At 63.6% G+C, this 57671-nt stretch carries 47 protein-coding genes (2 of these 47 cut by a window edge); 19 read left to right on the top strand and 28 right to left on the bottom strand.

The genetic code is table 11. The annotated features are described in order from the left end of the window. Nucleotides 1-976: the 5' portion of a sensor histidine kinase gene (locus HX613_RS19645; protein ID WP_235346942.1), read on the bottom strand. Its footprint begins 539 nt before the window's first position; only the first 976 of its 1515 coding nucleotides appear in the window; its start codon is at nt 974-976; its stop codon lies beyond the left edge, outside the window. Between the two features lie 140 nt (nt 977-1116). Next, on the bottom strand, nt 1117-6006 hold the full coding sequence (locus HX613_RS19650) for an NAD-glutamate dehydrogenase (protein ID WP_235346871.1): 4890 nt from the start codon (nt 6004-6006) through the stop codon (nt 1117-1119). Between the two features lie 139 nt (nt 6007-6145). On the opposite strand from HX613_RS19650, the gene HX613_RS19655 reads away from it, so the two are divergent. After that, entirely contained in the window at nt 6146-6610 is a 465-nt protein-coding gene (locus HX613_RS19655) for a DUF2505 domain-containing protein (protein ID WP_235346872.1), read from the top strand. Between the two features lie 55 nt (nt 6611-6665). Here HX613_RS19655 and HX613_RS19660 read toward each other — a convergent pair whose 3' ends face one another. Genes HX613_RS19660 through HX613_RS19670 form a run of 3 tightly spaced genes read right to left on the bottom strand, consistent with a single transcriptional unit; the run spans nt 6666 to nt 9049 of the window. Next, nucleotides 6666-7172: a DUF6912 family protein gene (locus tag HX613_RS19660; protein ID WP_235346873.1), complete on the bottom strand. Its 507-nt coding sequence runs from the start codon at nt 7170-7172 to the stop codon at nt 6666-6668. Between the two features lie 9 nt (nt 7173-7181). Continuing rightward, the gene (locus HX613_RS19665; protein ID WP_235346874.1) at nt 7182-8402 is read right to left on the bottom strand and encodes an AAA family ATPase; all 1221 of its coding nucleotides are present in this window, start codon (nt 8400-8402) and stop codon (nt 7182-7184) included. Beyond that, nucleotides 8399-9049, bottom strand: a complete 651-nt coding sequence (locus HX613_RS19670; RefSeq protein ID WP_235346875.1) for a hypothetical protein — start codon at nt 9047-9049, stop codon at nt 8399-8401. Before HX613_RS19670 ends, HX613_RS19665 begins: the two co-directional genes overlap by 4 nt. Nucleotides 9050-9189: 140 nt before the next feature. On the opposite strand from HX613_RS19670, the gene HX613_RS19675 reads away from it, so the two are divergent. After that, nucleotides 9190-9411 (top strand): helix-turn-helix domain-containing protein, encoded by a 222-nt coding sequence (locus HX613_RS19675; RefSeq protein ID WP_143921250.1) that lies wholly within the window; start codon nt 9190-9192, stop codon nt 9409-9411. A gap of 67 nt (nt 9412-9478) precedes the next feature. Here HX613_RS19675 and HX613_RS19680 read toward each other — a convergent pair whose 3' ends face one another. Then, nucleotides 9479-9994: a hypothetical protein gene (locus HX613_RS19680; protein ID WP_235346876.1), complete on the bottom strand. Its 516-nt coding sequence runs from the start codon at nt 9992-9994 to the stop codon at nt 9479-9481. Between the two features lie 148 nt (nt 9995-10142). On the opposite strand from HX613_RS19680, the gene HX613_RS19685 reads away from it, so the two are divergent. Beyond that, the gene (locus HX613_RS19685; RefSeq protein WP_235346877.1) at nt 10143-10883 is read left to right on the top strand and encodes a LysM peptidoglycan-binding domain-containing protein; all 741 of its coding nucleotides are present in this window, start codon (nt 10143-10145) and stop codon (nt 10881-10883) included. Further along, on the top strand, nt 10880-11347 hold the full coding sequence (locus HX613_RS19690; RefSeq protein WP_235346878.1) for an Rv3235 family protein: 468 nt from the start codon (nt 10880-10882) through the stop codon (nt 11345-11347). The genes HX613_RS19685 and HX613_RS19690 overlap by 4 nt, the downstream gene beginning before the upstream one ends. A gap of 19 nt (nt 11348-11366) precedes the next feature. On the opposite strand, the gene secA is transcribed toward HX613_RS19690, so the two are convergent. Both secA and HX613_RS19700 read right to left on the bottom strand, forming a co-directional pair. Continuing rightward, nucleotides 11367-14069 carry a preprotein translocase subunit SecA gene (secA, locus tag HX613_RS19695; protein ID WP_235346879.1) on the bottom strand — a complete coding sequence of 901 codons (2703 nt, stop codon included), beginning with the start codon at nt 14067-14069 and terminating at the stop codon, nt 11367-11369. A gap of 54 nt (nt 14070-14123) precedes the next feature. Continuing rightward, complete coding sequence (locus HX613_RS19700; protein WP_235346880.1) at nt 14124-15365, bottom strand: winged helix-turn-helix domain-containing protein; 1242 nt, start codon at nt 15363-15365, stop codon at nt 14124-14126. A gap of 152 nt (nt 15366-15517) precedes the next feature. Here HX613_RS19700 and HX613_RS19705 point away from each other — a divergent pair, with 152 nt between their 5' ends. The 4 genes from HX613_RS19705 to HX613_RS19720 all read left to right on the top strand — a co-directional run bounded on the left by HX613_RS19705 (nt 15518) and on the right by HX613_RS19720 (nt 19142). Beyond that, the gene (locus HX613_RS19705) at nt 15518-16084 is read left to right on the top strand and encodes a hypothetical protein (protein ID WP_235346881.1); all 567 of its coding nucleotides are present in this window, start codon (nt 15518-15520) and stop codon (nt 16082-16084) included. 40 nt (nt 16085-16124) lie between these two features. Then, nucleotides 16125-17294 (top strand): sensor histidine kinase, encoded by a 1170-nt coding sequence (locus tag HX613_RS19710; protein WP_235346882.1) that lies wholly within the window; start codon nt 16125-16127, stop codon nt 17292-17294. A gap of 28 nt (nt 17295-17322) precedes the next feature. Continuing rightward, nucleotides 17323-17964, top strand: coding sequence for a response regulator transcription factor (locus HX613_RS19715; protein ID WP_328285006.1), 642 nt, complete (start codon nt 17323-17325; stop codon nt 17962-17964). A 68-nt stretch (nt 17965-18032) separates the two neighbouring features. Continuing rightward, nucleotides 18033-19142 (top strand): DUF418 domain-containing protein, encoded by a 1110-nt coding sequence (locus HX613_RS19720; RefSeq protein ID WP_235346883.1) that lies wholly within the window; start codon nt 18033-18035, stop codon nt 19140-19142. 116 nt (nt 19143-19258) lie between these two features. Here the strand turns inward: HX613_RS19720 and hpf are convergent, their stop codons facing one another. The 5 genes from hpf to mtrA all read right to left on the bottom strand — a co-directional run bounded on the left by hpf (nt 19259) and on the right by mtrA (nt 25184). Continuing rightward, the gene (gene hpf / locus HX613_RS19725; protein ID WP_235346884.1) at nt 19259-19918 is read right to left on the bottom strand and encodes a ribosome hibernation-promoting factor, HPF/YfiA family; all 660 of its coding nucleotides are present in this window, start codon (nt 19916-19918) and stop codon (nt 19259-19261) included. Between the two features lie 66 nt (nt 19919-19984). Beyond that, a complete protein-coding gene (locus HX613_RS19730; protein ID WP_235346885.1) occupies nt 19985-20707 on the bottom strand; it encodes a ComF family protein in 723 nt (240 codons plus the stop codon). Between the two features lie 60 nt (nt 20708-20767). Further along, nucleotides 20768-22489 (bottom strand): LpqB family beta-propeller domain-containing protein, encoded by a 1722-nt coding sequence (locus tag HX613_RS19735; RefSeq protein WP_235346886.1) that lies wholly within the window; start codon nt 22487-22489, stop codon nt 20768-20770. Continuing rightward, nucleotides 22486-24507: an MtrAB system histidine kinase MtrB gene (gene mtrB, locus HX613_RS19740; protein ID WP_235346887.1), complete on the bottom strand. Its 2022-nt coding sequence runs from the start codon at nt 24505-24507 to the stop codon at nt 22486-22488. The genes HX613_RS19735 and mtrB overlap by 4 nt, the downstream gene beginning before the upstream one ends. Next, nucleotides 24504-25184, bottom strand: coding sequence for an MtrAB system response regulator MtrA (gene mtrA / locus HX613_RS19745; protein WP_235346888.1), 681 nt, complete (start codon nt 25182-25184; stop codon nt 24504-24506). Before mtrA ends, mtrB begins: the two co-directional genes overlap by 4 nt. A gap of 136 nt (nt 25185-25320) precedes the next feature. Between mtrA and HX613_RS19750 the strand changes: the two genes are divergently transcribed. From HX613_RS19750 to HX613_RS19770, 5 genes are read left to right on the top strand one after another with little or no spacing between them, the layout of a single operon-like run. Continuing rightward, a complete protein-coding gene (locus HX613_RS19750) occupies nt 25321-26373 on the top strand; it encodes a hypothetical protein (RefSeq protein ID WP_235346889.1) in 1053 nt (350 codons plus the stop codon). Beyond that, nucleotides 26370-27026: a hypothetical protein gene (locus HX613_RS19755; RefSeq protein ID WP_235346890.1), complete on the top strand. Its 657-nt coding sequence runs from the start codon at nt 26370-26372 to the stop codon at nt 27024-27026. Before HX613_RS19750 ends, HX613_RS19755 begins: the two co-directional genes overlap by 4 nt. Further along, nucleotides 27023-28288: a DUF4350 domain-containing protein gene (locus HX613_RS19760; RefSeq protein WP_235346891.1), complete on the top strand. Its 1266-nt coding sequence runs from the start codon at nt 27023-27025 to the stop codon at nt 28286-28288. Before HX613_RS19755 ends, HX613_RS19760 begins: the two co-directional genes overlap by 4 nt. Then, nucleotides 28285-29367 carry an AAA family ATPase gene (locus tag HX613_RS19765; RefSeq protein ID WP_235346892.1) on the top strand — a complete coding sequence of 361 codons (1083 nt, stop codon included), beginning with the start codon at nt 28285-28287 and terminating at the stop codon, nt 29365-29367. The genes HX613_RS19760 and HX613_RS19765 overlap by 4 nt, the downstream gene beginning before the upstream one ends. Continuing rightward, a complete protein-coding gene (locus HX613_RS19770) occupies nt 29368-30654 on the top strand; it encodes a DUF58 domain-containing protein (RefSeq protein ID WP_235346893.1) in 1287 nt (428 codons plus the stop codon). Between the two features lie 66 nt (nt 30655-30720). On the opposite strand, the gene HX613_RS19775 is transcribed toward HX613_RS19770, so the two are convergent. Continuing rightward, nucleotides 30721-31719: a stage II sporulation protein M gene (locus HX613_RS19775; protein ID WP_235346894.1), complete on the bottom strand. Its 999-nt coding sequence runs from the start codon at nt 31717-31719 to the stop codon at nt 30721-30723. 93 nt (nt 31720-31812) lie between these two features. Between HX613_RS19775 and HX613_RS19780 the strand changes: the two genes are divergently transcribed. Then, complete coding sequence (locus HX613_RS19780) at nt 31813-32637, top strand: RDD family protein (protein WP_235346895.1); 825 nt, start codon at nt 31813-31815, stop codon at nt 32635-32637. 92 nt (nt 32638-32729) lie between these two features. Here the strand turns inward: HX613_RS19780 and ahcY are convergent, their stop codons facing one another. The 3 genes from ahcY to HX613_RS19795 are packed head-to-tail and all read right to left on the bottom strand — an operon-like array spanning nt 32730 to nt 36066. Beyond that, on the bottom strand, nt 32730-34190 hold the full coding sequence (ahcY, locus tag HX613_RS19785; RefSeq protein WP_235346896.1) for an adenosylhomocysteinase: 1461 nt from the start codon (nt 34188-34190) through the stop codon (nt 32730-32732). 44 nt (nt 34191-34234) lie between these two features. Further along, complete coding sequence (gene manB, locus HX613_RS19790) at nt 34235-35719, bottom strand: phosphomannomutase/phosphoglucomutase (protein ID WP_235346897.1); 1485 nt, start codon at nt 35717-35719, stop codon at nt 34235-34237. After that, nucleotides 35716-36066 (bottom strand): DUF3499 family protein, encoded by a 351-nt coding sequence (locus HX613_RS19795; protein WP_235346898.1) that lies wholly within the window; start codon nt 36064-36066, stop codon nt 35716-35718. The genes manB and HX613_RS19795 overlap by 4 nt, the downstream gene beginning before the upstream one ends. Nucleotides 36067-36196: 130 nt before the next feature. Between HX613_RS19795 and HX613_RS19800 the strand changes: the two genes are divergently transcribed. After that, a complete protein-coding gene (locus tag HX613_RS19800; RefSeq protein WP_143921227.1) occupies nt 36197-36556 on the top strand; it encodes a metallopeptidase family protein in 360 nt (119 codons plus the stop codon). Here the strand turns inward: HX613_RS19800 and HX613_RS19805 are convergent. Genes HX613_RS19805 through HX613_RS23110 form a run of 3 tightly spaced genes read right to left on the bottom strand, consistent with a single transcriptional unit; the run spans nt 36553 to nt 41521 of the window. Further along, nucleotides 36553-38010, bottom strand: coding sequence for a DUF5719 family protein (locus HX613_RS19805; protein ID WP_235346899.1), 1458 nt, complete (start codon nt 38008-38010; stop codon nt 36553-36555). The two genes, HX613_RS19800 and HX613_RS19805, sit on opposite strands and share 4 nt — an antisense overlap. Beyond that, complete coding sequence (locus HX613_RS19810) at nt 38007-41132, bottom strand: glycosyl transferase (protein ID WP_235346900.1); 3126 nt, start codon at nt 41130-41132, stop codon at nt 38007-38009. The genes HX613_RS19805 and HX613_RS19810 overlap by 4 nt, the downstream gene beginning before the upstream one ends. After that, a complete protein-coding gene (locus tag HX613_RS23110) occupies nt 41129-41521 on the bottom strand; it encodes a WhiB family transcriptional regulator (protein WP_442862623.1) in 393 nt (130 codons plus the stop codon). Before HX613_RS23110 ends, HX613_RS19810 begins: the two co-directional genes overlap by 4 nt. Before the next feature lie 548 nt (nt 41522-42069). Here HX613_RS23110 and HX613_RS19820 point away from each other — a divergent pair. The 4 genes from HX613_RS19820 to HX613_RS19835 all read left to right on the top strand — a co-directional run bounded on the left by HX613_RS19820 (nt 42070) and on the right by HX613_RS19835 (nt 45404). Continuing rightward, entirely contained in the window at nt 42070-43197 is a 1128-nt protein-coding gene (locus HX613_RS19820) for a coenzyme F420-0:L-glutamate ligase (protein ID WP_235346901.1), read from the top strand. A gap of 81 nt (nt 43198-43278) precedes the next feature. Beyond that, nucleotides 43279-43971, top strand: coding sequence for a hypothetical protein (locus HX613_RS19825; protein WP_235346902.1), 693 nt, complete (start codon nt 43279-43281; stop codon nt 43969-43971). After that, complete coding sequence (locus HX613_RS19830; protein WP_235346903.1) at nt 43959-44729, top strand: CoA transferase subunit A; 771 nt, start codon at nt 43959-43961, stop codon at nt 44727-44729. The genes HX613_RS19825 and HX613_RS19830 overlap by 13 nt, the downstream gene beginning before the upstream one ends. Before the next feature lie 9 nt (nt 44730-44738). Further along, on the top strand, nt 44739-45404 hold the full coding sequence (locus HX613_RS19835) for a CoA transferase subunit B (RefSeq protein ID WP_235346904.1): 666 nt from the start codon (nt 44739-44741) through the stop codon (nt 45402-45404). A 431-nt stretch (nt 45405-45835) separates the two neighbouring features. Here the strand turns inward: HX613_RS19835 and manA are convergent, their stop codons facing one another. From manA to HX613_RS19875, 8 genes are all read right to left on the bottom strand, one after another. Then, a complete protein-coding gene (gene manA / locus HX613_RS19840) occupies nt 45836-47188 on the bottom strand; it encodes a mannose-6-phosphate isomerase, class I (RefSeq protein ID WP_235346905.1) in 1353 nt (450 codons plus the stop codon). Between the two features lie 316 nt (nt 47189-47504). Next, nucleotides 47505-50390, bottom strand: coding sequence for an NlpC/P60 family protein (locus HX613_RS19845; RefSeq protein ID WP_235346906.1), 2886 nt, complete (start codon nt 50388-50390; stop codon nt 47505-47507). Nucleotides 50391-50653: 263 nt separating this feature from the next. Beyond that, on the bottom strand, nt 50654-52174 hold the full coding sequence (locus HX613_RS19850) for an LCP family protein (protein WP_235346907.1): 1521 nt from the start codon (nt 52172-52174) through the stop codon (nt 50654-50656). 306 nt (nt 52175-52480) lie between these two features. After that, nucleotides 52481-53629 (bottom strand): acyl-CoA dehydrogenase family protein, encoded by a 1149-nt coding sequence (locus HX613_RS19855; RefSeq protein ID WP_328285008.1) that lies wholly within the window; start codon nt 53627-53629, stop codon nt 52481-52483. A 37-nt stretch (nt 53630-53666) separates the two neighbouring features. After that, on the bottom strand, nt 53667-54275 hold the full coding sequence (purE, locus tag HX613_RS19860) for a 5-(carboxyamino)imidazole ribonucleotide mutase (RefSeq protein ID WP_442862620.1): 609 nt from the start codon (nt 54273-54275) through the stop codon (nt 53667-53669). A gap of 1 nt (nt 54276) precedes the next feature. Then, nucleotides 54277-55521, bottom strand: coding sequence for a 5-(carboxyamino)imidazole ribonucleotide synthase (locus tag HX613_RS19865; protein WP_442862621.1), 1245 nt, complete (start codon nt 55519-55521; stop codon nt 54277-54279). 54 nt (nt 55522-55575) lie between these two features. Beyond that, nucleotides 55576-56871: a methyltransferase gene (locus HX613_RS22865; RefSeq protein ID WP_235346910.1), complete on the bottom strand. Its 1296-nt coding sequence runs from the start codon at nt 56869-56871 to the stop codon at nt 55576-55578. A 35-nt stretch (nt 56872-56906) separates the two neighbouring features. Next, nucleotides 56907-57671 carry the 3' portion of an alkaline phosphatase family protein gene (locus HX613_RS19875; protein WP_235346911.1) on the bottom strand. 399 nt of this gene lie beyond the right edge of the window, so 765 of the gene's 1164 nt are visible here — the last part of the coding sequence; its start codon lies off the right edge, out of view; its stop codon occupies nt 56907-56909.

Below are 57671 nucleotides of genomic sequence, written 5' to 3' on the forward strand. Positions count from 1 at the left end.
CCTCAGGGCTGTCGATTCGACGAGTCTGCAGACGCAGCAGCGCCGAAACGGTCTGCAGGTTGTTCTTGACCCGATGGTGCATCTCTTTGATCATCGCATCGCGTGAGAGCAGTTCGCGCTTGCGTCGTCTGATCTCCGAGACATCCCGAGCCAGGACGATCGCGCCGGTGCGAGTGCCGTCATCGGTCAGTGGGATCGCCCGCAGCGACACACTCGTCCGACCGACCTCGAGCTCGGTCCGCCAGGGGGCACGACCGGTGAGCACGAGCGGAAGCGTCTCATCGACCTGACGCAGCTCTGTGCTCAGACTCGAGACCACCTCGGCGAGGTAGTCCCCTTCGATCTCACCGCGGTGACCCAGACGGTGCATGAGTGAGACCGCATTCGGGGAGGCGTATTGGACGTGGGAGTCACGATCAAGGATGAAGATGCCGTCTCCGACGCGTGGTTCGCCGTGCCGTGCGCCGCTGGGAGCATCACGGTCGGGAAAGGCACCCTGCGCGATCATGGTCAGCAACGACATCGCGGACTGTGTGTAGAACTTCTCCAGGCGTGACGAACCGCGACGACGGATCTCCTCGGAGTACCGGACCATGATGGCGATCGTCGCTCCCTCGCGGACGAGGGGCACCGCCTCGGCGGAGACTTCCGTGTCATCGGTGCCGGCGTTGACGCCCAGAGATTTCGCCTGCGCCACCTTCGTCACCAGCTCATGTGAGCTCGCTGCCGTGTCCAGGAGCTCCCGTTCGAGTCCGGTGGCTCGGGCTCCGATGAGGTCGCGATTGAACAGGGTCGCACCGGTCGTCGGACGCGAATGCGCCACCACTGTATAGGCCCCGCTGGCCGAGGGCACCCACAGGACGAGGTCGGCAAAGGACAGGTCGGAGATGAGCTGCCAGTCCCCCACCAACAGGTGGATGTACTCGACATCGGTTTCGTCGGTGATGCCTTCGGCGGCCAGGAGTTCGTTGAGCACTGTGTTCTTCTTCCGGGTGGGCAACGGCACGGGCCGATGATGGCGGCACAGACGCCGACAGACCCGCAGGCTCGAAGCCCGCGAAGTCTGTCGACGTCAGCAATGATCTGACGCTATCACTGATCTGTTGGGGTCACTGCTCAGACGGCCTGCTCCGATTCCCATGCCGAGGAGCGGACAACACCGCGCATCATGCGCAGCAGCACCGACAGCGGGGCTTGGGTGACGGTCTCGAGTCCGAGGATCGTCTCGGTCGTCTCCAGCACCCGCGCTGCCACGGTCTCATTGCGTTCGAGCCACTCGGTCAGACGCTGACCGGCTCGCTCGTCCGGAGTCCCGGAGATCGGTGAGTCCGTCGCGACGAGGACCGTGCCGGCCACCGACAGGATCGCTGAGTAGAAGTCATCGCGCAGCGAGCCACGTGCCAAGGCCGACCACCGGTCGCTGCGGTCGAGATCGCCGATGAGAGTGAGCACCTGGGAACCGGAGAACTTGTCGTTGACGGCGTAGTAGAGTTCAGCGACGTCCTCTGCGGATTCACCCGCACGGGCAGACAGCTGGGCAATGTCGAGAAGCACGAACTCATCGAGCAGGGCTGCGGCGCGCCAGGAGAGTTCGCTCGGCACACCTTCATCGATGTAGCCCTGTGCCGTTGCCCTCATGCTCTCGGCGTCGAAGCCGTCGACGAGGTCGGGCACGCGGGCTCGCAGAGCTGCGACGACATTGCCGTAGCGTTCGATGCCGGAATCGACATCGAGGGTGTCCGGTGCCTGCTGCACCAACCAGCGCGAAGACCGATCGAGCAGACGCACATAGGCGTGCTGCAACTGGACCTGGACCTCGGTCGGCACCTTGTTGTCGAGTGCGCACAACGCTTCGAAGAAGTCATCGAGTCCGAAGATCTCGGAGACGACGACGAAGACACGGGCGATCTGCGGCACCGAGGCGGGGGTCTCTTCCAACATCCGGTAGACGTAGGTGAGTCCGCCGCGGTCGATCATCCGGTTGACGAGCTTGGCTGTCGCGATCTCTCGGTGCAGGGGGTGTTCGGGGATGAGCTCTCCGTATTTCTCGACAAGGGAGTCGGGGAAGTAGGAGGTCAGTTCCCGCTTCATCCACTCCTCATCGGGAACCACGCTGTCCAGGATCTCATCGGCGGCATGCATCTTGGCGTAGGCGAGGAGGACCGCCAGTTCCGGGGAGACATAGGCGCTGAACTCACGCTTGGTCAGTTCCTGCGCATCGGGCAGGAACTCGACCTGACGATCGAGGTCCGCGTTCTTCTCCAGATAGCTCAGCATCCGGCCATAGGTGCCCGACATGGACTCCGTCTGCGCCCGAGCCTCACCGAGGACCACGTTCTGTGCGTAGTTGTTGGCCAGCACCCGGTCGGCGACGTCGTCGGTGAAGGACAGCAGCACACGTTCGCGATCTTCTGCGGCGAAGGCACCCTTGTGGAGCAGGGTGCGCAGGAGCAGCTTGATGTTGACCTCATGGTCGGAGCTGTCCACGCCTGCCGAGTTGTCGACGGCGTCGGTGTTGATCGCCACGCCGTTCAGTGCTGCTTCGACACGGCCCAGCTGGGTCACACCGAGGTTGCCGCCTTCTCCGACGACCCGGCTGCGCACGTCACGGCCATCGATGCGGATGGCGTCGTTGGCCTTGTCCCCGACATCGGCATGACTCTCGTCCGAGGACTTGATGTAGGTGCCGATGCCGCCGTTGTAGACGAGATCGACGGGGGCCTTGAGGATCTGCGACATCAGCTCGGCGGGGCTGCGCTTACCGGGCTCGAGTCCCAGTACGGCCGCGGCTTCGGGACTGAGATCGATGGACTTCGCCGACCGGGGGAATACTCCGCCTCCCGTGGAGATGAGCTCCCGGTCGTAGTCCTGCCAGCTTGAGCGCGGCAGGTCGAAGAGACGCTTGCGTTCCACGAAGCTGCGTGCGGCGTCCGGATTCGGGTCGAGGAAGATGTCCCGGTGGTCGAAGGCCGCGACGAGGCGGATGTGTTCGCTGCGCAGCATGCCGTTGCCGAAGACGTCACCGCTCATGTCTCCGATGCCCACGACAGTGAAGTCATCGGCGTCGGTGTTGACCCCGAGTTCGCGGAAGTGTCGTTCCACGGACTTCCAGGCTCCACGAGAGGTGATGGCCATCTTCTTGTGGTCATAGCCGACGGATCCGCCGGAGGCGAAGGCGTCGCCGAGCCAGAAGTCGCGACGTTCGGCGATCGCGTTGGCCACATCCGAGAAGCGAGCGGTGCCCTTATCGGCAGCGACGACCAAATAGTAGTCATCTCCGTCGTGTCGGACGACGCGGTCCGGGTGGACGACCTCCTGGGCGCCGTTCGCACCGTAGACCAGGTTGTCAGCGACTTCGAGGAGGCTTTCGATGAAGACCTCGTAGGCGGCTTGGCCGGCGGCCATCCACGCGTCCCGGTCGCTCATCGGGGGCAGCTGCTTGGGGAAGAATCCGCCCTTGGCACCGGTCGGCACGATGAGGGCGTTCTTGACCATCTGTGCCTTGACCAGTCCGAGGACCTCGGTGCGGAAATCGTCGCGACGATCGGACCACCGCAGGCCGCCACGGGCCACTGTGCCGAAGCGCAGGTGCACGCCTTCGACCTGAGGCGAGTACACCCACATCTCCAGTGCTGGTTTGGGCTTGGGTACGAAGCTGAGTTCGTTGGCGCGGATCTTGAGCACGAGTGCCGTCGGCAGCTCGCCGGTCTCGTCGAGGAAGTAGTTCGTCCTCACTGTGGCGCGCAGCAGTTCGAGAGAAGACCGCAGGACACGGTCCGCGTCGAGGCTGGCGACATCGCTGAGCGCCGATTCGACCGACTCGTTGAGTTCGGCCGTCCTGTCTTCACGTCCGGCTTCGTCAGCGGTGGGATCGAACTTAGCGAAGAAGTAGTCGACCAGGAGCCGTGAGATCTCCGGGTTGTCGCTGTAGACCTCACCGACGTAGGCGTCGGAGTAGGTGAAGCCGGCTTGGCGCAGGTATTTGCCCAGTGCGCGGACGATCGTCACGTGCTTCCAGTGCATTCCGCAGACGACGAGACGGTCGAAGACTCCGGCTTCCTTCTTGCCCTCCCAACCGGCGATGAACGCATCGGAGATCCGTTCGCAGTCACCGTCGTCGAGGGCTTCGGGGAAGGTGAGTCCGAAGTCGTAGATGTAGCGGTGTGAACCGTCGACGAGGTCCAGCTCATGGGGGCGTTCGTCGAGTACGGTCGCTCCGAAGGCAGTGAGGAACGGCAGCACTTCCGACAACCCCACACGCTCGTTGCGGTAGAGGGCCAGGCGCACTGGGGCGTCGCCGGATTCCTCGGGACTGTAGAGGCGCACGGCGGGTCCGTCACCGGCTTCCAGTGCTTCGAACCGGGCGACGTCGGCGATGGCGTCGGCCGGAGAGTGGTGTTCTTCGTAGCTGGGTGGGAAGGCCTTCGACCACCGGTTCGCGCGTGCAACGGAGCTGTCGCTGTCACCTCGCTCTGTGGGGGCGAGGAAAGCGTGGACGTCTTCGGACCAGGAGCGCACAGCGCCGACAATCCGCTTCTCCACGGTCTCTGGTTCGATCTGCGGCAGTTCCACGTCACGGGCGACGCGGGCCACGAAGTGAATGCGGGCCAGTGCGGATTCGGTCAGCAGCACATCGAAGTCGACGCTCTCAGCGTGATAGAACTTCCGCAGCACCTCTTGGACTCGCATGCGCGCCGCCGTGTCGTAGAGGTCGCGGGGCAGGTAGAGGATGACGGAGACGAACCGCTGGTAGGGGTCACGGCGGACGAAGACCCGTGATTGGCGACGTTCCTGCATGTCGACGATCTGCATGACGACATCGAAAATCGTCGTGGTCTCGTCGTGCAGGAGATCATCGCGCGGGTAGGTCTCGAGGACGCCCAGGAGTTCATTCGCCGAATGCGATCCTGCGGGGAATCCGCTGGCGGAGAGGATCTTGCGCACCTTGCGGTTGATGACCGGGATGTTGAGAACGCTGTCGTTGTAGAACTCAGGCTTGAAGACGCCGACGAAGCGGCGCTCACCGACGATCTCACCGGCCGAGTCGAAGGTCTTGACCCCGATGTAGTCCATGAATGACCCGCGGATCACGCGTGAACGTGAGTTCGCCTTCGTCAACACCAGCACATGCGGTTCATCGGCCTTATCGGCCACGGCCCGACTCAGCGGCGACTTCACCAGCGGCCGCAGAGTCGAGATGCCCAGGGACGTATGCTCAATCGGCTCGAGGCTGCTCTGGGTCTCATCGTGAGAGTAGTTGTATTCGCGGTATCCGAGGAAGGTGAAGTGGCCGTCAAGCCAGTTGAGCAGCTCGGCGGCTGCCTCGGCTTCGGAGGCGAGCTCTGAACGGGGCGGCTGCGCCTGCAGTTCCTTCGCAATGTCCTTGGCCCGGATCGCCATGGCGCTGGCGTCGGTGGCCGCGGCCGAAACGTAGTCAAGCACACTGCGCAGCTGGTCCTCGAGACCGGCGAGATCCTCTTCGGGAAGTCGATCGATCTCGAGGCGGATCCAGGACTGCTGCTGCGGAAGGAGGGATCCGCTCGCCTCGGCGGGTTCGGATACGAGAGGGATGCCAGCAGTATCGGCAGAGACCGCCGGGGCCTCGGCCCGAGACAACACGGACAGGTCCGAGCCCTGTCCCTCGACGGCGATGATGGGGTGGTGGACCTGACGGATGGCACGACCGCTGGTGGCCAGATCGCTGACGATCGAGGACACGAGGTGGGGCATGTCGGTCAGGACCATGGCGATGACAGTGTGGTTATCGCGGAACTCGGGAGAGTCGACGTCCGGGTTGTAGATGGAGATCACCGGTGATCTGCCGTCGTATTCAAGTCCTAGAGCATAGTGTGAGGCGGCCGCTGCGGCCAGCGCCTCTGTTCCTGCTTCGGAAGTGCCAGGTTCGAAACGCGGATAATACGCTTCGATGAAATTCTCCGGGGCACCTTGTCCCCTCTGCTTCCTCCACTCTTCTGCAATGTCCGAATATGAGACCTGAGACACCATGTCACCTCTATGATCAGCGCGCAAAATTTACAGCGGTTCGACGTCGAACTGCCACCACCCACACTATGCTCAAATGCGGAGAAAGGCACGCCGACAGCCATGCCGCACCAAGACACTGATCTCCTGGCAAACTGGAGCCATGCGAACTCTGACACTCAACCATGAATACTCGGAGGCTCTGTCGGATTTCCTCCTCCGACTTGCCGATGTCTCAACCTGGCAGTCACTGGGATCTGAGGCACATGCCGAGCGGATCGACCCCGACACCGAGGTGACGGTGAAGACGCCGATGCCCAAGAGTGAAATGCCCTCTGCCCTGGCTTCTCGCCTTCCGGCGGATGCCGAACTCGTCGAGGTCTATATGATTCCCGGCGATGTCATCGGCGACAGCGCAGAGATCCGAATGACCGCTCATGCGGCAGGAGTGCCCGTTGAGATCGATGCGCTCATCGCACTGGTTCAGAATGGTTCGGGAACCTCGCTGTCGGTGCGCGCCGAGATCAGTTCCTCGATTCCCCTATTCGGGTCGATGATCGAACAGGCAGTCGTGCCCATTCTCGAGAAGCGACTTGCCGACCGTCTGGCCAAGCTCGAACACCCCTGAGGCTCTGAGTTGCACCCCTGAGGCGCTGGCTTGATCGGCCCGGGCTGATCCGGACTCAGCCGCGTTCGCGCAGCAGCTCGGGCAGCTCGGTCGCGTCGTACCAGAGAAGATCGGAGTCGCCGAGGTGGTCCTCCGCTGCCTCGTGTCCCCTGTCGGCGGCGATGTCGGCAGCTTCTTCCCAGACCTCGACCTCGTCGAGGTGGATGCTGGCGACCGATGCCATGTCGACCTCGGGAAGGGTGAGCACGTCGAACCCTTCAGCCAGATCTTCGCCGGCACTCGAATCGGGAGCGTCGTAGGCGATGACGGCTCGCGGTGAAACAGCTCCCGACCCGCCTTCGGACCCCGGATCCGATGCAGATTCTCGGGCGCCTGCAGCAGCGGCCTCGAAGGACTGAGTGGCGGCCAGCGCGGCTGCGATGCACAGTGCGTCGAATTCTCGTGCCTCGAATTCATCGCCGCCCAATTCTCGACCTTGGGAATCGGGGGCGACCGCGTGCACTGGGCCGAGCCCTTGGCGAATTGCGGTCAGTGTGGTCGGAATATAGCAGCGAATGGACATGCTCCAATCCTAAAGGGACGTCGCCCGTCGCCCCGCACCCGACTTCCGTGAGCGCTTACGGGCCGGCAGCAGCTCAGTCACTGCGGCAGCGATCTCCTGGCTGAGCACAGATTTCGGATTCTCCTCATGGAGGGTGTGCCCGGACAGCATTGCGGCGTCGGCTGTTGCCCGGTCGTCGCTGAAGATGAAATCGGGGTCTCGGCGAACGAATCTGGTGAGCACTTCCCGAATCCGCACCTCGGCCCGATGGCCTACAGCCCCTGAGCGCACCTTCGTGATGCCGATGCGCATCTTGGCCTCCATCGACTCCACTCGTTCGGTGCCCAGCAGTTTGACGAGCCTCTGCAGACCGATCGGATCGCCTGCGGCCAGGACGAGCACGGTGTCCGCGGCCTCCAGCGCGGCGCGCGTCGCACAGTGCCGGTCGTAGAACGGATCGGCGAAGTCATCGTCGGGATCCACCCGGTCGGAGACGTCGACGACAACGAGGTCGAACATCTTGGCCAGGCGAGACAGCACCGCTGTCAGGACCGAAGCGCGAACCTCTGGCCACCTGTCCGGCCTGGTCAGTCCGGTGACAGCATGGAAATCATCGCGCACAGCGGCATGCGGAACGGCAGAGATGTCCAAAGGCGGGGTCTTCTCCACCTCGAGTCGACACAGGCTGGCCAGGTGCGCCGACTCCTCCGTCAGCCCCAGAGTCGTGGCCACCATCGCAGCCACGGTATCGGCGTCGACGACGACGCTGCGGTGACCTTGCCTGGCACCATGATCGCCGAGGTTGACCGCCGTCAGCGTCCGACCGGGAGACGAACCTGTTCCCCAGACCGTGACGATGTGTCCCTGCCCTTTCAGCGATCCGGGCGGAGCGAGGGGCCGGGGCGGAACGACGGTGGAATCGCGGGTGTCATCGATCGCCTGCGCCACAGTCTCAGCATCTGCGGAGGACGGAACGCTGCTGATGATGCCGAGTGACTCCAGCGCCACCGTGTCGTTGCCGAATCCCAGCACCGCGGTTCCTGCTGCGAGGATCGCAGAGATGACCTGCGCATCCAATCCTGGGAAGTACTGACCGACGATGACGACCTCGGCGCTGCCCGTCCTGCACAGCGCCAGAAGTTCGACGTCATCTGCTGGTCGGGCGACGATGGTGACGTCGTCGACCTCGCTGAGGAGCTCGAACAGAATCAGATCGAACTCGAAGTCCACGGCCAGAAGCACCTGTGTCATGACTGACCGCCCTCGGCTTTGACTTCGGCGGGGGCACCGACGACCGAGAGGACGCTGTTGCCGTCGAGCGCGCCGAGGACATCGGCGAGCTCCGCACTGGCGACGAAGACTTCGATCCTGGCACCATCTCCGACGCCGAAGCTGCCAACCTCACGGGTGATGTTCGAGACCGGAGCCGAGGTCACGATCTGCTGCGGGTCAACTCCTTCATCATCGAGTCCCTTCGATTCCGGTTGGGCCCAGACGTCGACCAGGCTACCGGTATCGACGACCGTGGGGACTGAGCCTGCGACATCGATCGCCACGATCCTGCCCTCGAGCTCGGCGATGGGGGCCAGGGCTGAGGCCGGCAGAAGCTCACCGGCGGCGATCACGGCCCGCACACTCGAATGGTCCGGGAAGCCGGCATCCGCAGAAAGGTATTTGTCTCCGATATCGGCCAGATTCACCTCAGCGACAGTCAGATCATCAGCGCTGACCACCTGACCTGGGACAAGAGGAACCGCACTGGCCCACACACGGGTGGTTGCGTTCGCCGCGCTGATGAGCAGATAGGTCGCGACGATGGCCACGACAACTAGGACTGCCCCGACCAGCAGCCTGGCATCGGTCCACTTCGGTCGACGAATTCGTTTCGAGAGCTCCATTGCATCTCCACCTTTGGAAAATTTCCCATGACAGGAACTGTTTCTGAGTGATAGTATTGAACACCAAACGAGGTCAAAGCAATGGTTTTGACAAAATTAGTCACCAAGCAATCAGTCACCTGGAATGAGAAGGGGCCCTCATGGTCGTCGAAAATCGCTTCCTGCCGCTCACCGATGTGGCCGATCTGCTCAATGTCTCGATCGCTCAAGCCCGCGCCCTGGTCCGCACCGGTGATCTTCGCGCCATCAAGGTAGGCGGGCGCGGACAGTGGCGCGTGGAGAAGACCGAGATCGAGGCGTACATCCAGCGGATGTACGAACGCGCCGAGCACGAGATCAAGACCGGTTCGCTCGAAGACTGAAGCGAAGACAGGCTACTCCACTCCCCGATCAACGATCGGCTCGTCAACCGCCTCCGATCAGCCACGCCTAAGCGAAGGGGTTGACTCGGGCCCGCACCAGAGCGATTGAACGGTGCGGGATGATCCGCCCGGAGATCTCGACGTAGTCACAGGCGACCATGTCGCTGCGCCCCCGAACAGTTCCGCCCTCGCCCGCCAGCTCCAGGGAGATCTCCTGGTGGTCGGCGGCCAGCCGTCTCAGAGCCGACGCCATGCCCAACCGCTCCAGGGGATCGGATTCGCAGCTGTGTCTTCTGGATCCAGTGCGCATCTCTCGTATCCAGTCGATCGCCACAATGTTCACCTCCGTGCCGGCGATCACGAAGATCCCATGACCGAGAAAGACAGCTGTCCCTGATATTTCACGGGCGGCGACAACGACCTGCACCGGCTGGCCGATTGCACCCCGCAGTCGCTCGCGCAGAGTGTGCCGCGCGGCAAGAGAGGCAATTTCGTCACCGAGCTCACCTCTTCTGGCGTGGACCTCCCGGGACGCGTGCATTGCTTCGACATCCGCGAGAAGAGCGTCGATCCGATCGTCCATGATGTGAAGCCTGCCGCAGCGAAGAGCGACAAGCAAGAGCTTCTGCACCGATCAGCAGAACTACACGCTCGTAGTTATATTTACCTATTGACATCAAATAGCATCTAACTGCAGTATTGAGCTACGTTTACAATGAAGGACGTCTCTCATGTATCTGTTGATAGCTTGCAGCGTCTCGTGGCTATGTCTGATCGGCGCGTTCGTCACCACCTGGGTTCACCTGCCGACGCCTCGCAGCACCACTGATCTCGTTGTCATCATCGTCGTCGGCACTGCTGCCGTGCTCTCTTCTCGACTCGGAGTGGTTTCGCTTCTGACGCTGCTGATCAGGCTGCTGCCCGACGGACGTTTGAGAACGATCGTCACAGAGTCTGTCGTGCGCATCGTGCCGACGATACTGCGCTCAAGCGTTCTCGCCGCAGCCTCAGCAAGCCTGGCTGTCAACGCGGCCCAGGCCTCTCCCCTGCCGGCGGATACGCTCATGAACGAAGCTCACGCTGCGTCTGCTGGATCGGCAAGTGCCACGCTCGATCCCGGCTGGCCGACTGCACTGCCCGACGATCCCCCACCTGACCCTGGTTGGCCGACCGCCCCACCGAAAGCCGAACCGACATCTCCTGTTGCTGAACCTGAACTCCCAGATGCCGAGCCCAGTCCTTCCTCACCGAAGAATCGACCGCCCCAGGACGCCCCTGGCAATCATGATGAAGGCCCTGGCATCTATATCGTCGGCACCGGCGAAAGCCTGTGGTCGATCGCAGCCGATCAACCCTCCTCCGGTGGCACTACCCAAGACATCGTCGACGACATCTACTCAGCCAACCGCGACGTGATCGGTGCGAACCCGAACCTCATCATGCCCGGCCAACGATTGGAGATTCAGCCATGACTGCCCCACTGGTGCTTTCACGTCCCCGGGTGGCATCGACGCTGCTGAGCAGCGGCGTACCGAACCCCACTGCAACCGCTCCTGCTGCGAAGCACACCAAGGCCGCAGAGGACAGTGATGACAGCCGCATCGCCGCCACCGCGACATCGTTGGCGGTAGCGTGCCTGGAGATCTTCGCCGGCATACGACGCAGCGATTCCATCTCCCGCTGGGTCGACCGGACCCTGCTGGAGAAGATCGACCAGCGCGCCCAGCTGCGTGCAGAGGTGGCACCGACCAGACCATTCGGAGACCTGGGTGCGACACGCACCCTGCAGGCGGGCAACGCCAGAGTCTGCAGGGTCACCAGCGTCATCGCTGAAGTCACCGTCGTGGTCCGCACTCAGAACCGATTCCGGGCGGTGGCAATTCGCTTGGAACTGCTCACCACCCGGTGGACGATGACGGCGCTGCAGACGATGTGAGGCCGCCGTCAGAGAGTGATCAGCTCTTCGCCTTCTTCATCGCGCGACGTTCTGCACGGTTGGCCGGCTGATCGGCTGCGGTTCCGGCCTCTTCATCCTCAGACTCGGACAACGAGGTCGAACCAGCCTCAGATGGGGCAGACAGCTGCATCTTGGGCGTGGTGTGACGCAGTTCAGCCGCGTCGACCTCAACCTCGGAATCGTCGTCAGAATCATCCTCGACACGGTTCACGGTCACCTCAAGGGTATTGGTGAGGCGGACGACGTCCTCCCTGATCCCATCCTGCATGGTTTTGAACATGTCGAAGCCTTCGCGCTGATATTCCACCAGCGGATCCTTCTGCGCCATGGCACGCAGACCGATGCCGTTCTTCAGGTAGTCCATCTCGTAGAGGTGTTCGCGCCACCGCTTGTCGATGACTGAGAGCACGACCCGTCGTTCGAGTTCACGAGTGGCCTCTTCGCCCAGAGCCTCCTCACGCTGTTCGTAGAACACCCCGATGTCCGACTGGATCTCCCGGTTGAGGCGGTTCTTCGTCAGGTTGCCGATTCCCCCGACCTCTTCGGCCAGGTCCTCTTCGGTGATGGACGGCTCATAGATCTTGCCCAGCGCCTCGAAGAGTTCGCCCAGCTTCCAGTCCTCGACCGGTCCGGTGGTTGCCTCTGCCACATAGGCGTCGATGACTTCCTCACGGAACTTCGCGACGTGATCTTCCAGATCTGCCCCGTCTAGGACCCGACGCCGCTCGTCGTAGATCACCGTGCGCTGACGGTTGAGCACGTCATCGTATTTGAGGACGTTCTTACGCTGTTCGGCATTGCGCTGTTCGATCTGCGACTGTGCCGAGAGAATCGCCCTTGACACCATCTTGGATTCCAGCGGAACATCGTCGGGAACATTGGCGGTGGCCATGATCCGCTCAGCGGCACCGGAGCCGAAGAGCCGCATCAGGTCATCGGTCAGAGACAGGTAGAAGCGGCTCTCACCGGGGTCGCCCTGGCGTCCCGAACGTCCACGCAGCTGGTTGTCGATGCGCCTGGATTCGTGACGCTCGGTGCCGAGGACGTACAGGCCACCGGATTCGACGACCTCCTTGGCCTCGGTCTTGACTCGCTTCTCCGCTGCCTTGAGCACGTCCTGCCATTCGGCCTCGTACTGCTCTTCGTTCTCCTGGGGGTCAAGGCCCCGCTCCTCCATCTCGGTCACAGCGAGGAACTCGGCGTTGCCACCGAGCATGATGTCGGTACCGCGACCGGCCATGTTCGTTGCCACGGTCACGGCATTCTTCCGACCCGCCAAGGCGATGATGGAGGCTTCACCTGCGTGGTTCTTCGCGTTGAGGACCTCGTGCCGGATGCCGCGCTTCTTCAGATGCTTGGAGAGGTATTCGCTCTTCTCAACGCTGGTGGTGCCGACGAGGACCGGCTGCCCGGTCTCGTGGCGCTCCGCGATATCATCGACGACGGCATCGAACTTCGCAACCTCGTTCTTGTACACGAGATCCGACTGGTCGACGCGCTGCATCGGCTTGTTCGTCGGAATCGGGACCACGCCGAGTTTGTAGGTCGACATGAATTCCGCGGCCTCGGTCTCGGCCGTACCGGTCATGCCGGAGAGCTTTTCGTAGAGACGGAAGAAGTTCTGCAGGGTGATCGTCGCCAAGGTCTGGTTCTCGGCCTGGACCTTGACGTTCTCTTTGGCTTCGATGGCCTGGTGCAGACCCTCGTTGTAACGACGGCCCTTGAGCACACGACCGGTATGTTCGTCGACGATGAGGACTTCACCGTCGAGGATCACATAGTCTTTGTCCTTCTTGAAGAGTTCCTTCGCGCGGATCGCATTGTTGAGGAAGCTGATCAGCGGGGTGTTCTCTGCGTCGTAGAGATTGCCGATGCCCAGGTAGTCCTCGACTCGTTCGATGCCGGGTTCGAGCACACCGACGGTGCGCTTCTTCTCATCGACCTCGTAGTCGCGGTCGGTCTTGAGTCGTTTGACGACCTTGGCGAACTCTTCGTACCAGCGGTTGCCATCGCCTTCGGCCGGGCCGGAGATGATGAGCGGGGTGCGAGCCTCATCGATGAGGATCGAGTCGACCTCGTCGACGATCGCGAATGCGTGTCCGCGCTGCACAAGTTCATCGGCAGACCAGGCCATGTTGTCACGCAGGTAGTCGAAGCCGAATTCGTTGTTGGTACCGTAGGTGATGTCCGCGGCATACTGTTTGCGACGGTTGTCCGAGGACATGTTGGCCTGAATGCAGCCGGTCTCCATCCCCAGGAACCGGAACACGCGGCCCATCAGCTCGGACTGATAGGTGGCCAGGTAGTCATTGACCGTGATGATGTGCACTGAGCCGCCGGTGAGTGCATTGAGGTAGGCCGGCGCCGTCGCGACCAGCGTCTTGCCTTCACCGGTCTTCATCTCAGCGATGTTGCCCAGGTGCAGTGCCGCCCCGCCCATCAGCTGGACGTCGAAGTGGCGCATGCCCAGGGTGCGTCCCGCGGCCTCGCGGACGGCGGCGAAGGCTTCGGGAAGCAGCGAATCGAGGGTCTCCCCGTCCTGATAGCGCTTCTTGAAACGATCTGTTTCCTCCCGCAGCTCAGCGTCTGACATCTCGCTGAACTCCTCGGACAGCGCGTTGATCGCATCCGTGTACTGGCGGAGCTTCTTCAGCGTGCGTCCCTCACCGGTGCGCAGAAGCTTCTCGAGGAAATTAGCCACTTTTCTCCTAATCGGCATGAATGCCTGACAACAACTCGAACGACTCTATATTCCCTAGCTTAATGGCAGGTGAGTACCGCTCATATCCACAGCCCCCAATCCGAGCCACTTCGCCATTTCACGCAGCTCCAGTGCCAGTTCCTCCTTGTTCTCTTCGCCCGGTTCCCAAGTCACCTTCAGCGCCCGAAGTGTGTCGGCTGCCTGGTCCCGGTGCAGGTCGACGCGACCGACGAGACGTTCGCCGAGGAGGAACGGCAGCACGTAGTACCCGTGCACCCGGTCTTTGGCGGGAGTGTAGATCTCGATTCGGTAGTGGAAGCCGAAGAGCCATTCGATCCGCGGCCGGTAGAAGACGAGTGGGTCGAATGGAGCCAGGAGGGCTCTGGCCGAGACGGAGCGAGGAGTTCTGGCCGTATGCCACTTCAGTGCCCGAGTCCCCTCAACGTCGACTTCGACGAGTTCACCGGAGGCCAGCAGCGACCTGATCGCCTCATCGGTGGCGGCGCGCGCCTGCCGAAAGTAGTCTGCCAGGCAGTCCGGGCGGGCGATGCCCAGCGCCCGGGCCGCAATCCGGGTCAGCTCGAGCACATTGTTGGCAGTGCCTGAGATTCCGCGAGGTCGTTCGGCTTCGGGATCGAGGCCGAAATCGGGGCCGCCAGCGGGACCGTAGGCGAGTTCAGGCGCCGGCAGCGACTGACTGACGTCGCGTGGCAGGGCGTAGACGCGTTCGAAGTGATCATTGCGGCCCGCGGAATTGATGATGCCGCCGGCGAACAGCGCTTCGAGTGCCATCTTGACCTGGCTGGGGTTCCAACCCCAATGATCGCGGTTGCGTTCGGGGATCTCATGGTCGACGAGGTCTGCGACCCCCCGTGCAGTCTTCGGCCCCGACTCCAGCACGTCGAGGACCGATCGCTGCAGTGCCCGGAAATCCGGGCCGCTGTCGGGATGCCGTTGACCGTAGTCGTTGCGCCACCATTCGGCTCTGGTGCGTTCGAAATGACGGTAAGTCTCCGGCGGGACGAAGGCCGCTGCGTGGGCCCAGTATTCGACGCCCATGCGGGGTGCTGAGTAGAAGAGCCGATCGAGGGTCTCACGCGGGTACGGTCCGAGGCGCGAGTAGTAGGGCAGATAGTGCGAACGCACCACGCGGGAGACCGAGTCGATCTGAGTCAGCCCCATTCTCGCGAACGTCGACTTCAAGTGCCGAGCAGTCACCTGAGCCGGGCGCTGCCTGTCAAGGCCCGTCGCAGCGATCGCCGTCCTGCGCGCTGCCGACAGTGTCATCTTCTGCATGAACCCACAGTAGATCACCGCACTGACACGGCCTCGGAATCCGTCCATCCGGCCGAGCAGGATCAGCCGTTCGGCCGAAGCCTGCCCCACCCCCAGACCGGAAGGATCGTCTCTGTCACCGCAACTGCCCACAGAAGGAACAAACACCCACCATGAAGAAAGCCGTCACCGCACTCGCCTCGGCACTCTGCCTCATCGCCGCCGCCATCGGCGCCCTCTTCGTCTGGGAACACCAGTCGAAGCTCACCCTCGAAGCACAGGTTGAGGACTTCCTCAACGCCTGCGGGACCGACGCCACAGCGATCGACGTCCATGGCAGGCCCTACCTCCTCTACGCCATGCGCGACTCCGCAGATCTCAGCTATGTCGATCTCAGGCTGCAGCCCGGAACGAACAAGGACCAGCTGCTCGTCCACCGACTCAGTCAGGGTCATGCTGACCGCCTGACACGGTTCGTCACCTTCGACCACCCGGACGGTGATGTCGATCCGATCGAACGGGGTGACGGGTCGTTCACAGAGGCCGCGATGATCAACGGTTCCAAGGTCACCTTCTCCGCCGACACTGCCGACGACCGACTGCAGGTGTTCGCCGATAGTCACCGCGCCGGTCAGATCGAGTTGGATCAGGACGTCACGGTCAAGGGTGCTGCGGTCACGGACTCCGGCGTCGTTGTCGAGCTCGAATACGCCTCCACCGACTGCGGCGCCGCAGGATGATCCTCAGGCTGAGCACCCGGCCTGACTAGACTGGGAAGCGATGAAGACTGTGATCACGTGGCTGTGGCTTCTTCCCCTGCCCCTGACGTTCCTGCTCGAACTGCTCACCGGTTCGGGTTGGCTGCTCGTCATCGCCAACTTGTCCGCGTCGGCCACAGTGCTGCCGATCCTGGTACTCACCCAATCCCGCTCCACCGGGGGCCGGATCCCACGCCTCGGTCTGCTGTCGCTGGCCGCCCTCCTCCTGCTCCTCGCCCTCGTCCCCGTCGCCTTCGCATCGACTCTGAGCCTGACCGTGATGTGGCTGAGTCTGGTGACGGTGGTGATGCTGGCTCGATGGTTCGCCACCCGCACGCAGCTGCTGCTTCTCAGCCTGCTGTCCGTGGGCAATGTCGTCGAACCCGGCCTGATGGGCTGGGCCGACGGGCTCACCTTCGCCTTCGGTGCCTCCACCGCGATCGTGGTCAGCCTGGCCCTGGGCCTGCTTCTGCGCATGATCGATCGTTCCCTCATCGAACGCCATGCCACCGCCGCCGAGGCGGAACGACGTCGGATGGCCACTGAACTCCACGATCTGGTCGCCCACGAGGTGACCGGCATCGTCGTCCTCTCCCAGGCTGCGGTGCGCAGCGAGGACCCCCGAGTCCTCAAGACCGCTCTGGGCAAGATCGAGGAGTCGGGGACCCGAGCGCTGGACGAGATCCGGTCATTGGTCTCAAACACCGCGACCGACTCACGCGAATCCGGGGTCCGAGCCCCCGTCGCCTCCAGCGTCCAGGCCCTCCTCGACCGGGCCAACGGCTTCACCGGAGCCCAGGACCTGAGAATCGACATTGATGGCACCGACACCGAGGCGGTTCCCTCCACCATCTGGCCCGTGCTCGACCGTGTGCTGGCCGAAGCGCTGACGAACATCCGTCGGCATGCGGGAGCCGGGGTGCCGATCATGGTCCGCGTCTTCACCACAGCCTCGGCGAGGCCCGGATCGACCACCTCGGCGAGGCCCGGGGACCACTCCGGTCATGACATCGTCCTCACTGTAGGCAACGGTCCCGGTTCCGGTGGGATCGGTTCCGGCAGCGGAACGGGCCTGCGCGGTCTGCGAGCGCGGGTCGACCACCTCGGCGGGGATCTGTTCGCCGGGCCCAGCCAGGACGGGGGTTGGGTGCTCGAGACTCGGATACCCTTGATCTCGAGAGTTCAGGGATGAGTCCGACACGAGGCGACGGAGGACGAACGTGATTTCAGTGGCATTGGTCGACGATCAGGAAATGGTGCGGATGGGATTCTCACTCATCCTCGACGCCGATGAGTCGATCACGGTGGTCGGGCAGGCCTCAGACGGGGTCGATGCCATCGAGCTGGCCAAGCGCGAACGTCCCGACGTCATCCTCCTCGACATCCGCATGCCCACGCTCGACGGTCTTGCGGCGCTGCCGCGCCTGACGCCGATCTCCAAGGTCATCATGGTCACGACCTTCGACGATGACGACTACGTCGACGCAGCCCTGGCCGGCGGTGCCAGCGGATTCCTCCTCAAGGATGCCGGGCCCGACCTGCTGCTGGCCGCAGTCAGAGCCGCCGCGAACGGTGACGCCCTGATCTCACCGTCACTGACCTTGGATCTGCTCAGCCGCCGCTCCCAGGACAGCAGAACCGGTGAGGACCATGTTGCCGGCCTCAGCGAGCGGGAGAACGATGTCGCTCGCCTGGTGGCGCGGGGACGGACCAATCAGGAGATCTGTGCCGAGCTCTACATCTCGCTGGGCACCGTGAAGAGTCACCTGGGCAATATCCAGACACGTCTCGCCGCCCGCAATCGAGTCGAGATCGCCGCTCGGATGTGGGAGTCGGGCGTGATGAATCGACCGAACGGCTGACCCCTGCTCACACTGTCCGGCCATTGTGCCGATGCGGGCCACTCCGGGTCTCGACCAGGATGGAAGTCATGAGTTCAGATACCAGCGACCAACCATCGTCCGCGCTCACAGCCGCCGTCACCAACACCTACTCCCCTATCGACATCGACACCGGCAACGCCATCGATATCGGCGCCCCTGCCACCGCCACGCGCCGTCCTGCAGGCAGGGCCCGAATTGCGACTCTCGACGTGCTGCGCGGAATCGCCCTGTGCGGGATCATGATCGTCAATCTCCCGCCGATCTTCGATCTCGGCGTTCTCGACGAATCCGGCGCCGTCGAGAGCATCCGCGCTTTCGAGCAGGACTTCGTGCAGAACCGGTTCTTCCCGATCTTCTCCACCCTCTTCGGCGTCGGCTTCGGCCTCATGTGGAACTCCGCCACAGCCCGCAACCCCCGACCCAGACTGGCGCTGCTGCGCCGGTTCCTGTTCCTCGGACTCCTCGGTGCCGGCCACATGCTCCTACAGCCCGGTGAAGCTCTGCTGCCGTATGCGATCGCGGCGATCGTCATCCTGCTTCCCTCGACCTGGATACCGGCCCGGGCCCTGGCCGTGTCAACTGCTGTCGGCGGAGCGCTGCTCCTGGCCGCAGGCGTGTGGTCCGGTGGAGGACCCGTCATCATCCCGGGCCTGTTCCTACTGGGATTTGCCATCGGGTACACCGACATGGTCCGCCGTGCTCTGCGTCATCCGGTCCGGCTCACCCTGATCGGTGTGCTGAGCGCGAGCGTCTCCGTCCTCGGCTTCCTCCTCACCGATTTCTACACCCGCCAGCTGCACCTGTGGATTACGGCCGGACTGGGCATCACCATGGCCCTGGGCCTCGTCGTCATCGTCATGTTGCTCATGCTCACTCCCGCCGAGGCGCTTCTGCGGCCGGTCTTCGCACCGCTGGGCCGCATGGCGCTGAGCAACTACATCGGAGCCACACTGCTCATCCACGCCGTCAAGGCTGTTGAACCCGACCTGGCTCAGTTCGATGACCATGGCGGATATCTGGCAGGTGTGCTCGTCTGCGTCGGCATCATGGTCATCCAGATCGTGGTCTCGGCGCTGTGGCTGCGCTTTGTCGGACAGGGACCGCTGGAGAAGCTCTGGCGCCTGGTCACCTGGGGTCGCGAGGGTGTGCGAGCCTGAGACCGGATTCGACAGTAGACGCAGATCGCCGAGGTGGGGCCCCCACCTCGGCGATCGTGCTGCTCGAATGTTCAGGTCAGCAATGCTCAGTCCAAGTCAGCAATGCTCGGTTCAGGTCAGTCAGCCACGCCCTGAAGTTCGTGATCGAGAGTGATCACACCGTAGCTCCAACCCTTGCGACGGTAGACAACGGACGGTTTGCTCGACTCCTCGTCGATGAACAGATAGAAGTCGTGTCCGACGAGCTCCATGCGGTTGAGCGCCTCTTCGATGCCGATGGGAGCGCCGTTGAATGTCTTCTCACGCAGAACCACGGGTGAGTCGCCTTCGGCCTTGATGCGGCCGTTCGTCTGATCATTGTTCGCGGATTCGTTCGCGTCGATCGCTTGCCCCTCATCGGGAACCAGAGACTCGGCGACGGGCATCTTCGCCAGGGCCTCGGCTGTGGATTCCTTCCGGTGGTGACCGGCTCGAGGAACCTTGTTGCGGTCTCTGGCGCGCCGTAATCGCTCGACGAGCTTCGCCCAGGCCAGATCCAATGCTGCATATTTGTCGCTCGCCATGGCCTCCGCACGGATGGCCGGGCCTTTCGCAACGACCGTGAGCTCCACTCGCTCGCTCGTCTCCGGCTGACGGGAGTTCTTCTCATGAGCGACGTGTACCTCGACTCGTTGAGCTCGGGGTGCAAGCTGCTCGACCTTCGCGATCTTGTCCTCAATGTGGGCGCGAAAGCTGTCGGAGATGGTCAGTTGACGTCCGTTGACAACAATGTCCATGATGCGTCCTTAGCGACTCGTTCTTCGGATTCATCCGATCCCATTCCCTTGGATGGGTATCCCCCGTTATACAGTAAAGGGAGAGACAAATCGAGTGCCCCCGCGGCCGAGCCCGAGAACGGCTCCTGCAGCGGGTCTGATCTGCACCGATGCTAATACCCGTGCGCTTTCTGCCAGAGTTGCTCCGGTCGTCGCGAAGTCATCGACGAGAAGATCGGTACCGGATTCCAGCGCGGTTTCGCCGCCCTCTCCAGACAACATCGAAGGCAGAATCGCCGGGTTGAGATACTGCGACTTCGCCACGTTGCGCTCCCTGGCATGGGCTCCCAAACCGACCTGATCGTGATGGCGTCTGGTGAGGATGACGTCGACCACCTCCAAAGACAGTTCGGGTACGAGTTCTCCCGCACGGCGAGCCAGGACAGCTGTGTGGGAACCGCCTCGGCGTCTCCGTGCCCGCGGGGAGCTCGGCGCGGGAAAGAGTCTGACCCGACCTCCCGGATGATGAGCCAACTCCAAGGCTGCTGTGACGGAACGCGCAAGCGCCAGAGCAAGAGGGTCGAGAATGTCCCGGCGGCCGTTGTCTTTGAAACTGACCACCATGTGAGAAATCTGCGAGCTGTATTCTGAGACTCCCACGACGGGAATCTGACCGTACCTCGGTTCCATGGCTCGCGGGATGCCCCCGAGCAGACTCAGGCACGCCGTGCACAGGGAGACATCCTCCCGCCCGCAGCCGGCACACCGGCGGGGCAGGAAGAGTTCGCCGAATTCGGTCAGCAGTCCCATGAGAGAAATCTACTATGCCGCGTGCGCAGGCGACTCCGCTGTCTCCGACTCTCCGAAGCCTCAGCCTGGGTAAGAGGGGTACTTCGCCGAGATGTCGATGAGCTTCTGCCAGGCATTGGAATTGTAGGAGTAGATCTCGCCCGATGAGCTCGTCACGAGGATCGAACGACCATCCTCACCGGAGGCGATCCGACTGCCGTCGGGGACCTCTCCCAGCTGTGCAGGAGGCCCGGTGACGCCGATGCGGAACGGCTGGACTCGTTCGCCCTCCGCTGCAGCCAACGCGACCAGCGAGGTCGACCCGGCCCAAGAGATGTCCTTGATCTCGTCGAAGTTCGACCCGACCTCGATCGGCGCGTCAGACACGGCACTGGACGGATTTCCCGCCTTGTCACGCGGAATGCCGACGACGTCGATGCGTGAGGGCTCTCCCTTGTGCCTGCTCAGCAGCGCAATCCGAGTGCCGTCGCGGGAGACTTCCAAGTCGATGAGGTCTCGCCCGGACAGGATGTCCGTGGCGATCGTGTATTCCTTGCTGTCCTCGCCGATGGCCGTGAGCTTGCCCTTGTTGTCGCGTTCCCCGGTCCACACCGTGTTGAACCGATCAATGCTGGGGCGTACGAGCCTCTTGCCCTTGAGGATCGGAGTCGCGTCAACGGTGTCGGCCTTGAGGCGCATCAGCTCCTTCCCGGAGTTCTGCAGGTAGACGTAGAGCGAATCGTCGAAAGAGACCGCTGGGTCGCTGGCCTTGGCCTTTGACAGGTCCGGACTGTTCTCGACTTTCGCCACGGTTGTGCCCGAGATGCGTGAGAGCCGGTCCTTGGCCAGCACCACCGGGGGCCCGTCGACCTGGACCGAGGAGTCGGTCTTCGGCTGCAGACTCTCCGACACGACCTGCCCGCCGATGGTCAGTTCGATGCTCGAAATTGAGGGGATGACCTTCAGCGTCGATGCGATCTGCTGTCGGATCATTCCCTTCTCCTGATCCGTCGGAGAGTCCCCCTGGTTGCTCAGGGCGATGTGGGCGACGCCGTTCTCGATGGTCACCACGTTCGTATCGCTGAGTTTCGCTCCGTCGGGTATCGACGTCACGACCGCGCCCGAGAGGTAGGAGGCCGGGCCGCTGAGAAGTTCGTTGATGAGAGCTGTGGGCGTCGACGAGGAGCGGAGGAACCAGCGGGAGTCGGGAACCAGGTAGGAGTAGTCGGAGGTGAAGAACTGCAGAGAGTAGTTGAGGAAGATCGTCTGGAACTCTGTCTGGGAGATCAGCAGACCGTCGGGCGCCGAGGCGATGCGCCATTCACCGTTCTCCTGCCGCAGGGAGAATTCCAAATTCGACTGGGTACCCGGCTTGGTGGAGTTGAAGATTCCCGACGAGTTGACGAGTCCGACGACCGGCACAGACATCGTCAGCGTCTTCTGGTCGGAGGTGACTTCGGCGTTGATCGAATCCAGATCGGTTTCATTGGGCAGCAGCGACACCGATTCCTGCGGGTTCCACTCCTGTGCCTCTGCCTCAGTGAGGAAGGATTTGGCGACGGAGAAGTTGTTTCCGGTTCCCGCGCCGGCGGAGAGGAAGCCGCGGACGATCTCACCGACGCTGTCGCCGGGTTCGGGTCCGTCTGGGATCCGAGCGCTGCTGGCACCCGGGTCACCGGATCCTGCCTCGATGTGTCCCACGGGCGAACTGCTCGGGATCGAGGAGCAGGCTCCCAGCGCCAGGCTGGACAAGACAGCGAGGATGAGCATCTGCAGACCCTTCTTACTTCGGGACGTCGTCATGACTGCGATCCTCCTTTAGGTGCTGCATCCGGGGGCCAAACGGTGTCCATGTCGATGTCAAGGTCAGTGTCGTCGCCGACTGGGTGTTCGGTGTCTGCATCCGCAGCAGTGTCTGCGTCGGCGGCAGTGTCTGCGTCGGCGGCAGTGTCTGCGTCGGCGGCAGTGTCTGCGTCCGCGGGGTCGAGTTCGTCGTCTGCGGATTCGGAATTCGTGGAGCTGCCCTCGGCGTCCGAATCATCAGCGTCGTCATCGATGATGGCAGCGTGACCACGGACAACCTCGGGCCCATCAACATACCCTTCGTGGGCGGGAGGAGTCTGACCGGTCTCGACCACGATGGGAATGGATCCGGTCTGGATCCGTACGGAACCGTCCGAGGACAGCGGGCCGGCCACGAGGGCTGCACCCTGGATCTGGGCGTCCCGAGGCGGCAGAGGCAGAGGCGAGGAGGTGATCTCCTGATCGGGACGGCGCGGGATCGTCAGACGGAAGCATGAGCCTTCTTCAGGTTTGCCCCAGACCTGCAGCCAACCATTGTGCAGGTGGGCATCCTCGAGCGAGATCGCCAGTCCCAGACCAGATCCGCCCAGGGTGCGTTTGCGGGCGGGATCCGCACGCCAGAAGCGGTCGAAGACGTGCTCGACCTGTTCGTCGTTCATTCCCACTCCGTGGTCGCGGACACTCACGGCCACCGCCTCGGCGTTGGAGGCGACATAGATGTCGATCGGGTTCGACTCCCCGTGCTCGATCGCGTTGACGACGAGGTTGCGCACGATCCGGGTGATGCGCACCCGATCGACTTCGGCCATCACCGGCGAGGACGGGGCATGGACGACGATGTTCGTGTGCATCTGATCGGCCACCATCGACACTGTCTCGATGATCGAGGTGACGATGGCTCCGATGTCGACTGGCTTGGCCACCAAGGCAGCGGCACCGGCATCATAACGGGAGATCTCAAGCAGGTCCGAGAGGAGATTGTCGAATCTCTCGGCCTGCGAGTTCAGCAGCTCAGCGCTGCGGGCCGTGACGGGATCGAGGTCATCACGGGAATCGTAGATGAGGTCGGCTGCAGCCCGAATGGTGGTCAGAGGCGTGCGCAGCTCATGGGAGACGTCGGAGACGAACTGGCGCTGCAGCACTGACAGCCGCTCCATCTGCTGGATCTGGTGCTGAAGAGTGTCAGCCATGTCATTGAAGGACTCCCCCAGCACCGCGATTTCGTCATTGCCGTGGACGGGCATACGTTCGTCCAGGTCACCATCGGCGATCAGACGTGCCACCTCGGCGCCGGTGCGCACCGGTGTGACGACGAGTCGGGTGACGATCCACGCCACAGCACCCACGAGAACGACGAGAACGAGGGCAGCGACGAGCATCGATCTCTGGACGAAGTCGAGGGTGTCCTGCTGCTCGGACAGGTCGCCCAGATAGTAGAGCTGAAACTGACCGGCACCGGGGATCTGCAGCTCCTGGGAGATCAGGAGCCCGGGCCCTGACCCGTCGGGAAGCGCCACCGACTGGTAGAGCATGTCGTCGGTCGGGGCCTTGCCGATGGCGTCCTTGAGCTCATCGGTGATGGGAACTTCGGTTGCCGCACCGTCGGAGTCTGTCGACCCGGCACTGATAGTTGAGAACGAGGAATTCGGATCGCTGGGCTCCAAGGTCAGCGAATACACGGATCCGGTCGACCGGTTGTAGATCGACGACAGCTGAGAACTCAGATTCTCCTGTGTCACGGCCTGTCCGTCGACGGGGGCGAGGCTGCGCAGCTCGGAGACGATGGTCCCGGCCTGGGACGACAGGGACTGGAGCCGAGTGTCGAAGAGTCCACGCGAAATCTGCTGTGACATGTACGTCCCCACCCCGAAGATGGCCACGGAGGTGAGGACGATAGTGAGAACGACGATCCGCAGCTGCAGGGAATGGCTGAACGAACGGAGGAGGAACTTCCAGAACGTCCGGATCGCCGAGGCTGCGGTGCGGATCGCTCCACCCACAGCCGAGGAGCGACTCACGCCGCTCTGCCTGCCTTATATCCGACGCCGCGAACGGTGACGACGATGTCTGGCTTCTCCGGGTCGCGTTCGATCTTCGAGCGCAGACGCTGCACGTGCACGTTCACGAGGCGCGTGTCCGCAGCGTGCCGGTATCCCCACACTTCTTCGAGCAGGGTCTCGCGGGAGAAGACCTGCCATGGCTTGCGGGCCAGGGCCACCAGCAGATCGAACTCGAGCGGAGTCAGTGAGATCGGGGAACCGCCCTTGGTCACGGTGTGACCGGCAACGTCGACGACGACATCGCCGACGGTGAGCAGCTCCGGCGCCTGCGGTTCGGAGATCCTCAGGCGGGCTCGCACCCTGGCAATGAGCTCCTTGGGTTTGAAGGGTTTGGGAACGTAGTCGTCGGCACCGGATTCCAGGCCGAGGACGACGTCCACGGTGTCCGATTTCGCCGTGAGCATGATGATCGGCACCGAGGATATCTCGCGGATCTCGCGGCAGACCTCGAGTCCGTCCTTTCCGGGCAGCATGAGGTCGAGGAGGACGAGGTCCGGGTTCACCTTCTCGAATTCTCCGAAGGCCTGATCGCCGGTAGCGCAGAAAAAGGGCTCGAAGCCTTCACTTTTGAGCACAATTCCGATCATTTCGGCCAAAGCCGTGTCATCATCAACTACGAGGATACGAGCGTTCATCTGTCCATTGTCGCTTATGAGCGCCCAATCTTTCGACCTCGACACCCCCACGCGTGAACGCAGGCGTTGTGAACTCGACTTCAGGGGGCGATTCGACTCGTCGGCGGACTGCGAAACATGGCAGGATTGCTTGGTGATGGGACGATCGAATGCGTGGACCTCAGAGGTCGATTGGCAGACCGGTCAGTGGCAACGACGAGGGCAGGGCCCGACGCATCACGAATGGCACCCGCCTTCCCCGCGTGGAGTCCTCGCCAAACGACCGCTGACCTTCTTCGAGGTGCTCGATTCCGGTTTCCGGCTTCTGCGCTTCGTCCCCGGCCTCACCATCGGTGCGGCACTCATCGTGTTCACGCTCTGGACTCTCATCCTCACTGCCGTCGGAACCTTCGTCGTCCTTGAGTTCCTGCCCTTCCTCAACGATCTCGTCAGCAATGACGATGCGATGTCCGGGTTCTTCCTGCTCGCGCAGATGGGATCGTTCGCGGTCAGCCTGCTCAGCCTCGGCGTCGCCCATTTCCTTGCCGGACTGGCCGCAGCTGGTGCCGAGAGCTCGTTCGGGGCACGCAAGACCACGCTGACGCAGTCGTGGATGTCTCTGCGCGGACGCCGCTGGTCTCTGATTCTCGCCGCAGCGCTCCTGGGCGCGATCAATCTGGGTCTGCTCATTCTGCTCGGGCTGCCTTCTCTTCTGTTCGCGCTGTTCGACAACACGGTCCTCGCGATCGTCACCGCTTTCATCGCTTTGGGACTGTGGCTCTGCGCCCTGATCTGGCTCAACCTGCGATTCGCCTTCACCGGCTCCGCGATCTCCGTCGAAAGGTTGGGTGTGCGTGCCGGGCTGAGACGTTCCTGGAGCCTGACCGGCACAGGCTTCTGGCGCACCTTCGGACAGCTGGGTCTCGGCTACTTCCTGTCCAACCAGCTGGTTCAGCTCGTCATCACGCCCCTCGTCACGGTCGTCACCGTGACCGCCACGATCGCCATCGGCACCGCTGCCGCCGCATCCATGTCGATGACGATCATCATCGCCATCGCGGGCGCGATTCTTCTGGTCCTGACGACAGTGTCCTCGGCGATTCTCTTCGCCTACTTCTCGTGCCTCGTCTGCGTCTGCTACTTCGACCAGCGCATGCGCGCCGAAGGCTTCGATCTGGTCCTCATCCGTCGCGAGGAGGGCACAGAATGAGCCTGCTGAGCAGTTCGGTCATCGACCGCGACACCGGCCGCGAGTGGGTCGAACACGAACTGTCGAAGACGGAGTACTCCGATACCGACCTCACCCCTCTGGAACAGCTCGGACAATGGCTGAGCAACATCTGGAACTCGATCGTCTCCGGGGCGCTGCAGGGCAACTCTCCCTGGCTGATCCTCATCGTCGTCGTGGCCCTGGCGGCCATCATCGGTCTCATCATCTGGCGGGTACGTCGGGTCGGGCTGCGGAAGACGACTCTCCCATTGTCGGCTTTCGACCCAGTCGTCGCCTCACCTGAGCCCGGTCCCTGGAGGGACAGCGCGCGCGCCGCCGCGCAGCGCGGCGATATGAGGTCCGCAGTCATCGACTCCGCGCGTGCCATCTTCGCCGTGCTCTCACAGAAGCACATCGTCACGCTCGATTCGGCGTCGACGGCCAGCGAGCTCAGCCGCACGGCCGGAGGCGCACTGCCCGAGCACCGACTGGAGCTGGCCCGGGTTGCCGAGGTCTTCAACGACCTCCTCTTCGGCGAGGACTCGGCTCAGACCTCAGCCGCTTCTCTGCATGCGACCTATGGCGAGTTCCTTGCACTCGATGAGGCTCTGAGCGCCTTGAGCTCCCGGCAGCGATCGGCGGTGGCATCATGAGTGCCCTCATCGACGTCGCCACCAGAGGCACACGGTCGAGTGCGGCGGTGCCGCTGACGGCTCGGCTGAGATCGGCTGGAGTGTGGATCGTCGCGGCCGTCGCCATCCTCATCACCGTGATCGCGACGATGCTGATGACGTCCGATCGTGACTCCGAGGCACCGCTGCACTATGACTCTACGGCTCGAGAGGGCACGAAGGCCATGGTCGAGACGCTGCGGGACCATGGGGTCGATGTCACCACCACCGAGGATTTCGACACGGCCCATGAAGCCTCGGGCCAGCCCGGGACGACACTCCTGATTCCGACGAAGGCCGATCTGCTCTCGCAGGGCGACATCGACGGCTTCCGGTCCCAACTCGCCGCCAATGACAACCGGCTGACCCTCATCGATCCCGGCTACTCGGTCCAGGACTTCACCGACCGCATCACGGTCGATGACAGCCTCAGCCCCCTGGCGACACCGGATGAGATCTCACAGCCTGACTGCGAGGTCCCGGCCGCCCAGGCTGCCGGTGCGGTGGAATCCGGTGATGCACAGTATGCCGAGGCACGGAAGGGTATTCAGGGGCTGAGCACCTGCTATCCGTTTGCCGGCCCGGGCGTCACTCAGATCGCCGGCGGTGAGGTCACCCCCGGGTCGGCTCACGGACAGCTCATCGTCGATGAGGGCGGCGAAGGCAAGGGCGATTTCCCTGTCACCGTGCTCGGCAATTCCGACTGGGTGACCAATGCCGGCATCGATGAGGAGGGCCATGCCTCGCTGGTGCTCTCCCAGCTGTCGCAGACCGACCATCTTGTCGTCTACTACCCCACCGATTCCGGTGAGTCCGAGTCGGCTCCGTCGACTCTGGACTATGTGCCCAGCTGGTTCATCGCCGGGGCCCTGTGGCTGGCGCCGTGTGTGCTGATCCTGCTGCTCATCCTCGGCCGCAGGTTCGGCCCTCTGGCCGTCGAACGGCTCCCGGTCATCGTTCCCGCAGTGGAGACGGTGCACGGGCGGGCTGCTCTGGCCGCTCGCAGCCATGACCGGACCGGGGCCCTGCACACTCTGCGCACGGGTGCCCTGCTGCGCATCGCGAAACGCTTGGCGTTGGGTCCTGAGGCCGACCGCCACGACATCATCGCCGGCATCGTGAACGCGACCGGCCGCGACCCGGCCCAGGTCGAATCGGTCTTCTCCTCCGCGGTGCCCCGCACCGACTTAGATCTGGCGAACATCGTCCATCTGCTCACTCTCATCGAAAGCGAGATCTCATGACACAGGCTCCAGGCGAGAACTCCGCCCAGCAGCAGAACCCCGCACAGCCAGCGCAGCCCCAGCCGGCGCCGCAGGCTCAGCAGCCGCAAGCCCCACAGCCGCAGCAAACCCAGCCGCAGGCTCAGGAGCGTGATCCCCTGCGGGATTCGTTCATCGATGTGCGCACGCAGATCGCCAAGGCCGTCGTGGGCCAGGACGAAGCGGTCACCGGTATGCTCATCGCCCTGCTGTGCCAGGGCCACGTGCTGCTCGAAGGTGTGCCCGGTGTCGCCAAGACCCTGCTGGTGCGCAGCTTCGCCACTTCGGTCAGCCTCGACAACGCCCGCATCCAGTTCACGCCCGACCTCATGCCCAGCGATGTCACCGGTTCCCTGGTCTACGACGCATCCGTGTCGAATTTCGAATTCCGGCCCGGCCCGGTGTTCGCGAATATCCTCATCGCCGATGAGATCAACCGCACGCCGCCCAAGACGCAGTCGGCTCTGCTCGAGGCCATGGAGGAACACCAGGTCTCGGTCGGCGGCGGGTCCCGTGCCCTGCCCGAACCCTTCATGGTCGCAGCAACCCAGAACCCCCTCGAGTACGAGGGCACCTATCCCCTGCCCGAGGCGCAGCTCGACCGGTTCCTGTTCAAACTCGTACTCGGACTGCCCGAACGTGACCTGGAATTCGAGATCCTCGACCGTCACGCGCGCGGCTTCGACGCCTCCCACCTCGCCGAGGCCGGCCTGACTCCCGTCGTCGATTCGGCCATGATCGCCCAGGCTCGGGAGCGAATCGCCGAGATCTACATCGCGCCGCAGGTCATCACCTATATCGTCGATCTGGCCCGAGCGACTCGACAGGCACCATCACTGGCCCTGGGCGTCTCTCCCCGCGGTGCCACGCGGATGCTCGGTGCCGCACGCGCTTATGCCTGGCTGTCGGGCCGCGGCTACGTCACCCCCGATGACGTCAAAGCCCTGGCGCACATGACCCTGGGTCACCGTGTGATCCTGCGCCCCGAGGCGCAGATGGACGGACTCAACGTCGATCAGGTCCTCAACTCGATCATCGCGACCACCGAAGTCCCGCGCTGAATGACGACACGACTGCTCCTGCTGGCCCTGCTTGGGCTCGTCCCCGTCATGCTCGTGCCGGGGTGGACGAGTGCATTGATCGTGTCCGGCATCATCGTCATCGTCGGGCTGCTCGACTTCTTCCTCGTTCCCCCGCCGAGGCTGGTCTCCCTCCAGCGCACACCCGGACCCATGGTCCGGCTGGGTGACCCCACCGACTGCACCCTCACCTTGGTCAACAACTCCCCCAAACGTCTGCGCATCGCAGTCCGTGATGCGTGGTCACCGAGTGCCGGGGCGAAGAGCACCCGCTCACAATTCGACTTACCCCCAGGCGAGAACACACAGGTGGTGACACAGCTTCTGCCCGTGCGCCGCGGCGCACTGCACGCAGACAAGGTCACCATCCGCTCTCGCAGCGTCCTCGGTTTCATCGCCCGGCAGAAGAGCTTCGACGTGCCGGCGATCGTGCGGGTCCTGCCTCCGTTCATCTCTCGCCGCGAACTTCCCTCGAAGACGCAGAAGCTGCGAGAACTCGACGGGCGGTCTGCCGTGATGATCCGCGGCATGGGCACGGAGTTCGATTCGCTGCGCGACTACGTCGACGGTGATGATGTGCGCTCAATCGATTGGCGCGCCAGTGCCCGCTCCCAGGACCTGGTCGTCAAGACCTGGCGTCCCGAGCGTGACCGCAGGGTCGTCATCGTCGTCGATTCCTCACGGCTGGCTGCGCGACGGTGCAAAGACGGCACAGTCTTCGACGCCGCCCTGGAGTCTGCTCTGCTGCTGACAGCCCTGGCCTCCGGAGCAGGTGACCGCGTCGATGTCGTCGTCGCCGATGCACGCATCCGCGCAATCGCCTCGAGCCATCGGTCGAAGGACCCGGTCCATGACCTGTCGGTGGCGCTGACGACGGTCCATCCGGAACTCTACGATGCCGACTGGGAGCAGATCTCGTCGACGGTTCTGGCCACCTCACGCCAGCATGCCCTCGTCGTCCTCGTCACCGCTTTGGATGAGGGCAGCGTCTCCGATGAGATCCTGCCGGTTCTGCCGACATTGTTGGCCCGTCACCGGGTGGTGCTGGCCTCGGTGGAGGATCCTGGCTTGGGTGAGCTGGCGGCCAAGCGCGAGAGTACCGATGAGATCTTCACGGCCGCCGCTGCGGAATCGGAGCTGCTGACGTCGAAGTCACTGCAGACTCGTCTGCGCGGAGCCGGTGTCCAGTCCGTCGAAGCCGGCCCCGATGATCTGCCCGGTGCGCTGGCTGACCTCTACATCAATCTCAAGGCCACCGGAAAGCTGTAGGCGCCTCACAGACCGGTGGACCCCTGACCAGCCGGTGGAGTCCTGACCAGCCGGTGGTGAGGCTCTCTACCGGTCGGTGGCGAGGATTGAGTAGCCAGCCTGGTGATCGTCGAGGTCGGCGCTGAGCCCGGCCGTGGCGGCACGCTTGCCGAAGTACCAGGCATAGGCGATGACCAGCGCGGTATAGGCCACGCCGATGGCGATCTTCAGCGCCGGTGGAATCGGGTTCGGGGTGACGAACCCTTCGATGAGTCCCGAGATGAACAACATGATGACCAGACCACCGGCGACGGTCAGCAGCGACCTGGCCTCCGAAGCGAGCTTATTCCGCCGCAGCTGCGGCCCCGGCACCACCCAGGCGAAGAACAGTCTCAGTCCCGCCGCGGCGGCGAGGATGATGCAGCTGATCTCGGGGATTCCGTGCGGGAGGATGTATAGGAAGAAGTCGGAGCCGCGGTCGAACTCGAACATCATCGCACCGGAGAAGCCGACGTTGACTGCGTTGGAGAACAGCCCCGAGACGACGAAGACTCCGGTGATGCCCAAGAGCACGAACTGCACGGCGATCCACGCGTTGTTCGTCCACACCCCTACTGCGAAGAAGCCGTTCGGGTTCTCTTTGTAGTAATCGACGAAATCATGTTCGGCGAACTGTTTGCGGAAGGCGTGGTCGCCGAAGGTCTCGAGGACCTCCGGGTGCATGCCAGCCCAGATGCCGGCCAAGCTCGCCACCGCCAGGAAGCACACGGCGACGATGAGGAAGTCCCACCTCAGCCGGTAGATCGAAAGGGGCAGACTGATGACGAAGAAGCGAGAAAGTCCGCTCAACCCGCCGGCGGGAACTGCCGAGAGATGGTTGCGTGAGCGGTGGACGATCGCCGACAGCCGCGCAGCCTCCAAAGAGTCAGGGGCCACCGTCATGATCCGCGACAGATCCTTCGAGGCGTCTCGATAGAGTTCGAGGAATCTGCGCGTCTGGGCCGGACTGAGCGTGTTCTTCTTCGCCAGAATGGACAGTTCTCGCCACTCGTCGCCGTGCAGTTCGGCCAGCAGATTCGGGTCCATGGTTCAACCCTATCGGAGAGTCCTCCCGACCAGAATCGGTGTCCCAGGCGATCCACCATGAAGTGGCGATGCGAATTATGACAGGATGGATTAGTGAGTACTTTGGTGACGGGTGAAGCCGTCGAGCTGAGCATCCAGCCCGCGGCCCTGGCGGCGCGCGCATTGAGCTGCCTCATCGACTACATCGTCTACTCGATCGTCAACATCGGTCTCATCATCGCCATGTTCTGGTTCCTGCTTCAGGTCCTCGGCGTCAATGAACTCCTGCTGACATCGGTCATGACCATCATGAGCATCTCCGTGTTCGTGCTCCTTCCGATGATCATCGAAGTCCTCACCCATGGCCGCTCGATCGGCAAGCTCGCCCTCGGGCTGCGCGTCGTCCGCGACGACGGTGGAGCCGTGCGAGCCAGGCATTCCTTCATCCGCGCCATTCTCTGGCCCTTCGAGATCCTCTCGACCGGTGGTGGGCTGGCTGCCCTCTCCGGACTGGTCTCGCCGCAGTCCAAGCGCCTCGGCGACTATATGGCCGGGACGATGGCCGTCAGCGAACGCACCGCCCCACTCCAACCGGTTCGCACGCATGTCTCACCACACCTACAGAATTGGCTGGCGGAGACCGACATCGCCACTCTGCCTGCCGGACTGCACCGACGGGTGGTGCAGTTCCTGTCGATGGCGGAGAACCTGGGCCGCGAATCGCGCTGGGAGCGGGCCAAGGAGCTCGCCACCGAACTCAATCCCTATGTCGCACCGGCTCCGCCGGAGGGGACGATGCCCGAACAGTTCCTGTCAGCGGTCATCCACCGTCAACGGTCCGCAGAATTCGCGAAACAGCAACGCCGCAGTGAACAGTCCCAAGCCTTCCGCGCAGGAGTCAACACCCTCCCACATGGACTGAGCCTGCAGAGCCGCTGACGGTCTCACGTCAGCGCCTACCATTCAGATGCACAGACGTTCGGGCCCGCCCCCTTTGCTTGGGTGCGGGCCCGAAGGCACCTCAGGGAGCCTCAGTACCGGTAGTGCTCGGGCTTGTAGGGCCCGGCGACGTCGACTCCGATATATTCGGCCTGTTCCTTCGACAGTTCGGACAGATTCGCTCCGAGAGCAGGCAGGTGGAGGCGAGCGACCTTCTCGTCGAGTTCCTTCGCCAGCCTGTGCACATCATTGTCGTAGCGATCGGGGCTGACCCAGAGTTCGATCTGGGCGAGCACCTGATTGGTGAACGAGGCGCTCATCACGAACGAGGGATGGCCTGTCGCGTTGCCCAGGTTGAGCAGGCGTCCTTCGGAGAGGACGAGGAAATCCGTCTGCGCACGGTCCAGACCCAGTTCGGTGGGGACGGGAACGCGCCATTCGTGGACCTGCGGCTTGATCTCGACCTTGGAGACTCCGGAGAGCTTGGCCAGTCCGGCCAGATCGATCTCATCGTCGAAGTGTCCGACGTTGCCGACGATCGCTCCGGGCTTGAGGCTTTGGAGCACCTCGACGCCGACCACACGAGTGTTGCCGGTGGTCGTGATGATGATGTCAGCGCTCGGTGCCACCGTAGCGAGATGGTCGACCTGGTAGCCGTCCATCGTCGCCTGCAGGGCGCAGATCGGGTCGATCTCCGTGACGATGACCCTGGCACCCTGACCACGCAGCGCCTCGGCGGCTCCCTTGCCGACGTCACCATATCCGACGACGACGGCGATCTTGCCGCCGATGAGGACATCGGTGGCGCGGTTGAGGCCATCGGGCAGGGAATGGCGGATCCCGTAGCGGTTGTCGAACTTCGACTTCGTCACCGAATCGTTGACGTTGATGGCAGGGAATGGAAGGTTCCCTTCCTCTGCCAGTCGGTAGAGGCGATTGACTCCCGTCGTAGTCTCCTCGCTGACGCCCTTGATGCCGGCAGCCATACGACCGAAGCGGCCGGGTGAAGCCTCGAGCGACTTCCGAACCTGTGCCAGTAGGACCTTGAACTCCTCCGGGTCGTCCTCGCCCGCGGTGGGCACTCCCCCGTCGACTTCGGCCTGGGCGCCCTTGAGGACGTACATGGTGGCGTCACCACCGTCGTCGAGGATGAGGTTCGCGCCCTCATCGAAGTCGAAGATCCTGTCCGCGGCCCACCAGTACTCTTCGAGGGTCTCACCCTTCCAAGCGAAGACCGGCACACCGGCTGGGGCATCGACGCTGCCGGTGCCGACGACGACAGCGGCAGCTGCCTCGTCCTGAGTGGAGAAGATATTGCAGCTGGCCCAACGCACCTGTGCCCCGAGTGCGACGAGGGTTTCGATGAGCACGGCAGTCTGCACCGTCATGTGCAGGCTGCCGGCGATGCGGGCTCCCGTCAGCGGCTTGCCCTGGCCGAATTCTTCGCGCAGTGCCATGAGTCCTGGCATCTCTCGTTCGGCGAGTCGGATCTGGTGTCGGCCGGCCTCGGCCAGACTCAGATCGGCAACCTTGAAGTCGGTGGAATCGAGCACGGTACCTCCATCGGGAACGGAAACTGTTGTCGTCTGTCTCGAGTCTATTGCCTGCGAGCCTCGACGAACTCACTGACCCGAGCGGTCAGTTCGCGCAGGCTCTGCGGATCGCTGGCTTCGACATTGAGTCGCACCAGGGGCTCCGTGTTCGACTTGCGCAGGTTGATCCACCAGTCGTCTCCCTGCAGCCCGATGCCGTCGAGATCGTCGACCGTGTTGGTCGGAAAGTGACCGGACTCGGACGAGAAGGCGCTGAGGACCGAATCGGGATCGGCCACGGTGAAGTTGATCTCTCCCGACTGGACGTAGAGGTCGTAGTCGGCGACGAGTCGTGACGCCGGTGCCCCGGTCTTCGCCAAGGCGGCGATCAGGTGGCAGGCCGCGAGCATGCCGGAGTCCGCACCGTAGAACTCATCGAAGTAGAAGTGAGCGGAGTGTTCGCAGGCAAAGACGGCATGTTCGGTGCGCATGAGGGTTTTGATGCCCGAATGCCCGACCTTCGAACGCACGGCCCGCCCGCCGGCGGCTGCGATCGTGGCCGGAACGCTGCGGGAGGTGATGAGATTGTGGATGACCACCGGTTCAGCGACGCCTGCGGCCCTGGAGCGAACGATCTCGCGTTCGGCGACGAGCGCGCCCACGGCCGAGGGCGACATGGTCGCTCCGGTTTCGTCGATGAAGAAGCAGCGATCGGCATCCCCGTCGAAGGCCAGCCCCAAATCCGCCCCCTGGTCGAGCACTGCACGGGAGACGTCGAGGAGGTTCTCCGGCTTCAGCGGGTTCGCCTCATGGTTGGGGAACGTGCCGTCGAGTTCGGGGAACAGCCCGATGACGTCGAAGGGCACACTCGCGTAACCGGAATCGGTGCCGAAGACCTCTCCGAGGAGTTTGCCCGCCATGCCGTTGCCGCAGTCGACGACGATCTTCAGGCCTGTGACCTCATCGACGTGGGTCAGCGTCCGGATGCGTTCGACGTAGCGTTTGCGCATCTCCGCGGCGGCAGCGCCGTCGACGTCGACCTCAGGTGCACAGCTGCGGAAGGTGTCAGCGGCGACATGTGCCGGCGCCAGCGGTGCCAAATCCTTGATCCGTCCCAGTCCAGAGGCGAGGCTGACTCCTGCGGCACGTGGCCCGCAGATCTTGATCCCGTTGTAGTCGGCCGGGTTGTGACTTGCGGTGATCATCGCACCCGGCAGATCGAAGATCCCGGAGGCGAAGTACAGCTGGTCGGTCGAGCACAGACCCAACAGCACCGCTCGATATCCGGCCGCCTCGATGCCGGCGGCGAAGGCCTGAGCGAAACCGGGTGAACTGGGCCGCATATCGTGTCCCACGACCACCTCGGCGCTCGAATGGAGTTCCGACATGGCTGTGGCGGTGGCCCAGCCGAGGGCGTAGAGCACATCGGCATCGAGCTGGTCGGGGATTCGGCCGCGGATGTCATAGGCACCGACTGCGGGTGCGAGTGCGGCGGTGCGGGCGGCGACGAGTTCGGGACCGGGTTCGACGCCGGACGTGGACTCGGTCATGAGTCGCCGATGATGCGCAGGTGACCGTGTTTGCGGCCCGGCATCGATCCGTCGCTTCGACCCTCGGAGGTCGAGGTCGACCTGGTCGACGATGCCGACGCAGCCTCACCTGCTCTGACACCCTCTCCGGGACGTCCAGCAGCTTCCCGGACGGCGTCGGCGATGGCCAACAGATCGTCATGGGTGCGCTCGGGTGGGGCTTGTTCACCTTCGATGCGGATGAGCTGCCAACCCACAGGCGGGGTCAGTTTCGCGGCATGGTCGGCGCACAGGTCATGGGCACCGGGCTCGGCGCGACGCGACAGCGGACCGATGACGACACAGGCATCAGCGTGCACGTACGTCATGGTGGCTGCGGCACTGCGCGAGCAGCTGACTTTTGAACACAATCTCACGGCTGACACAGTCAACCACTTTACACGCGAGCACCGCCTGTCTTGGTCAGCCAGGGCCGTATGGTCAGTACAATATTGACTCATGAGTACCAGGCGTCATCGTGATCGGCACGGCCGCGGACTGCGGTCCCCGCTGTTCCTGGCCGACGTCCCCGCGCGTCTGCGTCGGGCGGAGAGCTTTGCCCGTGTCGCCGCCGAGGAGTTCGCCCGTTTCCGGGCGCAGGAACCGGCGCTGCTCGCCGAGGTGGTGCTGGCCATTGATGCGGTCCCACCGGCGAGCTCCACCGAGCCCGCCTTCGGCCGGGTCTTCCCGGCCACCGCGAACAGGCACACGCACATCGTCCTCTACCGGCGAGTCATCGAATATCACAGCAGCGGGCAACGGGACTCGCTCATCGCCGAAGTCGTCGCCGACCAGGTCGAGATCCTCAGGAATTCCTAGCCGAGGCGGATGTCGCGGTAGGCCACGCCGGCAGGTGCCGGGGCCGGCTGCACCGCGGAGATCCCTGAGTCCGTGGTGACCACATAGCTGGCGTGGACACCGTCGGACTGGGAACCTGAGGCGTTCTCACCGCTGATGACGATGGCACGGACTGCGTCTGGGGAGACCTCGGCCGGGCTGAATTCGGTGGTTCCGGTGGGATTGAGGTCAATCGACTGGGCCTCCGTGAGCGAACCGTCGTCGAGCATGCCTCTCACCTGCACCTGCCCCTGCCCTGGTGAGAGGTACAGCTTCCCGGTGCCTGTGCGCGGCAGAGCCATGACCTGGGAGTCGGCGAGGGTGTCGGTGGCGTTGATGCTTCCGAAGTCCGCGCTGCCCTTCTTCCCGTCCTGACCGATGAATGCGCTGGCCTGAATGGCTTGGTCCGAATCGAGGACGACGCTTGTGGCGTCAAGATCGCCGAGGTCGGCCTCGGCGACTCCGTGTGCGACAACGGTCATCGACGAACGGGGAATGTCGATCTCCCCGTCTGGTCCATAGGCTTTGAGCGATACCTCTGCCAGGTCATCGCCCGGGTTGGCCACGCGCAGGCGTGCGTCCTTCCCGTCGAGTCCGGTGACGACCTGCTGTGTGTCGGCGTCTGCTCCGCTCGTGGCCAGGTCGATGCCTTTGGGGGTGAGACCGTCGAGCACGGTCTCTTGGAGGGAGCCGGCCACGACTCCCCCGTCGACGTTGACATCGACGGCCAGCGATTCCGCTCCAGCGGCGAGTCCACCCAATCGGATTGCTCGCTGCTTCCCGGCCTTGATGCTGACCTCTGTCGGCTCCCCGCGCTCTCCCGACGGTGTCATGAGTGTGACTTCGGCCTGCACGGGAACGTCGCCGGGATTGCTCAGCAACAGCTGGGAGTTCGATCCTGCTGCGCCGGAGCCCGCCAGGATCCGGAAGTTGCTCGCCGCCGAACCACAGGTCAGAGTAGCAAGTCCGGTGAGGTCTCCGGAGGTGCCTTCGACGGTTTCGACTCCGGTCGTCAGCGCCGGTGCCCCTGGCCGGGCGAACCCAGTGATGAGTTTGGTCTTGTCGATGGGATCATCGCCGGAGACGAAGCCGTCAGAGCTGGGGTTGTCGAAGTTCGCCGACCCACCCAGATCCGCAACCTGGAGACGGGCCGCGGAGACCGAGCCATCTGCGGCGCTGATCGGTGCGGAGACGGAGACGGCACGTGTGGACACGTTCGAGTCGTCGACGAATTCCGCGTCGGTGCCCTCTGCCTCGTCATCGGTCAGGAGCGGACCGGGGCAGATCACACGGGTATCGGCGGTGGGCATTCTGACCTGCTCGGGACTGCGGTCGAGTGTGCCCGGGGTCAGCGGAGTCAGGAATGAGGTCGTGGCGACGAGGACTCCCGGTACGGCGATCGCCGCGAAGGTCACGATGCTGCGCATGTGTTTCATGACTTCGCCTCCACAGGATGCTCGGGTGCGGGTTCCGACTTCCGCTCAGATTTCGCCCGAGTCGTTCGCTCGGATGTCGCCCGAGTTGTTCGTGACCAGGCCCGTGTCTGGCGCTGAGACCCGAAGGGGATCGCGACGATGATTGTCAGAAGGCCGAGGATCCAGCCGGTGATGACGCCCGGGGCGAAGAGCGATGAACCGTAGGTGAGTTCGACCTCGCCGCCGGAAGCGGGCAAGGAGTACTCGGAGGCCCAGCCGATCGTCGACCTCTCTGGCTTCGGCAGGTCGTTGCCATCGAGGCCGGCGGTGATGTTGTCGGAGCTGTCGGACACGATCAGGGTGCGTCCGTCCTCACCTGGAGCCACCTCGGCGGTGGTGCCGTGCATCGGTGCGGTGCTCATCGTGCCATCGGGTTCGCGGACGAGGAACCGGCCGCTGTAGGGGGTGTCGACCTGCCACAGGCCACCCGATTCGGTCGGACCGACCTGGACGACTCCGTCGGCGGCGGCCACTGAGTTCATCAGATTCTTCGCATCCGAGTCGACGAGGACGAAGTCCACACCCAGCTGACCGAGGATGGCTCGGACGTCTCCGGCGTCATCGGCTGAGAGTGCCGCGGCGGCCTGAGCGATGAGTGTCTGGTCCTCGCTGATGGGCAGAGGTCTGCGCTCCCACGGCCAGCCACCGACTGCCTCGGCGGACCGGATGGTCGAGGTCCCGATGACGGTCTCATCGGCGGACGAGAGGAGGCGGGCCCGGACTTCGCCGTCGACGACGTCGAGGCCCAGCGTGCGTGCCTGAGTATCACCGGCAGCGCGGTCGGCGGCCAGCGCCGGGACGGTGCCGTGTTCCTGGGAGGTGACATTGTTCGCCGAGGTGGTGCTGGGTCCGGCGCTGACGATGATGATCCCGACAGCGGCGATGGCCACGAGTCCGGACAGACCCCGCATGGGCAGTCGCCGGGAGTTCGTCGATTTCGTCGTCGTGGTCTGAGCCCCGAGCGTGAGCAGCATGATCGCGCCGAGGCTGAGCAGGGTCAGTCCCGCGGCAGGATAGGAGCCGATGAGGTGGAAGGGACCGGTTTGGGCCGGGATGAGGACCTGGACGGTGGCCAGCAGCAGACCCGCGAGGTAGAGTCCCACGGCCCACATCAGGTGTGAGAGTTTGAGGTGAGCTTCGATGAGCGTGAGGAACGCGAGGATGAGCATCGGCAGCACCAGAATCGGTGCCCACAGCTGGAGCATCCCCGAGCTGACGCCGTTGACGCCGACAGCGGACAGGAGATCGGCCAGCCAGCTCATGTCGATCGTCGAGGGAAAGCCGACCGCGAGGAGGTAGCTGGGCGGTGCCGGTGGGGCCAGGGTCTGGCCGGGCATGACGAAGAGCGCGCCAGGGGCGGTCACGAGGTCGACCAGCCAGGGCCACGCCAGGAACAGGGTCGGGGCCAGCAGCCACAGGTGGCGCAGACCGCGCCCCGTGCACACCAGCACCACGGTGAGGATGATGCCCAGAGGAAGCATCAGCGGCATGCCCGCGATCATCAGGAACAGCAGGAGCCCGGCACCTGCGGCAGCGGCGATCGACCCGGTGCGCAGGCTGCGCCGCAGGGCGATGACGAAGAGCGGTGCCGCAATCCAGACGATGATCACGCCGAGGCGGCCGTCGGAGAGCGCGGTGACGAAGAGTGGGGCCGCAATCCACAGCAGACCGGCGAATCCGCGCACCCACCTTCGCTTCACGAACGCGCCCGCGGCACGGTAGGCGGCGATGACGGCAACGATCGGGGCGAGGAGGATCAGGGTCCGGGCCATGATGTCGATGTGGCCCAGGAACGGAACACTGAGGGCTGCGAGGACCAGCTGGTAGGGGTCGGCGGGAACGGCGGCACCGGTGGAGATGTCGAGGTGAGGGCTGAGCAGTCGGGCGACGAGATCACCCATCGTCACGTCGGTGGATCCCAGTGCACCGCCGACGAGATGGCCGGGGCCGAAGAGACGGAAGGAGACGAAGCCGCTCAGTGCCGCGGCCGCAAGGAGGAGATAGGTCAGGGGGCTGCGGAAGAGTCCCGAACCGCCGGTGACCTCGAGGCGTGAGAACGAGTCGATTGCCTCTTCCGTATCACCGACCGGGTTGAGCTCGGTTTCGTCGATCTGGCCCGGGCCGCTGCCGGTGGCCGAATCGGCCTGGGCCAGGCGGGCCTCCTCGGCGGAATTCATGCTCCTGCGCTGGACGGCGAGTTCGTCCGGGTCCGCGTAGAGGGCAGCCACATGGGAGTCGGTGGTGCGTTTGGCCAGGCGGTTGCGGCGAGCGTTGGACCGTCTCAGTCGTGAGGTGGTTCCGGCATCGGAGACGAGCCCGAGGAGTGCGGAGAAGTACCAGGAGGCGGCGCGGACGTTGTTCGACAGGAGTCCCGCCAGGGTGTTCTTCAGCTGGGTGAGGATGAGGAGACAGAAGATGCCGGCGAATCCGGGGGTGGCGAGGCTGAGCCGGTAGCGCTGTTCCGTCCGGATCTGAGATTTCGACAGCGGCGGCAGAGGCGAGGAGCCCAGCTGGGCGGCCGAGTGTGCGGACACGGTGAGTCCGGCGCGTGGGGCGACGACGACTCGGCGGCCGAGGTCGCGCAGTCGACGCGAGTACTCAAGACCGCGATAGGCCACGCCGAGGACGCGTGATGGAGCTCCGATTCTTTCGAGCTCGGTGGTGGAGATGAGCATGCCGGGCAAGTCGAGGCCCAGTGTCTCCGATTGGCCGTCGCGCTGGCCCTGATCGAACTCTCCGTCGGCAACCGGGTTGACCCTGGCTCCCGCCGAGGTGGTGGTGACTCCGGCGGAGACGATGTGGTCTCCGTGCATGATCTTGGGGCCGACGGCGGCGATCGATTCGGTTGCGCCGATGGCGTCGAGCAGCTCTTCGAGGCAATCGGGTTCCGGACGCGAGTCTGCGGTGAGGAACCACAGATGGGTGCTGTCGGCAACCTCGGGGAGTGCAAGTGCCTCTGTGACGGCAAGACCCCCGAGATCCACGATCGGGATCTCGGGGTAGGTCCTGCTCAGAGCTGTTTCGAGCTCAACCCTGCTGCTGTCATCGCCTGAGGCGAGGACAACGGTGACGGCAGGTTTCACACGGCCTGTTTCTTCAGTCGGCGGCGTTCACGTTCAGACATACCGCCCCAGATTCCGAAGCGCTCGTCATTCGCCAGCGCGTATTCGAGGCAGTCTGACCGGACGTCGCACGAGGCACAGACACGTTTGGCCTCACGAGTCGATCCGCCCTTTTCAGGGAAGAACGCCTCGGGGTCGGTCTGAGCGCACAGCGCTTGGTCCTGCCAGGATAGCTCGCCGTCCTCGGCTGCCCCGAGGAGCAGTGAGAGCGGCGATACTGCGGAGTTGTCCGTGGGAAGCGGTGTCAGATCGTTCGGATCGATCGCCAATGGATCAGGCAGAGTATCTGGTGTACGGGCCCCTGGTTCGACGAACCAGTCTTCGGCACTTCGAGAAGTGACTCCAGGCACGACTGTGGAGAAGTCTTCCCTCTCCTGCCTTTTGCTCTGTGCGCTTTGCACGGTTTTCCCCTTTCTCACTCTCAGCTCACCTACCACTGCGAGCTCCGATTCCGGTACCGTTCGAGGAGCTGAATGGTCTGGGTGCGACCGGCTCCCCGGATGGTTCCGGAGGTGAAGCTCGTGCTGACCGTATCAGCGTGGTGGATGCTCGAATCCGAGGATTCGTGCTAAGTGCGTTCCCCTGTTAACTATAAATTACACGCGTGTCATTACCGCCCCGTCAAGCCCTTGTGGAGTATTGCAGTGGGCACCTGCGGTTTAATCGAACACACCTTCACATACACACGCGCCGATAACACCACATGTAGAGACCACTATCTGATATTGACACAACCTGTAGTGAGCGGCTGAGCAAATCTGGAGAATTTCGAAATCATTCGCCGTCAGTGGGAATATGGAGACATGAGAGTCGAATCACTCGCAATCGTCGCCCGATCCCCGCATCTGCCCACTGAATCCGGGCGCCGAGGCTGCCCGACGACGATCGGGACACTTCGATGAATGACCGGCTGCTCACCGTGTATGCGCCTCCCGTCGAGGAGCCCATCGAAGCCGGTTCCGATCTGGCAGCGATCCTTGTCAACGCCCTGCGCCGGAATCGGATCGACCTCAAGGACGGCGACATCCTCGTCATCGCCTCGAAGGTGGTGTCCAAAGCTGATGGACGACTGCGCAGCGTGAAGGACCGGGCGGAGTTCGAGGACCTCGTCAAGGATTCTTCGAATCACCTCGTTGCCGAACGGACCTATGCCTCCGGGTCGACCGTCCAGATCGTGCGCACCCAGTCAGGAACCGTGCAGGCGGCAGCTGGACTCGACCAGTCGAATTCGAGCGGCGCCGTCGTCCTCCACCCTCACGACAGCGATGCTTCGGCGCAGAAGCTGCGGCTGCGGGTCGAAGAGTCCTTCTCCGTGCGGATCGGGGTCGTCATCACTGACACCATCTCGCGGCCTTGGAGGATCGGCGTCGGCGACTTCGCGCTCGGTCTCTCCGGATTCTCAGGCCTCGACGATCAGCGCGGCAGACCGGATGACGATGGCCGGGTGCAATCGGTGACCGTGCGTGCGGTGGCCGATGAGATCGCCGCCGCGGCCGATCTCGTCAAGGGATCGTCACGCGGACTGCCGATGGCACTCGTACGCGGCGCCGGCGGATATCTCGACAACGGCCGAGCCGGGGCGAAGGCCTTGAGCCGTGACCTCGGGGAGGACTGGTTCCGCTACGGCCACGTCGAAGCAATCCACAGAGGCCTCGGGGTCACCGAGCTGCCCGGCCGTGCCGCAGCCGGTGACAACAGTGACGACATCCTCGAACGCGTCTCACGCGCCATCCGCGTCGTCCGCGCTGGAACTTCACGCACCCCCGGGCAGGCTGCGTGGCGGATGCGCATCGAGGGATCCGGCTCCCGGATCACCATGGCCCCCTCCGACTCCCCGGCGACGCCGCAGGCCGGTGGTCCTCCCCTGCTGGAGGCCATGGTCGGCCTCGGGTCTCTCGTCGAGCGCATCCACACTGCGCTCTTTGCCGAGGACCTCAGCGCGACCACGAAGTGGGAGTGGGCCGACGGAGAGCTCGGAGCGTTCCCCCGTGGGGTCCGGATCAATATCGGCCTCCTGACCCCCTGAACTCTGAACTCCTGTCGCACTGAACACCGAACTTTCGTCCCACTGAACATCTCACGACCATCGAGAAAGCAGGTCATCCTCGTGGATCTTTCCATCATCAGCCGCACCGGCGGACCCGTCCTCTTCTGGCGCGGCCCCGACTTCGACCGACTCGACCTCACCGGTCCAGTCGTGGCGAACTGGGTGAACAAGGGCGTCGGCCTCTTCGGCGACTACGACCTCGGCCCTGATTTCACGCTCTTCGTTCCGCTGCCTGCCGGACTGCACTGGCGAGAGCTCGTCGCCATTCTCAGCGTCCTCCTCGCCGACGGTCGCGTCGTGCTCGGCACCGACGGGTCAGCAGCCCCGGATGGTGATTTCCACGCCTTCGTACCGCTGGGCCACGAGGACGATGAGCGACTGGCCGATGCCGAGGAGGTCTTCGTCTACAACCCACCGGCTCTGGCCCTGAGCACACCGGTCGATGAGGACTTCATCGACGTCAACTCAGCAATCCGCGCCTACCCGGACGTGACACCTCGGCGCCTCCAGTCCACCGGGACTCTCATCGTCGATGATCAGGAGGTCCAGTGGACCGACTCTCCGGACGATTCCAGATCCGGCATACTCGTCGCGAACTCAACTCCGTGTCCCGACGAATGGGCGACGTTCCTGGGCCACCTCCTTCGCGGGGGTGAGTCTGTGCTGGCCAACGGGATGGACGAAGCTCGCATTGCGGACCTGGCGGGCAGCCTCGGCGAGGTCCGTGGCAGACTGGGCGTATGGACAAAGTAGTTGATACTCCCGCTGAGGCGGTAGCCGATATTGCAGATGGATCATCGATCGCCGTGGGCGGTTTCGGTGTTGTGGGCGTGCCTGAGTTCCTGATTCGAGCGATCAAGGACCAGGGCGCCAAGGACCTCGAAGTGATCTCGAACAACGCCGGAGTCGACGGACGGGGCTTGGGCCTGCTGCTCGCCGACCACCGCCTCCGCCGGATCATCGCCTCCTATGTCGGTGAGAACAAGGAATTCGCCCGCCAGTACCTCTCCGGCGAACTCGAGGTCGAGCTGACCCCGCAGGGCACCTTGGCGGAGAAGTTGCGCGCCGGTGGAGCCGGAATCCCGGCGTTCTACACGATCACCGGTGCCGGCACTCAGGTCGCCGACGGCGGCATGCCGTGGAAGTACGACGCCGAGGGCAAGGTCGTCAAAGAGTCACCGGCCAAGGACACCCGCGTCTTCGACACCTTCGGTGAAGAGAAGGAATACGTCCTCGAGGAGTCACTGGCTCCCGACTACGCGCTCGTCCGCGCCGCCATCGGAGACCGCCACGGCAATCTCGTCTTCAACTCTTCGGCCAGGAATTTCAATCCCCCGGCCGCACAGTCGGCCCGGATCACCATCGCCGAGGTCGAGAAGCTCGTCGAGCCTGGAGAGATCGATCCCGATGACGTCCACGTTCCCGGCATCTTCGTCCACCGCGTTGTCGAGCTGACCGCGGAACAGGTGGCCGACAAGCCCATCGAAAAACGTACCGTTCGCGAAGCCTGAGGAGCCGAAATGTCATTGACAAGAAATCAGATGGCCGCCCGCGCAGCCCAGGAACTCGAAGACGGCAGCTACGTCAACCTGGGCATCGGAATGCCGACACTCGTGCCCAACTACCTGCCCGAGGGAGTCGACCTCGTCCTCCAGTCGGAGAACGGACTGCTGGGCGTCGGCCCATACCCCACCGAGGACGAGGTCGATCCTGATCTCATCAACGCCGGCAAGGAGATCGTCACGATGCTCCCCGGTTCCTCCTACTTCGACTCCGCCGCCAGCTTCGGCATGATCCGCGGCGGCAAGGTCAATGCCGCGATCCTCGGCGCGATGCAGGTCGCCACGAACGGCGACATCGCAAACTGGATGATCCCCGGCAAGATGGTCAAGGGGATGGGCGGGGCCATGGACCTGGTCCACGGTGCCCAGCGCGTCATCGTCATCATGGACCATGTGGCCAAGGACGGCTCACACAAGCTGCTGTCGTCCTGTGAGCTGCCGCTGACGGGCAAGGGCGTCGTCAGCCGCGTCATCACCGACATCGCCGTGCTCGATGTCTCCGGAGACTCATTCACCCTCGTCGAACTGGCTCCCGGAGTCACCGTCGAAGAGGTCAAGGAGAAGACCGGCGCCGAGGTGAACGTCCCAGACGACGTCCCCACTATCAGCGTCGACGCCGCCTGAGGCACTGAACGCTCCGGCAGCTTCATACAGAGCCGGTGTGAGATGCGGGGCCGTTCTGGGCCGATTCCCTTCGAGGAATCCGGTCCAGGGCGGCCTCTTTCATGTGTCAGGGAGCTTTCACCCGCGCGGATGAGCCGGTGCGCTGGTGCGCGGGACCAAATGCAGATGTCCCCCGGGCCCGGGTGACACGACCAGAGACTTCGCTCCTCGGTGCACCACGCACCGTCAGTCGCTCAACATCCCGTCAGCTGCAAATACACCAGGCAGTTCAGCGACTCCTACCCTCAGCAGCAAAAGGCACCTGAGGAACGAGGTGATCTGCTGCCACCGGTGCAGCGTGCTGGCGGTGGCGCGGCCCAACTCACTCGCGCCGTTCGGCTCGGGCCACCAGCAGTCGCCCAGACCGGCCCAAACCGGCCGGCCCAGGGTCTTCAGGCGAAGGGCAGCGAGGTGTCGAGTCCGGTGGTGGCCACGAACAGGTCTCCGTGGCCGTCTGCGGTCACTGTGGGCTCATTTGCCGCGATGAAAACGCTCTGGCCACGCGTGAGTGTCACTGTGGACCCGAGAGAGGTCAGAGTGATGCTTCCCGAAGTGCACAGGGCGATGCTCGCGCCTCGGCGCTCGACCTGTGTCAGTCGGGGGCACCGCAGCGACAGCAGTGCGAAGTCCTCGGTCGCGCCGAGGAGGATTCCGTCGCGGTCAGGTTCAACCATTCGAGTCTTGGCGGAGGCGAACTTCGCAACCTTTCCGAGCTCCGGAATATCGATGTGCTTGTTCGTCAGTCCTCCGCGCAGAACGTTGTCACTCGAAGCCATGACCTCGATTCCGGTCCCGCCGAGGTAGGCGTGCAACACACCTGATTCCATCGCCAGGGCTTCCCCGGGCTGCAGGTGGACGCGATTGAGCATGAGCGCCACCAGCACCCCAGGATCGGAAGGATAGTCAGCCACAAGCTCCTGGAACGTCTCAGCAGGATCGACGGCTGTGCCTGAACGGCTGATGTGTCCCTCTGGCAACTCTGCCAGATCCTGACCGGCGGCCTCGTCCACAAACGCGGCGGACCGGGCATCTCCGAGGACGAGCTCGACTGCCTTGGCGAAGGCCCTGGCCTCAGTCACCGATTTCAGCGCCGAGATCACGTCTCCGAGAAAGTCCAGGGAAGACGGTGACAATGACAGCGACAGCAGACGCTCGAAGGTTGCCCGCACGGCTTTGCGCGCGCGAAACCCGGCCAGCGCGTGGAATTCGGTGAGGGCGTAGATGAGTTCCGGTTTGGCCGACGGGTCCTTGTAGTTGCGGGTCGAAGCGTCGAGATCGGGGCCCTCGGCCTCTTCCCTGGCGAATCCGATGGCGGCCTGCTCCGGATTCGGGTGAACCTGAATAGACAGTGCCTTCTGCGCGGAGAGGACCTTGAGCAGGAATGGCAGACGTGGTCCGAATACCTGCAGCGAGTTGTGGCCCAACAGACCCTCTGGGTCACCGGCAAGGTATTCGATGAGATTGGGTCCCACAGTGCTGCTGTCCGTCTTCACGTCCAGCGATGACGACGAGCCCTGCTGCACGGAACGGTAGGCCGTGCGCTGCTGGTCAGACTGTCCTATGTCCAGACGGGAGGGGCTGAGGGGATGCGCTCCGAGCCAAAGCTCGGCGCAAGGAGTGCCGTCGGGCACAGTTCCCAGGATCGCTGGGATCGCGTCCGTGCTGCCCCAAGCAAAATTCTTGACCGTGTTGTGCAATCGGCGCACTGTCTTGGTCCCCTTCGGCTGGACTGTTCGGATGAACACACATGCATTCGCCGTGCGTGTTTCTCCACGTTAGCGCGTCCATCTTGACTAATCATGGTTTTCCCAAGCGGCTTCACTGACTGTTCAGGCCAGGACATCTGTTGTTCACCGCGTGGTCAAAGGCCCCTGGAGCGGCACATGAGGTTGACCGCACGAGACAGGCGGGCCAGCTGCAAGGAGAGACTATGGATATCCGGGCCCAAGTCGCAGGTGAACCGGAACAGAAAATGCCTCGCGGCCGGTTCTTTCCAGAACCGACCGCGAGGCATTGGAACTATCTGCCGAGACTTACTCGACCGATGTCACCGTGCTGCCGTCAGCCGACCACGCGAATGACCTTGGCACCACGATCGAGCATCCAGCTGTAGCTGCGCTTCGTCGTGTTCGTCCGGGTAGAGCCCGCATCGTACATCTGCCCCTTGGTCTCAGAGATGATGCCGATGTGGCCTGGGATCCAGATCATGTCGCCTGCTTTGGCCTCACTGGCAGGGATCACCGTGCCGGCGTTGCGCTGCTGGCTGGTTGTGCGCGGCAGTTTGATGCCGTGCTTGCCGTAGACGTACTGGGTGTAGCCCGAGCAGTCCCAGCCCTTCGTCGGTGAGGTTCCGCCCCAGACGTACCTCACACCGAGGTGAGCTTTCGCCTCGCTGACGATGGAGTCACGCTGAGCCTGGATCTTCTCAGCCTTGGACGGCTTGTCGTCCTTCTTGTCCTTTTTGTCGTCCTTGGACTTATCGTCATCCTTGGACTTGTCGTCCTTCTTGTCATCCTTGGGCTTGTCCGACTTGTCGTCTTCCTTGGACTTATCGTCGTCCTTCGACTTGTCCTCGTCCTTGGACTTGTCCTCGTCCTTCGAAGCCTTGTCGTCACCTTTGGCGTCTTTGTCGTCTGTAGAACCTTCCCCGGAGTCTGCAGCCGAACCGCCATCGGTGGCGCTGTCCCCCGGTGGTGCCGACTCATCGGCACCACCGGAAGCGTTGGCATCATCAGTGTCACCCGGACCATTGTTGTCGACTACGCCGCCTTCAATGGTTCCGGTGGGCGAGAACTCTGTAGTTCCATAGCCCTCGGCCCAGACGAGTCGGGCACCTTCGAACAGCTGCTCTCCTCGTCCGTCCTTGTACACCGGGTTCGACGTGGGGTAACCAAGGTGGCCCTTGACGGTACCTTTGTCACCCCAATAGTTCAGGAGCGTGCCGGTGGTGTAATTGGCACCGGTGTCCTTCGACCAGTAGATCTTGCCCTTCTGGAACGACTGCGCCGATCCCCCGTCCTTCAGGCCGCCCTTCTCTTGCGAGGTGGGCAGGCCCAGCTGGGTGACAGCGTCACCCTTGTACGAGTTCTTGATCGCTCCGGTCAGGTGGTACGCACCGGTCTTCTTGGACCAGTAGACGTTGCCCTTCTCGTAAGAGCGAGCACGTGCTCCGTCAACGCCCTTGACATCGTGTTCCTTGCCAGTGGCCTTGCCGAGTTCCTTCTTGTGGTCAGCAGCGTACTTCTCGATAGCAGTCTTGGGCTTCGGCGTTGCCTTCTTGTCGTCGTCCTTCTTGTCATCCTTCTTCTTGTCGTCCTTCTTGTCGTCCTTCTTCTCATCGGACGGCAGATCGCCGGACTTCATGATGTCGGTGACAGTTGAACGGATCTCGCCCATCTTGGAATAGAAGGCGTCGCCAGGGCAGCTGGTGTTCGCGAGGTCGCGGTGCGCGACGACGGTCGACTTGCTCGGCTTGACGCCATCGAGCGAAAGCTTCCAGGCAATCGCCGAGGCGACAGCATCCCTGGTCTTCTTCGGCGGAGCCGACTTGTCATAGGAGCCGATCACCGAGATGCCGAATGTACCGGAGTTGTGGCCGGCCACGTGAGCACCGATGACGGCCTTCTTGATGTCGCCGCCGCGTGCATGCCAGAGACGGCCGTACTTATCGGCGATGACGTTGTATCCGATGTCGTCCCAGCCTCGACCCGACTGGTGGTAGGACTGGATACCGCGCAGAACCGAGGGAACGTCTTCAGCCGAGTAGCTGTTCGAGCCGGCGGTGTGGTGAACGACAGCCTGCTTGACGCTGCTGGCATAGTCGGGGCTGCCGTTGTATGCCTTGGCACCCCACGAATCGCGCGAGCCGATCTTCGGCTTCGGCACCTTGGCGGATTTGGCCACGTTGTTCGTGGACGAGGAGCCGGGGACGTAGTTCTGATTGGTGACCTCGGCCTGACCTGATGCAGCCACTGTCTCGGTGCTCGCGGCAGCCTCAGTCGAGCCTGCAGTCGAACCGGGAGTCGTCTCTGAGGTGTCTGCTGCGCCTTCGGACGGATCGGAGCTCTGCGGCTCGATCTCTACCGGATCGTTCTCGGCCACGGCCGCCGCATCATTGGGATTCTTCTTCGGATCGACGAGAACGAGCTCGGCATCGCTGGGTGCCTTGTCGCCCAGAATGCGCATCTGCACACCGGAGGCCCGGTTGACGGTGAACGGCTCGGAACCTTCGTTCTTCGCCTGCTCCTGCTTCTCCTCGTCCAGCGACTGCCAGTTGCCCCAATCAGACCCGCTCTTGACGCGGACCTGGATACGGATGTTGGACGTCGACCCGGAGAAGGTGAAGCCGATCAGGCTGGGGTTTTTGGACGGAACGTCGAGGACGTCGGAGATCAGCGCGATGTTGACGCCGTCTTCGGTCTTCTGACGCACCGAGCCCGAGATATCGTCGCTGTCCTTCGATTCCTCCGATGATTCAGAGCCCGCGGACTTCTCGTCCTCGGACGCGTCATCCTTCTTCTCGGAATCTTCAGCGGGTGCCGATGGGTCAGCCTTCGGGGTGGAGGCTTCCGATTCAGCGGCTTCGCTTTCACCCTCAGGTGCGGACAGTCCTGCCGAGACGGGGTTGACCGACCCTGTGGAACCGGCAGCAGCAGAGGCACCCGAACTTGCGTTGACGACTGCTGGCACCTGTGTCGAGGCGGCAGCGGTCTGCGACTTGAAGATGTTCGGCAGGTTGCTGGTTGCGCTCTGGTTGGCGACGTTGGCAGAGGAGTCACTGGAATCACGGGCGCCGGGGACGTTGAGTCCGTCTTCGCTCACGCTCAGCGCCTCTTGGGTCACTTCCGGCTCAGTCGACGCCGCGAAGGCAGTCGGTGCCGTGACCGCTAAGGTGCCGACGAGTGCGACTGAAGCGCAGCCCGCGACTGTGGGCAATAAGTATTTCATCGTTACAGCCTTTTCGAGGAAGTCAGGGAAGTTCAGGCCCTGGAATCATCTCACCGTTGGTAGGACGGTGGGTAATCCCAACATCTCAAAATTGTTACACATATACGGCGTGTCAGACTAGCCAAATAACAAAATAACCAAATTACACCGGTGTGGTTCCCAGTGTTTGCAAGGGACACACCGAGGGAAAGTTTTTCCCGAGATCCTGTGCAATTCCCTGCTTCGCACGGCCGGCGCACAAGCTAGGCTGGGTGATCGACATCTCAGGGCACGTAGCAGATGGCTCTCTCTGCGCTCTCTTCGCCCTCGTCAGAGCCGCCTTCACTACCACTTTGCGCGCTGACCTGGGTGGTGCTTCCCGCCGTGAGCCCACGGCTCGCATTCACCCCTGCAAGGGCTCCGGACGCGTCGCCAGGGGCGCCCTGGGCGCCTTTGTCCTTCTCAGCGTCCTTGGATGATTTTTCGATCGTGTCCGCAATCAAGGATCTGGCGGCGTCGAAGTCAGGCTGTGATGGTGTCACGTTGGGCGGAGTGAGGTCAAGCGACTCGATCTTCTGCGACTTGACCTTCAGAGCCAGGTCCACGAAGTCGTCCACCTCGGAGGAGGGAATGTCCGTCGCCAGCGCTCCTGGGGTGGCTTTGGCGATCTCCTGGTACCGAGTCAGAACGGTGGCGGGATCGAGCTGTTTGACCATCGCTGTCTGAACGCAGCGCTGCCGGACCATCCGCTCGTAGTCGCTGGAGAACTCACGGGAGCGGGCGAACCACAGAGCATGGAAGCCGTCGAGTTTCTGCTTGCCCGGTTCGATCCAACCCTTGACCGGACCATGCTCGCCTGTGTTCGGATCGACCTTCGAAGAGATCGGCACCCGCTTACCCGAGACGAGTGTGATTCCGCCCAGAGAATCGATGAGGCTCTCGAATCCCTTGAGGTTGACCATGGCGAAGTACTGGACTTCGAGGCCGGTGATCGCCGAGGTGGCATCCATCGTTGCCTGCTCCCCTGCTCGTTTCGGGTTCTCGAACTCGTCCTTGTGTCGCTCACCTTGCTGGAAGACCGCATTGAGCAGGCACTCGTCGCCGCAGTTGTACCCCTGCGGGTAGTACTGGTGCAACGGCGAGTCCTCGGGGAACGGCACGTTCTCCATATTGCGCGGAAGGCCGACGATGACCGTCTTGCCGGTCTTCGCATCGATCGAGACCAGGGACAGCGAATCCGGGCGGATGCCGGTGCGCCCCTTGCCGGCGTCTGAGCCGAGGAGAAGGATGTTGTAGCGACCATCGACAGGCTTCGCGGCTTTCCCGGAGGCGAAGAGGTCAGCCATCAGTCCGCGCTGGGAGTCCAGAAGGGTCGTGCCCCAGGCCAGCGGGCCGACAACGACGAGGACCAGGGCGCAGAACGCGGCGAGGAAGCGTTTGCGTGCCCTCGCGGACAGTGTGACCAGCTTGATCCGGCGCAAGGTGTCGAAGAGGCACACGATCCAGTTGACGGCGATGACCGGCAGCCAGATCGTGAGGAACGTCAGCAGGAAGGGATTCGTGCCGATCGTGAAGAGGAACTTCTTGTCGATGAGAATCACGATCAGAGCAATGATCGCGAGGATCCAGGTGATTGCGGTGATCGACAGCGAGATCTTGGCCCAGCGACGAGACCGGAACAGCAGCTGCACTCCCCCGGGGATGAGTACTGTGACGAGGAGAAGAATCCACGCCCGTACATCCCTCGTCGGCTGTGAAGCGTACGACGGGTGATGAATGGGGTCGACGTATCTCGTTTCGGCCACTGACCTACCTTTACCTCGCGCTCGTTGCTGTTATGGCCACCCGCGCGGACCTGAAGCCCGCGGCGACACAGACTACTGTGCCAAACCTTCTGGAGAGTCCACTGTGTTCATCCATTGTGGCGCGTGCGAACCTGGGATTCCGGCACATTTGCCCTGCGCATGTCGCGTTGTCGCAGGTGTACTTGATCACAGCCATGCGATTGGTGAGCCCTATTTTGGGTGCGCAGGCTCGAAGAAGGCCACCGCCCGTAAGCGATGGCCGTCTTCTTCGAAGCCTGGTCTTTCACCGCCGAGGCGGGTGTGGCCTCAGCCGATGAGCTTGCGACCCATCACCATGCGCTGGATCTGGTTGGTGCCTTCGTAGATCTGTGTGATCTTCGCATCACGCATCATCCGCTCGACAGGATGATCGACGACATAACCGGCACCGCCGAGAAGCTGCACGGCATCGGTCGTGATCTCCATGGCTGCGTCCGAGGCGAAGGCCTTCGCTGCGGCTCCGAAATAGGTGAGGTCGTCGTCGAAGCGCTGGCTCTTGGCCGCAGCGGTGTAGGTCAGCGAACGAGCAGCTTCGAGCTTCATACCCATGTCCGCTAGCATGAACTGGACTCCCTGGTTCGAGGCGATGCTCTTGCCGAACTGCTGGCGTTCCTTCACATAGTTCACCGCGTAGTCCAAAGCGCCCTGTGCGATGCCGACGGCCTGCGCGGCGATTGTCACGCGAGTGTGATCCAGAGTCCGCAGAGCGATCTTCAGTCCTTCACCGGGGTCACCGATGATGCGGTCGCCGGGCAGACGGACATTGTCGAAGAGGAGTTCGCGCGTCGGCGATCCCTTGATGCCGAGCTTGCGTTCCTTCTCACCGAAGGTGAATCCCTCGTCGGACTTCTCGACGACGAAGGCGGAGATGTTGCGCCCGCGCGCACCGTCCGGGTCGGTTACGGCCATGACGGTGTAGTAGTCGGAGGCTCCGGCGTTCGTGATCCAGGTCTTGACGCCGTTGAGGATCCAGTCGTCGCCATCGGCCACGGCGCGTGTCTTCATCGAGGCCGTGTCGGATCCGGCTTCGCGTTCTGAGAGCCCGTAGGAGAATCCGGCCTCACCGCGAGCAACCTGCGGGAAGTACTTCGCTTTGATCTCCTCGCTGCCGCCGAGCTGGACAGGCATGCTGCCGAGCTTGTTCACGGCCGGGATCAGTGATGACGAAGCACATCCACGTGCGACCTCTTCGATGATGATGGCCACTGCCAGCGCGTCAGCGCCCATTCCGCCGTGTTCCTCGGGGATATGGGCGGCGAAGAAGTCGGTCTCGACCAGAGCGTCATGGGCTTCCTGCGGGTAGCGGGAATCGGCGTCAACTTCGGCGGCAAAGGGAGTGATCTTCTTCTCGACGACGTTGCGCACTGCGGCGCGGATCTCTTCGTGTTCTTCGCTGGGCTGGTAGAGGTCGAACATCATTCTCCTATTACTGATCGATCGTTAAGTACTTCTATTATCGCCGCAGTGCCTGCCCTTTGTCGAGAGCGACCTGCCGCAGCTGGGTTCGATGCTCGTCGAGCCGACCGCGGATTGCCGCCGCTGCATCGGTGTCACCGGCGCCGAGGATTCGGGCGGCGAGGAGTCCTGCGTTCTTGGCTCCGCCGATCGAGACGGTGGCCACCGGGACGCCTCCGGGCATCTGCACGATCGAGAGCAGGGAGTCCATGCCGTCAAGGTATTTCAGCGGGACGGGAACGCCGATGACGGGCAGCGAGGTCATCGAGGCGATCATTCCGGGCAGGTGAGCCGCTCCCCCGGCGCCGGCGATGATGACGCGCAGGCCGCGGTCTGCGGCGGTCTTGGCCCACTCGACCATGTCCTCGGGCATGCGGTGGGCAGAGACGACCTCAGCGGTCGAGCCGATGCCCAGTTCGGCGAGGGCCTCGGCCGCGGCCTTCATCGTCGGCCAGTCCGAGTCCGATCCCATGACGATTCCGACGACAGCGGGCTCCGTTTCCGCTGTGCCCGATTCCGCAGCTCCCGGCGCCGAGGCGGTCCCCACGTTTCGGTTGGCTGCGGAGTTCTCGTTGCCCGTGGAGTCGTCGTCATTCGCTGGAGGCATATCAGGCCCTTTCGTCGCTGGAGGTGGCGGTAGTGCCAGCGGAGTCATCGGCAGATGGCGTCGTGTTCGCGTCGAGATCTGCCGGGGCCGGCATCTGCGGATGCGGGTTGACATCGATGCCGGCGATGAAGTCCGCAGCATGACGGGCGCGAGCCAGCACGAGATCCGCGTCCTGTCCGTAGGCGTTGACATGGCCGACCTTACGGCCTGGGCGCACGCCCTTGCCGTAGAGGTGGACCTTGACCGCAGGGTCGTGGGCCATCACGTGCAGGTAGGGGTGGTAGAGATCTTCGTGGTCGGCGCCGAGGATGTTGACCATCACAGAGACGTCCTCACGGGCCGCGGGGCTGCCGAGGGGCAGGTCGAGAACCGCGCGAAGATGCTGTTCGAACTGGCTGGTCACTGCCCCGTCCTGGGTCCAGTGACCGGTGTTGTGGGGACGCATCGCAAATTCGTTGATGAGGAAGCCATCGGCGGTCTCAAACAGCTCCATCGCCATCACACCGGTGACGTCGAGGGCACCGGCGACCTTGAGAATCGCCTCGGTGATCTCTCTGGACTTGCCGGCCGCCAGTCCCGGTGCCGGAGCAATTGCTTCCTTGCACACGCCGTTCTGCTGCCAGGTCTCAACGACGGGCCACACCGCAGTCTGGCCCATCGGGGAGCGTCCGACCATGACGGCGAGTTCGCGGGTGAAGTCCACCTTCTCCTCGGCGAGCAGCTGCCCGACCTCGTCGAGCCAGGTCACGGCCTCATCGATGGTGTCGATGACACGCACGCCCTTGCCGTCATAGCCGCCGCGAGGCGTCTTGAGGATGAAGGGGAAACCGACTCGCTGCGCGATTGATTCGACATCGGTGCGCGAGGTGATCTCTGCCCAGGCCGGGTTCGGCAGGCCGAGTTCGTCCATTCTCCTGCGCATGAGGATCTTGTCCTGAGCGAAGATCAGGGCCTGCGGTCCCGGACGTACGGCGTGGCCCGCCTCGGCGAGAGCCTGCAGATGTTCGGGGGGAACATGCTCATGGTCGAAGGTCACCACGTCGACCGTCTCGGCGAAGGCCTTGAGGGTAGCGAAGTCCGTATAGTCTCCGACGCTCACCTCATTGATGACCTGAGTGGCCGGGGCATCAGCGGTCTCGGCGAGGACCGAGAAGCGGATGCCGAGGGCTTCTGCGGCAGGGGCAAGCATACGTGCCAATTGGCCGCCGCCAATGACACCAACACGAGGAAAAGTCACGTTCGCCATCCTATCGTCCGTTTCTGACATGAGACGCACCGGTTCAGCATGCGAGTCCCGCCCTCAGTCGGTGAGTCTGATGCGCCACAGCGAGGTGACCTCGGCGCCGCGGGCCCTGTGGAGTTCGTCCTCAGTATCCGAGGCACGGGGGTGGCGCGGAGTCGTGTCGTGTCGATCGTGGACTCGCAGGCCCGCAGCGGTGATGCGTTCGAGCAGCTCCCCCCGGGTCCGCAGGCCAAGATGCTCGGCAAGATCGGACAGAATCAACCATCCCTCGCCCGCCGGGTTCAGGTGCGCAGCCAGCCCGTCGATGAAGCGGTGGAGCACATCGGATCCCGGGTCGTAGATGCCTGCCTCGAGGGCAGACGTCGGACGGGCAGGCAGCCACGGCGGGTTGCACACGATCAGGTCGGCGCGTCCCTGCGGGAAGAGATCGGTCTCGACCACCTCGGCGGACGAGGCGAGACCGAGGCGGCCCAGATTCTCTTGGGCACACGTCACCGCACGCGGATTGATGTCCGTGGCCACGACCCGTTCGACGCCGCGGCGCAACAGCACAGCGGCGAGGACGCCGGTGCCCGTGCCGAGGTCGAAGGCCATCTTCGGTGCGGATGACTTCGGTGCGGAAGACTTCGACGTGGGTGACTTCGGTGTCGAGGAACTGCCGGTGCCGGACTCGGGAAACGGCGTCTGGGCGACGAGGTCGACGTATTCGCCGCGGATCGGGGAGAATACGCCGTATCGCGGGTGGATGTCCTCGCCGAGGGCGGGGATGGCCACGCCCTTGAGCTGCCACTGGTAGGCGCTGAGCACCCCGTTCAGCTCGGTCAGCGAGACGCACATCGGTCCCGTCGACGGGCCGTAGGCGGCCTTGCAGGCCAAGCTCACATCGGGAGCACGGCGCAGGTTCAGCAGGTAGTCGCCGTCGAGTTCGACGATCAGTGCACCAAGCAGACGGGCTCGTTGAGCAATGTAGCGACGCTGTGCCTCGAAGGCAGCTGCACCGCTGAGGCCTCCTGCATCGCTCGGTCCTCCCGCATCGCCGCCGCTCGGGTTGCCCAGCTTGCGGCCAGCGCGCTTTCCGGCTCCATGTTTGCCGCCGCCGCGGCGAGCACTGTGGCGTTTGAAGCGGCGGTCCATCGCCTGCAGCAGCTGACGGCCGTTGTGATAATCCCCGCGCCACAGCAGCCCGGTCCCCGATCTGGCCAGACGGTAAGCGGCATCGGCAGCGATGTCGTCACTGATGACCGTCACCTGTGCCGGGGCAGCCGACTGGTTCTCGGAATGCCAGGTCGCCGATCGCTGAGCTCCGTCCTCGGTCCAGCCGAGTGCGGTCGCCGACGGTTCGGGTTCTGTCACTGTGGGTTCCTGAATGCTCTGTTCACGGACCCGACTCACACCACGAGCAGGGGAATGTGGAGTTCGCGTTCCGTCGTCGACCCGTGGTGGCCGATGAGCGCGATAGCGGAAGCGGATTCGTTGTCCGAGTCGACGATGGCGAATTCGTCCTGGCAGATGACCATGAAGTCCCCGATGCGCTGGCGGAAGCGGGGGTCGACAGGACCGAAGTAGCCGCGCCGGATGGCCTCATCGCGGCTGAGGATGAGCGCCCTGTCCCCCACTGTCTCGGTCCACGCCGAGTAGACGTCGGCCTCGGCGCCCTGGTTGGCATAGAGGTGCACGGCGCGCGGTTCGCCGCCGACATGCCTGAGGCCCTGCCGCAGTTCGGGGGCATCGGCAAGATCGAGACGTAGGTTGTGGTCGATGTCGACCATGCCGTGATCGGCGGTGACGATCATCGTCGAATCGGCCGGCAGACCGTTGGCCAGCTGCGACAGTGCCAGGTCGACGTGTTCGAGCTCCTCGGTCCACTGCAAGGAGTTCGATCCGTGGACGTGTCCCGTCTTGTCGAGGTTGCCCCAGTAGAGGTAGACCAGCCGACGGCCGGGAGCCTTCGCCTCTTCGATGGCCTGAGCGCAGCGCTGTTCGAGCGTCTTCGACGCCCGGAAGCGGCCCCCACGCAGGGAAGCCCGGTTCAGGCCGCGCCCGGCGAACTTCGCTTCGCCGAGGCTGACCACGTCGACCTCGGCCGCGGTGAGTCGCTCGAACAGGGTCGCATCGGGCACCCAGGCAACCGGGTCGACGTCGAGGTCCCAGGT

Origin of the sequence: Brevibacterium sp. UCMA 11754, assembly GCF_021532275.1 — a bacterium.
In the GTDB taxonomy this organism is placed as follows: domain Bacteria; phylum Actinomycetota; class Actinomycetes; order Actinomycetales; family Brevibacteriaceae; genus Brevibacterium.

Excerpts from the sequence above, each read along its gene's own strand:
- HX613_RS19730 (WP_235346885.1), bottom strand. The coding sequence starts at position 20,707 with ATGGGACTGCTGACCGAATTCGGCGAACTCTTCCTGCCCCGCCGGTGT.
- mtrA (WP_235346888.1), bottom strand. The coding sequence starts at position 25,184 with ATGAACGCTCGTATCCTCGTAGTTGATGATGACACGGCTTTGGCCGAA.
- HX613_RS19675 (WP_143921250.1), top strand. The coding sequence starts at position 9,190 with ATGGTCGTCGAAAATCGCTTCCTGCCGCTCACCGATGTGGCCGATCTG.
- HX613_RS19820 (WP_235346901.1), top strand. The coding sequence starts at position 42,070 with ATGAATGACCGGCTGCTCACCGTGTATGCGCCTCCCGTCGAGGAGCCC.
- HX613_RS19765 (WP_235346892.1), top strand. The coding sequence starts at position 28,285 with ATGACACAGGCTCCAGGCGAGAACTCCGCCCAGCAGCAGAACCCCGCA.
- HX613_RS19655 (WP_235346872.1), top strand. The coding sequence starts at position 6,146 with ATGCGAACTCTGACACTCAACCATGAATACTCGGAGGCTCTGTCGGAT.
- HX613_RS19690 (WP_235346878.1), top strand. The coding sequence starts at position 10,880 with ATGACTGCCCCACTGGTGCTTTCACGTCCCCGGGTGGCATCGACGCTG.
- HX613_RS19855 (WP_328285008.1), bottom strand. The coding sequence starts at position 53,629 with ATGTTCGACCTCTACCAGCCCAGCGAAGAACACGAAGAGATCCGCGCC.
- HX613_RS19720 (WP_235346883.1), top strand. The coding sequence starts at position 18,033 with ATGAGTTCAGATACCAGCGACCAACCATCGTCCGCGCTCACAGCCGCC.
- HX613_RS19845 (WP_235346906.1), bottom strand. The coding sequence starts at position 50,390 with ATGAAATACTTATTGCCCACAGTCGCGGGCTGCGCTTCAGTCGCACTC.
- HX613_RS19710 (WP_235346882.1), top strand. The coding sequence starts at position 16,125 with ATGAAGACTGTGATCACGTGGCTGTGGCTTCTTCCCCTGCCCCTGACG.
- HX613_RS19700 (WP_235346880.1), bottom strand. The coding sequence starts at position 15,365 with ATGCAGAAGATGACACTGTCGGCAGCGCGCAGGACGGCGATCGCTGCG.
- HX613_RS19830 (WP_235346903.1), top strand. The coding sequence starts at position 43,959 with ATGGACAAAGTAGTTGATACTCCCGCTGAGGCGGTAGCCGATATTGCA.
- hpf (WP_235346884.1), bottom strand. The coding sequence starts at position 19,918 with ATGGACATTGTTGTCAACGGACGTCAACTGACCATCTCCGACAGCTTT.
- HX613_RS19805 (WP_235346899.1), bottom strand. The coding sequence starts at position 38,010 with ATGAAACACATGCGCAGCATCGTGACCTTCGCGGCGATCGCCGTACCG.
- HX613_RS19660 (WP_235346873.1), bottom strand. The coding sequence starts at position 7,172 with ATGTCCATTCGCTGCTATATTCCGACCACACTGACCGCAATTCGCCAA.
- HX613_RS19770 (WP_235346893.1), top strand. The coding sequence starts at position 29,368 with ATGACGACACGACTGCTCCTGCTGGCCCTGCTTGGGCTCGTCCCCGTC.
- HX613_RS19775 (WP_235346894.1), bottom strand. The coding sequence starts at position 31,719 with ATGGACCCGAATCTGCTGGCCGAACTGCACGGCGACGAGTGGCGAGAA.
- HX613_RS19865 (WP_442862621.1), bottom strand. The coding sequence starts at position 55,521 with ATGGCGAACGTGACTTTTCCTCGTGTTGGTGTCATTGGCGGCGGCCAA.
- HX613_RS19800 (WP_143921227.1), top strand. The coding sequence starts at position 36,197 with ATGAGTACCAGGCGTCATCGTGATCGGCACGGCCGCGGACTGCGGTCC.
- purE (WP_442862620.1), bottom strand. The coding sequence starts at position 54,275 with ATGCCTCCAGCGAATGACGACGACTCCACGGGCAACGAGAACTCCGCA.
- HX613_RS19685 (WP_235346877.1), top strand. The coding sequence starts at position 10,143 with ATGTATCTGTTGATAGCTTGCAGCGTCTCGTGGCTATGTCTGATCGGC.
- manB (WP_235346897.1), bottom strand. The coding sequence starts at position 35,719 with ATGACCGAGTCCACGTCCGGCGTCGAACCCGGTCCCGAACTCGTCGCC.
- HX613_RS19795 (WP_235346898.1), bottom strand. The coding sequence starts at position 36,066 with ATGACGTACGTGCACGCTGATGCCTGTGTCGTCATCGGTCCGCTGTCG.
- HX613_RS19650 (WP_235346871.1), bottom strand. The coding sequence starts at position 6,006 with ATGGTGTCTCAGGTCTCATATTCGGACATTGCAGAAGAGTGGAGGAAG.
- HX613_RS19750 (WP_235346889.1), top strand. The coding sequence starts at position 25,321 with ATGGGACGATCGAATGCGTGGACCTCAGAGGTCGATTGGCAGACCGGT.
- HX613_RS19670 (WP_235346875.1), bottom strand. The coding sequence starts at position 9,049 with ATGGAGCTCTCGAAACGAATTCGTCGACCGAAGTGGACCGATGCCAGG.
- HX613_RS19735 (WP_235346886.1), bottom strand. The coding sequence starts at position 22,489 with ATGACGACGTCCCGAAGTAAGAAGGGTCTGCAGATGCTCATCCTCGCT.
- HX613_RS19705 (WP_235346881.1), top strand. The coding sequence starts at position 15,518 with ATGAAGAAAGCCGTCACCGCACTCGCCTCGGCACTCTGCCTCATCGCC.
- HX613_RS19680 (WP_235346876.1), bottom strand. The coding sequence starts at position 9,994 with ATGGACGATCGGATCGACGCTCTTCTCGCGGATGTCGAAGCAATGCAC.
- HX613_RS19665 (WP_235346874.1), bottom strand. The coding sequence starts at position 8,402 with ATGACACAGGTGCTTCTGGCCGTGGACTTCGAGTTCGATCTGATTCTG.
- HX613_RS19835 (WP_235346904.1), top strand. The coding sequence starts at position 44,739 with ATGTCATTGACAAGAAATCAGATGGCCGCCCGCGCAGCCCAGGAACTC.
- HX613_RS19760 (WP_235346891.1), top strand. The coding sequence starts at position 27,023 with ATGAGTGCCCTCATCGACGTCGCCACCAGAGGCACACGGTCGAGTGCG.
- HX613_RS19755 (WP_235346890.1), top strand. The coding sequence starts at position 26,370 with ATGAGCCTGCTGAGCAGTTCGGTCATCGACCGCGACACCGGCCGCGAG.